Genomic DNA, 41,600 nt, shown 5'->3' with positions numbered 1-41,600 from the left:
CGTTGATAGGTTGGGTGTGTAAGCGCTGTGAGGCGTTGAGCTAACCAATACTAATTGCCCGTGAGGCTTGACCATATAACACCCAAGCAATTTGAGTCGAAAGGCCAGATTGCGGTGTGTGAAGACGCAATGAACCGAAAGTTCGACGCTCACAAAACACCACGATCTATCACATACCCAATTTGCTGAAGCGAGGCCAACTGGCCACGACTCAGTACCCGAATTTCTTGACGACCATAGAGCATTGGAACCACCTGATCCCATCCCGAACTCAGCAGTGAAACGATGCATCGCCGATGGTAGTGTGGGGTTTCCCCATGTGAGAGTAGGTCATCGTCAAGATTAAATTCCAAAACCCCAATTGCGAAAGCAGTTGGGGTTTTGTTTTGGGCGCTCGAAAATCTGGTGGGACGTCGATCATGACTGATATCCAGCCTTTCTATGCAATGACCCTGCGCATGGCTATCATGCGTGCCTCATTCTGAGGCGATATGTGCATGCTGACGTTGTTGAAACTTCTGAAAGATGGTCGCTTTCATTCTGGAGAAGCGCTTGGTGCCGCCCTAGGCGTCAGTCGCAGTGCCGTGTGGAAGCAGCTTCAGCATCTTGAGGCAGAATTGAATCTCCCCATTCATAAGATCCGAGGGCGCGGATATAGATTGGCTGCGCCATTGATGTTTTTGAATGCGCAGGAAATTTCTCAGAGGGCGGCTTCCTTGGCTTGGCCCGTTCACATTTTCGACTCCATTGACTCCACTAATGCTGAGGCTTTACGTCTTGTCGATGCGGGCAGTGCGGCTCCTTTTATTGTGCTAGCGGAGCAGCAGACGGCTGGTAGGGGGCGACGAGGCCGCAAATGGGTCAGTCCATTTGCGCAAAACGTTTACTACAGCCTTGTATTGCGTGTTGAGGGCGGCCTGCGGCAACTGGAAGGGCTGAGTCTGGTGGTGGGGCTGGCAGTCCTGCAGGCTCTGCGTGAGTCGGGCGTGGAGGGCGCAGCTTTGAAGTGGCCAAACGACGTCCTGGTTGGGCACAAGAAAATCTCAGGCATCTTGCTTGAGTTGGTGGGAGATCCCGCAGATATCTGTCACGTTGTGCTAGGGATAGGTATCAATGTGAATATGCAGAAGGCTGTAGAGGTTGATCAGCAGTGGACCTCGATGCAGCTCGAGACGGGCTCTTCTGTTGATCGCAATCACCTGGTGGCGCGACTGGGCTTGCAGCTACAAGCCTACCTAGACCGACACAAGGCTGCGGGTTTTGCTGGGCTGCAAGCAGAGTGGGAGCAGCATCACGCGTGGCAAGGGAAGTGTGTGTCGCTTATCGCGGGCGTCAATCAGATTGATGGGGTTGTGCTCGGTGTAGATTGTCAGGGCGCGTTGCGTTTGGATGTCGGTGGCGTTGAGAAAATATACAGCGGTGGTGAGCTAAGCCTGAGGTTGCGTGATGATTCTTGAGCTCGACTGTGGAAATAGCTTTATCAAGTGGCGTGTTCTTGAGTCGAGTGATGCAAGTGTCCGCGCCGAAGGCATCGCAGGTTCGGATATTGCGCTGATCGACAGTTTGGTGGCTTTGCCTGGTCTATTGCTCACGCGTTGTCGGTTGGTGAGTGTTCGCGCGCTTGAGGAGACCGATAAGTTGATAGCAGCGTTGGTAGGGGCATTTGGCGTTGCTGTTTCCTGTGCCACCTCTGCTCGAGAAATGAGCGGAGTGCGCAACGGCTACGAAGACTTCCAGCGCCTAGGAATGGATCGATGGCTGGCCATGCTAGGCGCGTTCAAGTTGGCGTCAGGTGCATGTCTGGTACTCGATTTTGGTACGGCGGCGACCGCAGATTTTATCGGTCCGGACGGTGAGCACCTGGGGGGGTTTATTTGCCCGGGTATGCCGCTTATGCGTAATCAACTGCGAACCCATACTCGCAAGATACGTTATGACGACGCGGCCGCTGAGCGGGCGCTGGAGCGTCTCTCTCCAGGTCGCACGACCGTAGAGGCCGTCGAGCGTGGTTGTACGCTCATGCTTAGAGGTTTCGTGCTGACTCAGCTCGAGTTGGCGCGAGGCTATTGGGGGGAGGATTTCACGGTCTTCCTCACTGGAGGCGATGCCGACCTGGTCAGGGATGCTGCGCCTCAGGCTCGGCTGGTCCCGGACCTGGTGTTTGTTGGTTTGGCGATGGCGTGTCCTTTGTCTTGAGGTGATTATGCGCTGGCTGTTTTTGCTTTTACTGGTTCTCAATGTTTTTTATTACGTCTGGCATCAGCAAGAGGCGCCATTGCGGGCCAAGGATGTCACGCCCTTGAGTCTCCATCGAGGAGCGCAGCAAGATATTCGCCTCTTGAGTGAGTCGGCAGATGCGGTGGCTCGGCGTGATCGAGCGAGGTCGGTGGAGGCGCAGAATACCTGCTTGTACATCGGTGGTTTCTCGGATCGACGCCAAGCCTCCTCTCTCGAGCAGAGGCTCACGAGCCTGGATATAAAGGTCACGGTCCAGTTGCTGAATGCACAGAGCGCCTCGGGTTATTGGTTGCGTGTGGCCCCTGAGAGCCGTCGCCTGGCTGACGATCTGCCCTTTGAAAGCCTTGCTAATGAATTCAATGAGTTAAAACATAAAATAATGCTGTGCGAAGGCATTGCAACTCTCGAATAGTTTGCATAGAATGGCGCCCGCTTCGCAGTGAAGACCTTTAAGGGCTACAGTGCAAAGCTACCGTCAATGCAGCTAACCTCATAATTTAAATGAGAAAATGCTTGACAGAAGGTCGGCGTGATGTAAAATGCCGGCTCGCTTAGGAGGGGTTCCCGAGCGGCCAAAGGGATCAGACTGTAAATCTGACGTCTACGACTTCGAAGGTTCGAATCCTTCCCCCTCCACCATTTTTAGCGTGAGCTGCAAGCTCCGCGGGTATAGTTTAGTGGTAGAACCTCAGCCTTCCAAGCTGATGATGCGGGTTCGATTCCCGCTACCCGCTCCAAGTTTGCAGGTTGTGCAAGGTGTTTCGCTCTTGTAGCTCAGTTGGTAGAGCACACCCTTGGTAAGGGTGAGGTCAGCGGTTCAAATCCGCTCAAGAGCTCCATATAACAAGGCAGATATGAAAATATCTGCCTTTGTTTTAACAGCTGCCTCGGCTTGAATGTTGTTCGATGTTTCAGGTCTTGTGGGGTTGGTTGTTGTAAAGTCTTTTTCAGGCCTGCATAATGGTCGGCCTGATTTTGTTTTAGGTCAGTAGCTCAATTGGCAGAGCGACGGTCTCCAAAACCGTAGGTTGGGGGTTCGATTCCCTCCTGACCTGCCAGATTCACGTGGTGTGTCTGGCTTTCTTTTCACAGGATCTTCATAGATGACTCCTAAGGCTGAAGCTCAAAGCTCTCGTTTCGATCTGGTAAAGTGGCTCGCTGTAGTCGCCTTGGTGGTCGTAGGCGTTGTTGGCAATCAGTACTATTCTGCTTCGCCGATCCTGTACCGTGTACTCGCTTTGCTTGCCCTCGCTGCTGTAGCTGCCTTTGTAGGCCTGCAGACTGCCAAAGGCAAGTCCTTCGCGGTACTGGTTAAGGAAGCTCGCACCGAAATCCGTAAAGTCGTTTGGCCGACTCGCCAAGAAACCACTCAGACCACATTGATTGTCGTGGCTGTTGTTCTGGTTATGGCGTTGCTGTTGTGGGGGCTTGACTCCCTGCTCGGCTGGCTTGTTTCCTTGATTGTTGGCTAAGGGTGTCCCGTGGCTAAGCGTTGGTACGTTGTGCATGCTTACTCGGGTTACGAGAAGCATGTTATGCGCTCTTTGCTGGAGCGCGTAAAGCTGGCAGGCATGGAAGATGGCTTCGGCGAAATTCTGGTTCCCACTGAAGAAGTGGTTGAAATGCGGAATGGGCAGAAGCGCAAAAGCGAACGCAAGTTCTTCCCTGGCTACGTGCTGGTACAGATGGACATGAACGAAGGTACTTGGCACTTGGTCAAGGATACCCCTCGCGTCATGGGCTTCATTGGCGGTACTGCCGATAAGCCTGCTCCGATCACCGACAAAGAGGCGGAAGCAATTCTGCGTCGTGTTGCTGATGGTAGCGACAAGCCGAAGCCGAAGACGTTGTTCGAGCCTGGTGAGGTTGTTCGCGTTACAGACGGTCCGTTCGCTGATTTCAACGGTACGGTCGAAGAAGTTAACTACGAAAAGAGCCGGATCCAAGTGGCGGTGCTCATTTTCGGTCGCTCTACCCCGGTAGAGTTGGAGTTCAGCCAGGTCGAAAAGGTCTAGCAGGACAAGCATCCCAACCCCGCAGCCTAGGCTGTGGGGTTTTGTCGTCACTGGGATAAACGCGCAAGTAACCGGGGAGCCTTTCGAGGCGTTTGAACCCGTAATTGGAGTGCCTCATGGCCAAGAAGATTACCGCTTACATCAAGCTGCAAGTGAAGGCCGCTCAGGCCAACCCTAGCCCACCCGTCGGTCCAGCTCTGGGTCAGCACGGCGTGAACATCATGGAATTCTGCAAGGCCTTCAACGCCCGTACTCAGGGTCTTGAGCCAGGTCTGCCGACTCCAGTGATCATCACTGTATACAGCGACCGTAGCTTCACCTTCGAAACCAAGTCGACCCCGGCTTCGGTTTTGCTGAAGAAAGCTGCCGGTTTGACCAGCGGTTCCGCTCGTCCTAACACCGTTAAGGTTGGCACTGTAACCCGTGCTCAGCTGGAAGAAATCGCGAAAACCAAAAACGCGGATCTGACTGCAGCTGATATGGATGCAGCCGTGCGTACCATCGCCGGTTCTGCTCGTAGCATGGGCCTTAACGTGGAGGGTGTGTAATGGCTAAGCTGACCAAGCGCCAAAAGGCTATCGCCGGCAAAATCGAAGCGGGCAAGTCCTACAACTTCGTAGACGCTGCTGCCCTGCTGACCGAGCTGTCGACTGTCAAGTTCAGCGAGTCTGTTGACGTTGCTGTGAACCTGGGCGTTGACCCACGTAAATCCGACCAGGTCGTTCGTAGCGCTACTGTGCTGCCACACGGTACTGGCAAGACTGTACGTGTTGCCGTCTTCACCCAAGGCCCAGCTGCTGAAGCTGCTCTGGCCGCTGGTGCTGATCGCGTTGGCATGGACGACCTGGCTGCCGAAATGAAAGGCGGCGACCTGAACTATGACGTCGTAATTGCTTCCCCGGATGCAATGCGCGTTGTAGGTCAGTTGGGTCAGATCCTCGGTCCGCGTGGCCTGATGCCTAACCCTAAAGTCGGCACCGTAACTCCAGACGTAGCTACCGCGGTTAAAAACGCCAAGGCTGGTCAGGTTCGTTATCGCACCGACAAAAACGGCATCATTCACACCTCCGTTGGCAAAGTCGGCTTCGATGCCGTCAAGCTGAAGGAAAACGTTGAAGCCCTGATCGCTGATCTGAAGCGTATCAAGCCTGCTTCCTCGAAAGGTATCTACGTCAAGCGCGTTACCCTGAGCACCACTATGGGCCCAGGTCTGGTCATCGACCAAGGCTCGCTGGACGTATAAGACATAAATTGGCGCGAGCAATTGCGCCAATTGAAAGATTGGGGTCCCTGCCTGGCGGGGGCTATCCAAGACCGTAGGCGACGCAAGTCTTAAACCAACAAGCCTACGCAGATGGTGCTCCCGGTTCCTTACCGAATCAGACACCAAAACGACATCAGGCCTAGGCCAGATGAAACGGTAACAAGCAGGAGTTAAACCCGTGGCAATTAATCTCGAAGACAAGAAGGCCATCGTCGCTGAAGTCAACGAGGCTGCCAAAGCTGCTCTGTCCGCTGTCGTGGCTGATGCCCGTGGTGTGACAGTAGGCGCTATGACCGGACTCCGTAAAGAGGCTCGTGAAGCTGGCGTATACGTGCGTGTTGTACGTAACACCCTGCTCAAGCGCGCCGTTGCTGACACTGAATACAGTGTTCTCAACGACGTGTTCACTGGCCCGACTCTGATCGCGTTCTCTAAAGATCATCCAGGCGCTGCTGCCCGTTTGTTCAAGGAATTCGCCAAGAGTCAGGATAAGTTCGAGATCAAGGCAGCTGCGTTCGAGGGCAAGTTCCTCGCAGCTAACCAAATCGACGTACTGGCAACACTGCCGACCCGCGACGAAGCCATTTCGCAGCTGATGAGCGTGATTCAAGGCGCTACCAGCAAGCTGGCTCGTACTCTGGCTGCAGTTCGCGAGCAAAAAGAAGCTGCCGCAGCCTAAGGCTGAGCAACCTCTCTCGCGTATTTTTGTTTATTTCGATGGCCGCGTAGGCCGTCCCCCAATTCAGGAAATACAGCAATGTCTATCTCCCAAGACGATATCCTCAACGCCGTAGCTGAAATGTCGGTTCTGCAGGTTGTTGAGCTGATCAAAGCTTTCGAAGAAAAATTCGGCGTTTCCGCTGCCGCTGCTTCCGCCGGTCCAGCTGCTGCTGCTGCCGTTGTTGAAGAGCAAACCGAATTCAACGTCATGCTGACCGAAGCTGGCGAGAAGAAAGTAAACGTGATCAAGGCAGTACGTGAACTGACCGGTCTGGGCCTGAAAGAAGCCAAGGCTGTAGTTGACGGCGCTCCTGCCATGGTTCTGGAAGCTGTTACTAAAGACGCAGCTGACAAAGCCAAAGCTACTCTGGAAGAAGCAGGCGCTAAAGTCGAGCTGAAGTAAGCATCGACCTTGCGTCTCCAGCCCAAGCGTTAAGCTGAAGGCTGATGGCTGGTGGCTCTTGCCACCGGCCTTTTTCCGTTCTTGGCTGTCGACTCGGTCGCCGCCATTAACGCGCTGTAGCCACCCGAAGCGGTGGTGCAAACCATGGGGTTTGCAAGATTTTCTGGCTGCTCCCGTCGGAGGGGCCAAACAAGCAGGTGACCAAGCTGGGGAACGCTGATGGCTTACTCATATACTGAGAAAAAACGTATCCGCAAGGACTTTAGCAAGTTGCCGGACGTCATGGATGTCCCGTACCTTCTGGCTATCCAGCTGGATTCGTATCGTGAATTCTTGCAGGCGGGAGCGACCAAAGATCAGTTCCGCGACGTGGGCCTGCATGCGGCCTTCAAATCCGTTTTCCCGATCATCAGCTACTCCGGCAATGCTGCGCTGGAGTACGTCGGTTATCGCCTGGGCGAACCGGCATTTGATGTCAAAGAATGCGTGTTGCGTGGCGTTACGTACGCCGTACCTTTGCGGGTAAAAGTCCGTTTGATCATTTTCGACAAAGAATCGTCGAACAAAGCGATCAAGGACATCAAAGAGCAAGAAGTCTACATGGGCGAAATCCCATTGATGACTGAGAACGGTACCTTCGTAATCAACGGTACCGAGCGTGTAATCGTTTCCCAACTGCACCGTTCCCCGGGGGTGTTCTTCGACCACGACCGCGGCAAGACGCACAGCTCCGGCAAACTCCTGTACTCCGCGCGGATCATTCCGTACCGCGGTTCGTGGTTGGACTTCGAGTTCGACCCGAAAGACTGCGTGTTCGTGCGTATCGACCGTCGTCGCAAGCTGCCGGCCTCGGTACTGCTGCGCGCGCTCGGCTATACCACTGAGCAAGTGCTGGACGCTTTCTATACCACCAACGTATTCAGCCTGAAGGATGAAACTCTCAAGCTGGAGCTGATCGCTTCGCGTCTGCGTGGTGAAATTGCTGTCCTGGACATCCAGGATGAAAAAGGCAAGGTCATCGTTGAGGCTGGCCGTCGTATCACTGCGCGCCACATCAACCAGATCGAAAAAGCCGGTATCAAAGAGCTGGAAGTGCCTCTGGACTACGTTCTGGGTCGCACTACCGCCAAGGTCATCGTTCACCCGGCTACAGGCGAAATCCTGGCTGAGTGCAACACCGAGCTGAACACCGAGATCCTGGCCAAAATCGCCAAGGCCCAGGTTGTTCGTATCGAGACCCTGTACACCAACGATATCGACTGCGGTCCGTTCATCTCCGACACACTGAAGATCGACTCCACCAGCAACCAATTGGAAGCGCTGGTCGAGATCTATCGCATGATGCGTCCTGGTGAGCCACCAACCAAAGACGCTGCTGAAACCCTGTTCAACAACCTGTTCTTCAGCCCTGAGCGTTATGACCTGTCTGCGGTCGGCCGGATGAAGTTCAACCGTCGTATCGGTCGTACCGAGATCGAAGGTTCGGGCGTGCTGTGCAAGGAAGACATCGTCGCGGTATTGAAGACCCTGGTCGACATCCGTAACGGCAAAGGCATCGTCGATGACATCGACCACCTGGGTAACCGTCGTGTTCGCTGCGTAGGCGAAATGGCCGAGAACCAGTTCCGCGTTGGCCTGGTACGTGTTGAGCGTGCGGTCAAAGAGCGTCTGTCGATGGCTGAAAGCGAAGGCCTGATGCCGCAAGACCTGATCAACGCCAAGCCAGTGGCTGCGGCGGTGAAAGAGTTCTTCGGTTCCAGCCAGCTTTCGCAGTTCATGGACCAGAACAACCCGCTCTCCGAGATCACCCACAAGCGCCGTGTTTCTGCACTGGGCCCGGGCGGTCTGACCCGTGAGCGTGCTGGCTTTGAAGTTCGTGACGTACACCCGACGCATTACGGTCGTGTATGCCCGATCGAAACGCCGGAAGGTCCGAACATCGGTCTGATCAACTCTCTGGCTGCCTATGCGCGCACCAACCAGTACGGCTTCCTCGAAAGCCCATACCGTGTGGTGAAAGACGCCCTGGTCACCGACGAGATCGTATTCCTGTCCGCCATCGAAGAAGCTGATCACGTGATCGCTCAGGCTTCGGCCACGATGAACGACAAGAAAGTCCTGGTCGACGAGCTGGTAGCTGTTCGTCACTTGAACGAGTTCACCGTCAAGGCGCCGGAAGACGTCACCTTGATGGACGTTTCTCCGAAGCAGGTAGTTTCGGTTGCAGCGTCGCTGATCCCGTTCCTGGAACACGATGACGCCAACCGTGCGTTGATGGGTTCCAACATGCAGCGTCAAGCTGTACCGACCCTGCGTGCTGACAAGCCGCTGGTAGGTACCGGCATGGAGCGCAACGTAGCACGTGACTCCGGCGTTTGCGTCGTGGCTCGTCGTGGCGGCGTGATCGACTCCGTTGATGCCAGTCGTATCGTGGTTCGTGTTGCCGATGACGAAGTAGAAACTGGCGAAGCCGGTGTCGACATCTACAACCTGACCAAATACACCCGCTCGAACCAGAACACCTGCATCAACCAGCGTCCGCTGGTGAGCAAGGGTGATCGCGTTCAGCGTAGCGACATCATGGCCGACGGCCCGTCCACCGACATGGGTGAACTGGCTCTGGGTCAGAACATGCGCATCGCGTTCATGGCATGGAACGGCTTCAACTTCGAAGACTCCATCTGCCTGTCCGAGCGTGTGGTTCAAGAAGACCGCTTCACCACGATCCACATCCAGGAACTGACGTGTGTGGCGCGTGATACCAAGCTTGGGCCTGAGGAAATCACTGCAGACATCCCTAACGTGGGTGAAGCTGCACTGAACAAGCTGGACGAAGCCGGTATCGTTTATGTAGGTGCTGAAGTTGGCGCTGGCGACATCCTGGTCGGTAAGGTCACTCCGAAAGGCGAGACCCAACTGACGCCGGAAGAGAAGCTGCTGCGTGCCATCTTCGGTGAAAAAGCCAGCGACGTTAAAGACACCTCTCTGCGCGTACCTACCGGTACCAAGGGTACGGTCATCGACGTACAGGTCTTCACCCGTGACGGCGTTGAGCGTGATGCTCGTGCACTGTCCATCGAGAAGACCCAGCTCGACGAGATCCGCAAGGACCTGAACGAAGAGTTCCGTATCGTTGAAGGCGCGACCTTCGAACGTCTGCGTTCCGCTCTGGTAGGCCACAAGGCTGAAGGCGGCGCAGGCCTGAAGAAAGGTCAGGACATCACCGACGAAATCCTCGACGGTCTTGAGCACGGCCAGTGGTTCAAACTGCGCATGGCTGAAGATGCTCTGAACGAGCAGCTCGAGAAGGCCCAGGCCTATATCGTTGATCGTCGCCGTCTGCTGGACGACAAGTTCGAAGACAAGAAGCGCAAACTGCAGCAGGGCGATGACCTGGCTCCAGGCGTGCTGAAAATCGTCAAGGTTTACCTGGCAATCCGTCGCCGCATCCAACCGGGCGACAAGATGGCCGGTCGTCACGGTAACAAAGGTGTGGTCTCTGTGATCATGCCGGTTGAAGACATGCCGCACGATGCCAATGGCACCCCGGTCGACGTCGTCCTCAACCCGTTGGGCGTACCTTCGCGTATGAACGTTGGTCAGATCCTTGAAACCCACCTGGGCCTCGCGGCCAAAGGTCTGGGCGAGAAGATCAACCGCATGATCGAAGAGCAGCGCAAAGTCGCAGACCTGCGTAAGTTCCTGCACGAGATCTACAACGAGATCGGCGGTCGCAACGAAGAGCTGGACACCTTCTCCGACCAGGAAATCCTGGATCTGGCGAAGAACCTGCGCGGCGGCGTTCCAATGGCTACCCCGGTGTTCGACGGTGCCAAGGAAAGCGAAATCAAGGCCATGCTGAAACTGGCAGACCTGCCAGAAAGCGGCCAGATGCAGCTGTTCGACGGCCGTACCGGCAACAAGTTCGAGCGCCCGGTTACTGTTGGCTACATGTACATGCTGAAGCTGAACCACTTGGTAGACGACAAGATGCACGCTCGTTCTACCGGTTCGTACAGCCTGGTTACCCAGCAGCCGCTGGGTGGTAAGGCTCAGTTCGGTGGTCAGCGTTTCGGGGAGATGGAGGTCTGGGCACTGGAAGCATACGGTGCTGCATACACTCTGCAAGAAATGCTCACAGTGAAGTCGGACGATGTGAACGGTCGTACCAAGATGTACAAAAACATCGTGGACGGCGATCACCGTATGGAGCCGGGCATGCCCGAGTCCTTCAACGTGTTGATCAAAGAAATTCGTTCCCTCGGCATCGATATCGATCTGGAAACCGAATAACACGTGACGCGAATCGAGAGCGGGGCTGTTTAGCCCGCTCTCTGCTCCGCCAGGAGGAAAGGCCTTGAAAGACCTACTGAATTTGCTGAAAAACCAGGGTCAAGTCGAAGAGTTCGACGCCATCCGTATTGGGTTGGCATCGCCTGAGATGATCCGTTCGTGGTCGTTCGGTGAAGTTAAAAAGCCGGAAACCATCAACTACCGTACGTTCAAACCTGAGCGTGACGGCCTGTTCTGCGCCAAGATCTTTGGCCCGGTAAAGGATTACGAGTGCCTGTGCGGTAAGTACAAGCGCTTGAAGCACCGTGGTGTGATCTGCGAGAAGTGTGGCGTTGAAGTCGCACTGGCCAAAGTTCGTCGTGAGCGCATGGCGCACATCGAACTGGCTTCGCCGGTTGCCCACATCTGGTTCCTGAAATCGCTGCCGTCCCGTATCGGCTTGCTGATGGACATGACCCTGCGTGATATCGAACGTGTTCTCTACTTCGAGAGCTATGTCGTTATCGACCCAGGCATGACCACCCTTGAAAAAGGTCAGCTGCTGAACGACGAGCAGTACTTCGAAGCGCTGGAAGAGTTCGGCGACGATTTCGATGCCCGCATGGGTGCCGAAGCTGTCCGCGAACTGCTGCACGCTATCGACCTGGAGCACGAGATTGGTCGTCTGCGCGAAGAGATTCCGCAAACCAACTCCGAAACCAAGATCAAGAAACTGTCCAAGCGTCTGAAGTTGATGGAAGCCTTCCAGGGTTCCGGCAACTTGCCAGAGTGGATGGTGCTGACCGTTCTGCCGGTTCTGCCGCCAGACCTGCGTCCGCTGGTGCCGTTGGACGGTGGTCGTTTCGCGACGTCCGACCTCAACGACCTGTACCGCCGCGTGATCAACCGTAACAACCGCTTGAAGCGCCTGCTTGATCTGTCCGCTCCGGACATCATCGTGCGCAACGAAAAGCGTATGTTGCAAGAAGCGGTCGATGCCCTGCTCGACAACGGTCGTCGTGGCCGCGCTATCACCGGTTCGAACAAGCGTCCTCTGAAATCCTTGGCTGACATGATCAAGGGTAAGCAGGGTCGTTTCCGTCAGAACTTGCTCGGTAAGCGTGTTGACTACTCCGGTCGTTCGGTAATTACCGTAGGCCCGACCCTGCGTCTGCACCAGTGCGGTCTGCCTAAGAAGATGGCACTCGAGCTGTTCAAGCCGTTCATCTTCGGCAAGCTGGAAATGCGCGGTCTTGCGACCACCATCAAAGCGGCCAAGAAAATGGTCGAGCGCGAACTGCCAGAGGTTTGGGACGTTCTCGCTGAAGTGATCCGCGAACACCCGGTTCTCCTCAACCGTGCACCGACCCTTCACCGTCTGGGTATCCAGGCGTTTGAACCTGTACTGATCGAAGGTAAGGCTATCCAGCTGCACCCTCTGGTCTGTGCTGCGTACAACGCCGACTTCGACGGCGACCAAATGGCTGTGCACGTACCGCTGACACTGGAAGCCCAGTTGGAAGCACGTGCGTTGATGATGTCGACCAACAACATTCTGTCGCCAGCCAACGGTGAGCCAATCATCGTTCCGTCGCAGGACGTTGTATTGGGTCTGTACTACATGACTCGTGAAGCGATCAACGCTAAAGGCGAGGGTCGTGTGTTCGCTGACCTGCAAGAAGTTGACCGTGTGTTCCGTGCTGGCGAAGCCGCACTGCACGCCAAGGTCAAAGTACGGATCAACGAAACCGTCAACGACCGTGACGGCGGCAGCGTGAGCAACACCCGTATCGTCGACACCACTGTCGGCCGTGCGCTGTTGTATCAGGTTGTGCCAAAAGGTCTGTCGTACGACGTCGTCAACCTGCCGATGAAGAAAAAGGCGATCTCCAAGCTGATCAACCAGTGCTACCGCGTGGTTGGTTTGAAAGAGACCGTTATCTTCGCTGACCAGTTGATGTACACAGGTTTCGCTTACTCGACCATCTCCGGCGTTTCCATCGGTGTTAACGACTTCGTTATCCCGGATGAAAAAGCTCGCATCATCAGTGCTGCTACTGACGAAGTGAAAGAGATCGAGAGCCAGTACGCCTCCGGCCTGGTAACTCAGGGCGAGAAGTACAACAAGGTGATCGACCTTTGGTCCAAGGCGAACGACGAAGTTTCCAAGGCGATGATGGCCAACCTCTCGAAAGAGAAAGTCATCGACCGTCACGGCGACGAAGTTGACCAAGAGTCCTTCAACTCGATGTACATGATGGCCGACTCGGGCGCACGGGGTTCTGCTGCGCAGATCCGTCAGCTCGCCGGTATGCGTGGCCTGATGGCCAAGCCGGACGGTTCCATCATCGAAACGCCGATTACTGCGAACTTCCGTGAAGGTTTGAGCGTACTTCAGTACTTCATCTCCACTCACGGTGCTCGTAAGGGTCTTGCGGATACCGCGTTGAAAACCGCTAACTCCGGTTACCTGACTCGTCGTCTGGTAGACGTTGCACAAGATCTGGTTGTAACCGAGATCGATTGCGGCACCGAGCACGGCCTGCTGATGACTCCGCACATTGAAGGCGGTGACGTTGTAGAGCCGCTGGGTGAGCGCGTATTGGGTCGTGTTATTGCCCGTGACGTATTCAAGCCAGGCACCGAGGAAGTTATCGTTCCTGCCGGTACCCTGGTGGATGAGAAGTGGGTCGAGTTCATCGAACTCAACAGCATCGACGAAGTGATCGTTCGCTCGCCGATCAGCTGCGAAACCCGCTACGGCATCTGCGCCAAGTGCTACGGCCGTGACTTGGCTCGTGGTCACCAGGTGAACATCGGTGAAGCGGTCGGCGTTATCGCTGCCCAGTCCATCGGTGAGCCGGGTACCCAGCTGACCATGCGTACGTTCCACATCGGTGGTGCGGCAAGCCGGACCTCCGCAGCCGACAGTGTTCAGGTTAAGAATGGCGGTACCGTCCGTCTGCACAACCTCAAGCACGTTGAGCGAGTGGATGGCCACCTGGTTGCTGTGTCCCGTTCCGGTGAGCTGGCAATCGCTGATGACTACGGTCGTGAGCGCGAGCGTTACAAGCTGCCGTACGGTGCTGTGATTTCGGTTAAAGAAGGTGACAAGGTCGACGCTGGCGCAATCGTGGCCAAGTGGGATCCGCACACTCACCCAATCGTTACCGAAATGAAAGGTACCGTGACCTACGTGGGCATGGAAGAAGGCATCACGATCAAGCGTCAGACTGACGAATTGACCGGTATGACCAACATTGAAGTACTCGACGCCAAAGATCGTCCAGCTGCCGGCAAAGACATCCGTCCTGCCGTGAAGATGGTCGACGACAACGGCAAGGACCTGTTGCTGCCAGGCACTGACGTAATCGCTCAGTACTTCCTGCCAGCCAACGCCCTGGTCGGTGTAGCGGATGGTGCGAAGATCGCGATCGGTGATGTTATCGCGCGTATTCCGCAAGAAACTTCGAAGACCCGTGACATTACCGGTGGTCTGCCGCGTGTTGCCGACTTGTTCGAAGCTCGTCGTCCGAAAGAGGCGTCGATTCTGGCTGAAGTCAGCGGCACCATCGCGTTCGGTAAAGAGACCAAGGGCAAGCGCCGTCTGGTCATTACTCCGAACGACGGTAGCGATCCGTATGAAGAGCTGATTCCGAAGTGGCGTCACCTGAACGTGTTCGAAGGCGAGCAGGTAAACCGCGGCGAAGTTATCTCCGACGGCCCGAGCGATCCGCACGACATCCTGCGTCTGCTGGGTGTGAGTGCGCTGGCCAAGTACATCGTTAACGAAATTCAGGACGTTTACCGTCTGCAAGGCGTGAAGATCAACGACAAGCACATCGAGACCATCCTGCGTCAGATGCTGCGTAAAGTTGAAATCGCTGAATCCGGCGATTCCAGTTTCATCAAGGGCGACCAGATGGAACTGACTCACGTACTGGTAGAAAACGAGCGCCTGGCGAACGAAGAGAAATTTGTCTCCAAGTTCACTCGCGTGTTGTTGGGTATCACCAAGGCGTCGTTGTCCACTGAGTCGTTCATCTCGGCGGCCTCCTTCCAGGAGACCACTCGCGTACTGACCGAAGCAGCGGTAACCGGCAAGCGCGATTACCTGCGCGGCCTGAAGGAAAACGTAGTCGTGGGTCGTCTGATCCCGGCGGGTACCGGCTTGGCTTACCACAGCGAACGTAAGCGTCGCCGTGATGCTGACAAGCCGCTGCGCGTAAGCGCCAGTGAAGTGGAAGCTGCACTGACCGAAGCGCTGAACTCAAGCGGTAACTGAGTTCCGCGATAGATGAGTCTGGGCCCTGGCACTCCCATTCGTCGGATCGAGGCATTTTTGCCCCGGTTCGGCGCGAGGGGAGGTCGGGGCCTTGCCTTGACTGGGGACAAGATCCTCTTTAGACTCTTGTACCCCTAAATTTGGCGGGAATTCGTTCCTGCCATTTTGCTTTTCTTGCAAGACAATAGCGTCGCAAGACAACAGTGGAGCTAGTAGATGGCAACTATCAACCAGCTGGTACGTCAGCCGCGTAAGCGTATCGTCGAGAAATCCGACGTACCTGCGCTGCAGAACTGCCCGCAACGTCGTGGCGTATGCACCCGTGTGTATACCACCACGCCGAAAAAACCTAACTCGGCACTGCGTAAAGTATGCCGTGTGCGTCTGACCAACGGTTTCGAGGTTTCCTCGTACATCGGCGGTGAAGGCCACAACCTGCAAGAGCACAGCGTGGTACTGATCCGCGGCGGTCGTGTAAAAGACTTGCCAGGTGTTCGTTATCACACCGTACGCGGTTCCTTGGATACTTCCGGCGTTAAAGGTCGTAACCAGGGTCGTTCGAAGTACGGTACCAAGAAGCCTAAGTAGTAGCGGCTTTTTGTAAACCTGAATCATCTTATTTTCTGAGTCGATAAGAGTAAGGTCGGAGGCGTCCCGAAAGGGCACCGATTCCGAGCGAACCTGAAGACCGTTTGAGGGCTTATCCATGCCAAGAAGACGCGTAGCAGCCAAGCGCGAAGTGCTTGACGATCCAAAATACGGAAGCCAAATTCTGGCCAAGTTCATGAACCACGTAATGGAAAGCGGCAAGAAAGCCGTTGCCGAGCGTATCGTTTATGGCGCGCTGGAAAAGGTTAAAGAACGCAAGAACAGCGACCCCCTGGAAATCTTCGAGAAAGCTCTCGACGCCATCGCTCCGCTGGTCGAAGTGAAGTCGCGCCGTGTAGGCGGTGCTACTTACCAGGTTCCGGTTGAAGTTCGCCCGTCCCGTCGTAACGCTCTGGCAATGCGCTGGTTGGTAGACTTCGCCCGTAAGCGCGGCGAGAAGTCTATGGCTCTGCGTTTGGCCGGCGAACTGTTGGACGCTGCTGAAGGTAAAGGTGCTGCTGTTAAGAAGCGTGAAGACGTGCACCGTATGGCTGAAGCCAACAAAGCTTTCTCGCACTACCGCTTCTAATTTTAGCTTCACTAATTTTGCGAGGGCTTTATGGCTCGTACTACTCCGATTAGCCGCTACCGTAACATCGGTATCGTCGCTCACGTGGATGCTGGTAAAACCACCACCACCGAGCGCGTACTGTTTTACACCGGCAAAAGTCACAAAATGGGCGAGGTGCATGACGGCGCCGCGACCACAGACTGGATGGTTCAGGAGCAGGAGCGTGGTATTACCATTACTTCTGCTGCTATTACCGCCTTCTGGAAAGGTTCCGAGAAGCAGTACAAAGACGAGCATCGCTTCAACGTAATCGATACCCCGGGTCACGTAGACTTCACCATTGAAGTTGAACGTTCCCTGCGCGTACTCGACGGCGCTGTCGTTGTGTTCTGCGGCACCTCGGGTGTTGAACCTCAGTCGGAAACCGTATGGCGTCAAGCCAACAAGTACGGCGTTCCACGTCTTGTTTATGTAAACAAGATGGACCGTGCTGGTGCCAACTTCCTGCGCGTGATCGGTCAGATCAAGCAGCGTCTGGGTCACACTCCGGTGCCAATCCAGTTGGCTATCGGTTCCGAAGACAACTTCCAGGGTCAGATCGATCTGATCAACATGGAAGCTGTTTACTGGAATGATTCCGACAAAGGTATGGTTCCTGTTCGCAAGCCTATCCCTGAAGAGCTTCAGGAACTGGCTGACGAGTGGCGCAACAACATGGTTGAGGCTGCGGCCGAAGCCAGCGAAGAGCTGATGAACAAGTACCTCGAAGGTGAAGAACTCACCAACGTGGAAATCAAGGCCGCCCTGCGTCAGCGTACCATCGCTGGCGAGATCGTCTTGGCTGTTTGCGGTTCTTCCTTCAAGAACAAGGGTGTTCCCCTGGTTCTCGACGCCGTTATCGACTACCTGCCTGCTCCAACCGACATTCCTGCTATCAAGGGTTCCAACCCTGATAACGAGGAAGAAGAGATGGAGCGTCATGCAGACGACAACGAGCCGTTCTCGGCTCTGGCGTTCAAGATCGCTACCGACCCATTCGTGGGTACTTTGACCTTCGTCCGCGTTTACTCGGGCGTGTTGGCCTCCGGCGACGGCGTGATCAACTCGGTTAAAGGCAAGAAAGAGCGCGTGGGTCGTATGGTGCAAATGCACGCAAACGCCCGTGAAGAGATCAAGGAAGTACGCGCTGGTGACATCGCGGCCCTGATCGGCATGAAGGACGTCACCACTGGTGAGACTTTGTGCGACGCTGCCAAGCCAATCATCCTGGTTCGCATGGACTTCCCGGAGCCGGTTATTTCGGTTGCCGTAGAGCCTAAGACCAAGGATGACCAGGAAAAAATGGGTATCGCTCTGGGCAAGCTTGCTCAGGAAGATCCATCTTTCCGCGTCAAGACTGATGAAGAGACTGGTCAAACGATCATCTCCGGCATGGGCGAGCTGCACCTGGACATCCTGGTTGACCGGATGCGCCGTGAGTTCAACGTCGAAGCCAACATCGGTAAGCCTCAGGTTTCCTATCGTGAGCGCATCACGAAGAACTGTGAAATCGAAGGCAAGTTCGTTCGTCAGTCCGGCGGTCGTGGTCAGTTCGGTCACTGCTGGATCCGTTTTGCTCCTGCTGACGAAGGTCAGGAAGGTCTGCAATTCGTGAACGAAGTAGTAGGTGGTGTTGTTCCTAAGGAATACATCCCTGCTATCCAGAAGGGTATCGAAGAGCAGATGAAGAACGGTGTTGTTGCCGGCTATCCGCTGATCGGCCTGAAAGCAACCGTTTTTGACGGTTCTTACCACGACGTCGACTCCAACGAGATGGCGTTTAAGGTGGCTGCTTCCATGGCAACCAAGCAACTGGCCCAGAAGGGCGGTGGTGAGTTGCTTGAGCCAATCATGGCGGTAGAAGTTGTTACACCTGAAGACTATATGGGTGATGTCATGGGCGACCTTAACCGTCGTCGCGGCATGATCTTGGGTATGGAAGACACGGTTTCCGGCAAAGTGATTCGCGCCGAGGTTCCGTTGGGCGAGATGTTCGGTTATGCGACCGACGTTCGTTCCATGTCCCAGGGTCGCGCAAGCTACTCTATGGAATTCAAAAAATACAACACAGCTCCGGCGCACATCGCTGAAACTGTATCCAAAAAACAAGGCTGATTCAGTCCTTTAGGCAAGGAGTTAATTGTCGTGGCTAAAGAAAAATTTGATCGTTCCCTACCGCACGTAAACGTTGGCACCATCGGCCACGTTGACCACGGTAAAACCACTCTGACCGCTGCTCTGACTCGCGTCTGCTCCGAAGTTTTCGGTTCGGCTCGTGTTGACTTCGACAAGATCGACAGCGCACCAGAAGAAAAAGCTCGTGGTATCACCATCAACACCGCGCACGTTGAGTACAACTCGACTATTCGTCACTACGCTCACGTTGACTGCCCAGGTCACGCTGACTACGTGAAGAACATGATCACTGGTGCTGCCCAGATGGACGGCGCTATCCTGGTTTGCTCGGCCGCTGATGGTCCGATGCCACAAACCCGTGAGCACATCCTGCTGTCCCGCCAGGTTGGCGTTCCGTACATCGTGGTTTTCCTGAACAAGGCTGACCTGGTAGACGACGCTGAGCTGCTGGAACTGGTTGAGATGGAAGTGCGCGATCTGCTGAGCACTTACGACTTCCCAGGCGACGACACTCCGATCATCATCGGTTCTGCTCGTATGGCTCTGGAAGGCAACGACGAAAACGAAATGGGCACCACTGCCGTTCGTAAACTGGTTGAAACTCTGGACAGCTACATCCCAGAACCAGTTCGTCTGACCGACAAGCCGTTCCTGATGCCAATCGAAGACGTATTCTCGATCTCCGGTCGCGGTACTGTTGTGACTGGTCGTATCGAGCGCGGTATCGTTCGCGTTCAGGATCCACTGGAAATCGTTGGTCTGCGTGACACTACTGTTACCACCTGCACCGGTGTTGAAATGTTCCGCAAACTGCTCGACGAAGGTCGTGCTGGCGAGAACTGCGGCGTTCTGCTGCGTGGTACCAAGCGTGACGACGTTGAGCGTGGCCAGGTTCTGGTTAAGCCAGGTTCGGTCAAGCCGCACACCAAGTTCACCGCAGAAGTTTACGTTCTGAGCAAAGAAGAAGGCGGCCGTCATACTCCGTTCTTCAAAGGCTACCGTCCACAGTTCTACTTCCGTACTACTGACGTGACCGGTAACTGCGAATTGCCAGAAGGCGTTGAAATGGTAATGCCAGGCGATAACATTCAAATGACTGTTACCCTGATCAAAACCATCGCAATGGAAGACGGTCTGCGCTTCGCTATCCGTGAAGGCGGCCGTACCGTTGGTGCTGGCGTTGTAGCTAAAATCATCGAGTAATCTCTCTTTTGAGTGAGCTCTGATGTTTTGAGAAGGCCCCCGCTTAGCGGGGGCCTTTTTTATTGGGTTGACACATATCTAGGGCGTCTATAGAATTGCGCCTCCTTTTAACGGGCGTATTGCGCCCGGTGGGAATAGCAGCCGGAGTCTGAAATCCAATGCAAAATCAGCAAATTCGTATCAGGTTGAAGGCTTTTGACCATCGCCTGATCGACCAATCCACCCAGGAAATCGTGGAAACCGCGAAACGTACTGGTGCTCAAGTGCGTGGTCCAATTCCACTGCCTACCCGTAAAGAGCGGTTCACCGTTCTGGTCTCCCCGCACGTCAACAAAGACGCGCGTGACCAGTACGAGATCCGTACTCATAAGCGCGTACTGGACATCGTCCAGCCAACGGATAAAACCGTTGATGCACTTATGAAGCTCGATCTGGCGGCCGGTGTGGAAGTACAGATCAGCCTCGGCTAAGACTTGGGTCTTAGTCGTGTAACGCTCTGAAATGGGCGGCCATAGCGGGTGAAAGCCCCGTACACTCATGAGGTTTACAACATGACTATTGGTGTAGTCGGTCGTAAATGCGGTATGACCCGTATTTTCACCGAAGAAGGTGTCTCCATTCCGGTCACGGTCATTGAGATCGAACCGAATCGCGTCACCCAGTTCAAAACTGAAGAAACCGATGGCTATCGTGCAGTGCAAGTCACTGTCGGCGAGCGTCGCGCTTCGCGCGTGACTGCTGCTCAAGCAGGTCACTTCGCTAAAGCAAACGTTGCAGCTGGTCGTACTGTTATGGAGTTCCGTCTTGAAGACGGCGACTACCAGGCTGGCGATCTGATCAACGCTGAAATCTTCGCCGCTGGTCAACTGGTTGATGTAACCGGTCAGTCCAAGGGTAAAGGCTTCCAGGGTACGATCAAGCGTTGGAATTTCCGTGGTCAAGACAACACTCACGGTAACTCCGTTTCCCACCGCGTCCCGGGCTCTATTGGCCAGTGCCAGACTCCTGGTCGTGTATTCAAGGGCAAAAAAATGTCCGGTCATATGGGCGCTGAGCGCGTGACCGTGCAGTCCCTCGAAGTAGTGCGCGTCGACGCTGAACGCAATCTGTTGTTGGTCAAGGGTGCTGTTCCTGGCGCTACTGGCGGCAACCTGGTTGTACGTCCAGCGGCCAAGGCTCGCGGTTAAGGGGAAGCTGACATGCAATTAAATGTAAATGACGCTCAAGCGATCGAAGTTTCCGAACTGACATTTGGCGGCGAATTCAACGAGACGCTCGTTCACCAAGCAGTCGTGGCCTACATGGCCGGCGGCCGTCAAGGTAGCAAGCAGCAAAAGACCCGTTCCGACGTACGTGGTGGCGGTAAGCGCCCTTGGCGTCAGAAAGGCACTGGCCGTGCTCGTGCCGGTACTATCCGTAGCCCAATCTGGCGTGGCGGCGGTACCACTTTCGCAGCTCGTCCACAGGATCACTCTCAGAAGCTCAACAAGAAGATGTACCGCGCAGCACTGCGCTCCATCCTTGCTGAACTCGTGCGTACTGATCGTCTGGTCGTGGTTCAGGACTTCGCTGTTGAAAGTCCAAAAACCAAAGATCTGCTGGGCAAACTGAACAACATGAGCCTGACCGACGTTTTGATCGTGTCCGAAGCTGTTGATCAGAACCTGTACCTGGCTGCTCGCAACCTGCCACACGTTGATGTACGTGACGTGCAAGGTTCCGATCCAGTTAGTCTGATCGCATACGACAAGGTGTTGATCACCGTGTCGGCCGTGAAGAAATTCGAGGAGCTGCTGGGATGAACCAGGAACGCGTATTTAAAGTTCTGCTTGGCCCGCACGTTTCCGAAAAGGCTACGGTTCTGGCTGACAAGAAAGGCCAGTTCGTTTTCAAGGTTGCAACTGACGCAACCAAGCTGGAAATCAAGAAGGCCGTCGAAAGCCTGTTCAGCGTGAAAGTAGAGCGTGTTACTACCCTGAATGTTCTGGGTAAGAGCAAGCGCACTGCTCGCGGTCTGGGCAAGCGTAATGACTGGAAGAAGGCGGTTATCTCCCTTCAGCCAGGCCAAGATCTCGATTTCAGCAGCAGTGCTGAGTAAGGAAGGGGTGCATCATGGCAATCGTTAAATGCAAACCGACTTCCCCTGGCCGCCGTTTTGTGGTCAAGGTGGTCAACCAGGAGCTGCATAAAGGCGCTCCTCACGCACCGCTGCTCGAGAAAAAGTCGAAGTCTGGTGGTCGTAACAACAATGGTCGTATTACCACTCGTCACATCGGTGGTGGCCATAAGCAGCATTATCGTCTGGTCGACTTCCGTCGCAACGACAAAGATGGCATCGCTGCCACTGTCGAGCGTATCGAATACGATCCAAACCGTACTGCTCACATCGCTCTGCTGCTGTACGCAGATGGCGAGCGTCGCTACATCATCGCCCCTAAAGGCGTGAGTGCTGGCGACCAGCTGATCGCAGGTGCTCTGGCACCGATCAAGCCGGGCAACGCTCTGCAACTGCGTAACATTCCAGTTGGTAGCACCGTACACGGCATCGAATTGAAGCCAGGTAAAGGCGCACAGATCGCTCGTTCCGCTGGTGCTTCGGCTCAGTTGATCGCTCGTGAAGGTGTCTACGTGACCCTGCGTCTGCGTTCTGGTGAGATGCGTAAAGTACTGGCTGAATGCCGTGCGACCCTGGGCGAAGTCTCGAACTCCGAGCACAGCCTGCGTTCGTTGGGTAAAGCTGGTGCCAAACGCTGGCGTGGCGTTCGCCCAACCGTTCGTGGTGTTGCCATGAACCCGGTTGACCACCCACACGGTGGTGGTGAAGGTCGTACCTCTGGTGGTCGTCATCCGGTATCGCCATGGGGCTTCCCGACTAAGGGCGCGAAGACTCGTGGTAATAAGCGTACCGACAAAATGATCGTCCGTCGTCGCAAGTAAATAGAGGGATACGACAGTGCCACGTTCTCTGAAAAAAGGTCCTTTTATTGATCTTCACCTACTGAAGAAGATCGAAGTGGCGGCGGAAAAGAACGATCGCAAACCAGTTAAGACCTGGTCGCGTCGTTCGATGATCCTGCCACAAATGGTCGGTCTGACCATCGCAGTACACAACGGTCGTCAACACGTCCCAGTTCTCGTTAACGAAGACATGGTCGGCCACAAACTGGGCGAGTTTGCCGGTACCCGCACTTATCGTGGGCACGTGGCAGACAAGAAAGCCAAGCGTTAAGGGGTTAGGAAATGGAAGTAGCCGCTAAGTTGTCGGGCGCTCGAATCTCCGCCCAGAAAGCCCGCTTGGTCGCCGACCAGATCCGCGGGAAGAAGGTGGGCGAAGCGCTCAACCTGTTGGCTTTCAGCAGTAAGAAAGCCGCCGAGATCATGAAGAAAGTGCTGGAGTCGGCCGTAGCCAACGCCGAGCATAACGAAGGCGCAGACGTTGATGACCTGAAGGTCAGCACCGTTTTCGTCAACGAAGGGCGTTCGCTGAAGCGCATCATGCCACGTGCCAAAGGCCGTGCTGATCGCATCGTCAAGCGGTCTTGCCATATCACTGTCAAGGTTGCTGACAAGTAACGGAGTCGAAGAGATGGGTCAGAAAGTACATCCCATTGGCATTCGCCTGGGAATCGTCAAGGAGCACACCTCCGTCTGGTACGCAGACGGTCGGACTTATGCGGACTACTTGTTCGCTGATCTGAAGGTGCGTGAGTATCTCCAAGACAAACTAAAAAGCGCGTCCGTAAGCCGTATCGATATCCATCGTCCGGCGCAAACTGCACGTATCACCATCCACACCGCTCGTCCAGGTATCGTTATCGGGAAGAAAGGTGAAGATGTTGAGAAACTGCGTCAGGACCTGACCAAGCAAATGGGTGTGCCTGTGCACATCAATATCGAAGAGATCCGCAAGCCGGAGCTCGACGGTATGCTGGTTGCGCAGAGCGTAGCTCAGCAGCTGGAGCGTCGCGTAATGTTCCGTCGCGCTATGAAGCGCGCCGTACAGAACGCCATGCGCATTGGTGCCAAAGGCATCAAAATCCAAGTGAGCGGTCGTCTCGGCGGTGCTGAAATCGCACGTACTGAATGGTATCGCGAAGGTCGTGTGCCACTGCACACCCTGCGTGCCGACATCGACTATGCCAACTACGAAGCTCACACCACTTACGGTGTGATCGGTGTAAAGGTTTGGATCTTCAAAGGCGAAGTAATTGGTGGTCGCCAAGAAGAACTGAAACCACAAGCACCAGCGCCTCGTAAAAAAGCTGCTAAGTAAGGGGTACGCCAAATGTTGCAACCTAAGCGTACGAAGTTCCGCAAGCAGATGACAGGCCACAACCGTGGTCTGGCTCAGCGCGGTAGCAAAGTCAGCTTCGGCGAGTTCGCGCTGAAGTCTGTAGCTCGTGGTCGTCTCACCGCTCGTCAGATCGAGTCAGCGCGTCGTGCTCTGACCCGTCACGTAAAACGTGGCGGCAAGATCTGGATCCGTGTATTCCCGGACAAGCCGATCTCCAAAAAGCCTCTCGAGGTTCGGATGGGTAAAGGTAAGGGTAACGTGGAATACTGGGTAGCCCAGATTCAGCCAGGCAAAGTCCTGTATGAAATCGAGGGTGTTTCTGAAGAGCTGGCGCGTGAGGCTTTCGCCCTGGCTGCTGCAAAGCTGCCGCTCGCCACCTCCTTTGTTAAACGGACGGTGATGTGATGAAAGCGAATGAACTTCGTGAAAAATCCGCACAGCAGCTGAACGAGCAACTGCTCGGCCTGCTGCGCGACCAGTTCAATCTGCGTATGCAGAAAGCAACTGGCCAGTTGGGGCAGTCTCATCTGCTCTCGCAAGTTAAGCGTGACATCGCTCGCGTGAAGACTGTGCTCAACCAGCAGGCAGGTAAGTGATCATGGCTGAAGCCGAAAAGACTGTCCGTACGCTGACTGGCCGTGTTGTCAGCGACAAGATGGACAAAACCATCACCGTTTTGATCGAGCGTCGCGTTAAGCACCCGATCTACGGTAAATATGTTAAGCGTTCGACTAAGCTGCACGCGCACGACGAAACCAATCAGTGCCACATCGGCGACAAAGTCACTATTCGTGAAACTCGTCCGATGGCCAAGACCAAGTCTTGGGCACTGGTTGATGTTCTCGAACGCGCTGTGGAAGTCTAAGGACTAGGGGTCGGAGAAATTATATGATTCAGACTCAATCCATGCTCGATGTGGCCGATAACAGCGGCGCTCGCCGTGTTATGTGCATCAAGGTGCTGGGTGGCTCCCATCGTCGTTACGCTGGTATCGGTGACATCATCAAAGTTACCGTGAAGGAAGCAATTCCTCGCGGTAAGGTGAAAAAAGGCCAAGTGATGACTGCTGTTGTAGTCCGCACTCGTCACGGCGTACGTCGTGCTGATGGCTCCATTATCCGCTTTGATGGCAACGCTGCTGTTCTTCTGAACAACAAGCAAGAGCCGATCGGCACCCGTATCTTTGGGCCAGTGACTCGTGAACTTCGTACTGAGAAGTTCATGAAGATCGTCTCGCTCGCCCCAGAAGTGCTGTAAGGAGATCCGACATGCAAAAGATTCGTCGTGACGACGAGATCATCGTGATCGCCGGCAAAGACAAAGGTAAGCGCGGTAAGGTGCTTAAGGTTCTCGCTAATAACCGTCTGGTTATCGGTGGTCTGAACCTGGTCAAGCGTCATACCAAGCCAAACCCGATGTCGGGCGTGCAGGGCGGTATCGTCGAGAAAGAAGCTCCGCTGGACGCTTCTAACGTCGCCATCTTCAACGGCGAAACCAACAAGGCTGACCGCGTTGGTTTCAAAGTAGAAGACGGTAAGAAAATTCGTGTCTTCAAGTCGACCCAAAAAGCGGTTGATGCTTGAACACTGCTAGGTAGATTAGACCATGGCACGACTACAAGAGATTTACCGGAAGGAAATCGCCCCTAAGCTTAAGGAAGAACTTAAGCTCGGGAACGTGATGGAAGTTCCGCGCGTCACCAAAATCACCCTGAACATGGGTCTGGGCGAAGCGATCGGCGACAAAAAAGTCATCGAGCACGCTGTTGCTGACCTGGAAAAGATCACCGGTCAAAAAGTCGTTGTGACTTACGCTCGGAAATCCATCGCTGGCTTTAAAGTCCGTGAAGGTTGGCCGATCGGCGTCAAAGTGACTCTGCGCCGTGAGCGTATGTACGAATTCCTGGATCGTCTGCTGTCGATCTCCCTGCCTCGGGTCCGCGACTTCCGCGGCCTGAATGCCAAGTCCTTCGATGGTCGTGGTAACTACAGCATGGGCGTGAAAGAGCAGATCATCTTCCCGGAAATCGACTACGACAAGATCGATGCTCTCCGCGGTCTGGACATCACCCTGACCACCACTGCCAAGAACGATGATGAAGGCCGCGCTCTGCTGCGTGCGTTCAAATTCCCGTTCCGCAACTGATTGGAGTAGGACCATGGCCAAGATGAGCATGAAAAACCGCGAGCTGAAGCGTCAGCTCACGGTTGCCAAGTACGCCAAGAAGCGTGCAGCACTGAAAGCAATCATCGTTGATCTGAACGCAAGTCCAGAAGCGCGTTGGGAAGCTACAGTTGCTCTGCAGAAGCAGCCACGTGACGCAAGCGCTTCGCGCATGCGTAACCGCTGCCGCCTGACCGGTCGTCCACACGGCGTTTACCGCAAGTTCGGCCTCGGCCGTAACAAACTGCGTGAAGCGGCAATGCGTGGTGACGTACCAGGTCTGGTTAAAGCCAGCTGGTAAGTACTTTCAACGTCCAGGTGGTCGGAATCGCAAGATACTGACCGCCGGTGACCTTGAATCTGGATCAAGCCCCTTTTGGGGCTTGTTTCATTTCTGGAGTATGTCTAAAATACGCGGCTCGCCTGAGCCCGTGTTTTTTGTGCTCGGAGATTCTCGGCGACATATGTAGCCGCAAGGCTAATTTTTTTGTATTAGGAGCGTCTAGCCCATGAGTATGCAGGACCCGTTAGCGGACATGCTAACTCGTATCCGTAATGCCCAGATGGCTGAAAAGTCCGTCGTAAGCATGCCATCTTCCAAGTTGAAGGTAGCTGTTGCCAAAGTCCTGAAAGACGAAGGCTACATTGCGGGTTATCAGATCAGCAGCGAAATCAAACCACTGCTGTCCATCGAGCTGAAGTACTTCGAAGGCCGTTCGGTCATCGAGGAAGTGAAGCGCGTTAGCCGTCCAGGCCTGCGTCAGTACAAGTCCGCTGAAGATCTGCCGAAAGTTCGTGGCGGTCTGGGCGTGTCTATCGTCTCCACCAACAAAGGTGTGATGACGGATCGTGCTGCGCGCGCTGCCGGTGTCGGCGGCGAAGTTCTTTGCACTGTGTTCTAAGGGGGGATAAGCATGTCTCGCGTCGCTAAGAACCCCGTTAAGCTGCCAGCCGGTGTCGAAGTCAAATTCGCAGGCCAACAGCTTTCGGTGAAGGGTGCCAAGGGTACTCTTGAACTGAACATCCATTCGTCCGTTGAGATCGTTGAAGAAGCTGGTGAGCTGCGTTTCGCTGCTCGCAATGGCGATCAACAAACTCGCGCAATGGCCGGTACCACGCGTGCGTTGGTAAACAACATGGTCCAGGGCGTAAGCCAAGGCTTCGAGCGTAAGCTCCAGCTGGTCGGTGTTGGTTACAAAGCGCAAGCAAAAGGCACGGTTTTGAACCTTGCCCTTGGCTTCTCGCACCCAGTGGATTACGAACTGCCAGCGGGCATCACTGCTGAGACTCCTAGCCAGACCGATATCCTGATCAAGGGCATCGACAAGCAGCTGGTAGGTCAAGTGGCCGCTGAGATCCGCGACTTCCGTCCACCAGAGCCGTACAAAGGCAAAGGTGTGCGCTACGCGGACGAAGTCGTCCGTCGTAAAGAAGCCAAGAAGAAGTAGGGCATAGCAAATGACCGACAAAAAAGTTACTCGACTGCGTCGCGCTCGCAAAGCACGCCTGAAAATGCACGAACTCGAAGTCGTGCGTCTCTGCGTGTTCCGCTCGTCGCAGCACATCTACGCCCAGGTCATCTCGGCCGACGGCAACAAAGTCCTGGCAAGCGCCTCGACTTTGGATAAAGAACTGCGTGATGGTGCCACTGGCAACATCGACGCGGCCACAAAGGTTGGCCAGCTGGTCGCTACGCGTGCTAAGGCCGCTGGCGTCTCGCAAGTGGCTTTCGACCGCTCTGGCTTCAAGTACCATGGCCGCGTGAAAGCGCTGGCTGATGCTGCTCGTGAAGCTGGGCTGGAGTTCTAAGTTATGTCAAATAACGACCAAAAGCGCGACGAAGGCTACATTGAGAAGCTGGTTCAAGTTAACCGCGTAGCCAAAACCGTTAAAGGCGGCCGTATCTTCACTTTCACCGCGTTGACCGTGGTGGGTGATGGTAAAGGGCGTGTTGGCTTCGGCCGTGGCAAGTCACGTGAAGTGCCTGCTGCGATCCAGAAGGCAATGGAAGCTGCTCGTCGCAACATGATCCAAGTTGATCTGAACGGCACCACTCTGCAGTACGCAATGAAGTCCGCTCACGGCGCTTCGAAGGTGTACATGCAGCCTGCTTCTGAAGGTACCGGTATCATCGCTGGCGGCGCTATGCGTGCTGTCCTCGAAGTTGCTGGCGTTCAGAACGTTCTGGCCAAGTGCTACGGCTCGACTAACCCGGTAAACGTGGTTCACGCCACTTTCAAGGGTCTGAAGGCTATGCAATCTCCTGAGTCCATCGCTGCCAAGCGTGGCCTGACTGTCAAGGAGATCTTCTGATCATGGCTACCGTTAAAGTAACGCTGATCAAAAGCATGACCGGCCGCATCCCTAACCACAAATTGTGCGTTAAAGGTTTGGGTCTGCGTCGCATCGGTCACACTGTAGAAGTCCAGGATACTCCCGAGAATCGCGGGATGATCAACAAGGCTTACTACATGCTGCGTGTAGAGGGTTAATCGATGAAACTCAATGATCTGAGTCCAGCGCCGGGTTCCCGTCGCGAAAAGCATCGTCCGGGCCGTGGTATCGGTAGTGGTTTGGGTAAGACCGGTGGCCGTGGCCACAAGGGTCAAACCTCCCGCTCCGGTGGCACCATTGCTCCAGGCTTTGAAGGCGGTCAACAGCCGCTGCATCGTCGCCTGCCTAAGTTCGGTTTCGTGTCCCTGAAAGCCATGGATCGCGCAGAAGTGCGTCTGTCCGAGCTGGCTAAAGTGGAAGGCGACATCGTTACTGTGCAGACCCTGAAAGATGCCAACGTGATCAACGTCAACGTACAGCGTGTGAAAATCATGCTGTCCGGTGAAGTGACTCGCGCTGTCACTATCGGCAAGGGAATCGGCGCCACCAAAGGTGCGCGTTCGGCTATCGAAGCAGCTGGCGGCAAGTTCGAGGAATAAATGGCTAAGCAAGGTGCTCTCTCAGCGCTCGGCAAAGGCGGTATGTCTGAACTTTGGGCTCGTCTGCGTTTTCTGTTCCTGGCGATTATCGTCTACCGAATAGGCGCACACATCCCGGTTCCAGGTATCAACCCGGACCGACTCGCAGACCTGTTTCGACAGAATGAGGGGACCATTCTTAGCTTGTTCAACATGTTTTCCGGCGGCGCGCTGGAGCGGATGAGCATCTTTGCACTGGGGATCATGCCGTATATCTCGGCATCGATCATCATGCAACTGATGACAGCCGTCAGCCCGCAGCTGGAGCAGTTGAAGAAGGAAGGTGAAGCTGGCCGTCGCAAGATTAGCCAGTACACCCGCTACGGCACTGTCGTCCTCGCCCTGGTTCAAGCTATCGGCATGTCCGTTGGCCTGGCAGGGCAGGGCGTTGCGTTCACTGGTGACTTTGGCTTCCATTTCGTCGCGGTATCCACGTTTGTGGCTGGTGCGATGTTCATGATGTGGCTGGGTGAGCAGATTACTGAGCGTGGTGTTGGCAACGGTATCTCGATGTTGATTTTCGCAGGTATCGTCGCCGGTCTTCCGAGAGCAATCGGGCAGTCTTTCGAGTCTGCGCGTCAGGGTGATATCAATATCTTCGCCTTGGTTGCCATCGGTTTGCTGGCAGTAGCGATTATCGGTTTTGTGGTGTTCATTGAGCGTGGCCAGCGTCGTATTGCTGTTCACTACGCCAAGCGTCAGCAGGGCCGTAAGGTCTTTGCTGCGCAGACCAGCCACTTGCCGCTGAAAGTGAATATGGCCGGTGTTATTCCGGCAATTTTCGCGAGCAGCATCTTGCTGTTTCCGGCTTCGTTGGGTACCTGGTTTGGTCAGTCTGAAAATATGGGCTGGCTGCAGGACCTCTCTCAGTCGATCGCTCCTGGTCAGCCGTTGAATATTCTGCTGTTTAGTGCAGGGATTATTTTCTTCTGCTTCTTCTATACGGCGTTGATGTTCAATCCGAAAGACGTAGCGGAAAACCTGAAGAAGTCCGGTGCCTTTATTCCGGGCATCCGTCCAGGTGAGCAGTCGGCACGCTACATTGATGGCGTTCTGACCCGTTTGACCCTGTTCGGTGCTCTATATATGACGGCCGTATGCTTGTTGCCCCAGTTCCTGGTGGTTGCAGCAAACGTTCCGTTCTACCTTGGCGGGACCTCGTTGCTGATCGTGGTCGTGGTTGTGATGGACTTCATGTCCCAAGTACAATCGCACCTCGTTTCGCACCAGTACGAATCCCTGATGAAGAAAGCCAACCTGAAGGGCTACGGCAGCGGCATGTTGCGCTGAGTACCCCATAAGGTTCGAGGAGTTGGTGATGAAAGTTCGTGCATCGGTGAAAAAGCTGTGCCGTAACTGCAAGATTATTCGCCGCGAAGGTGTTGTTCGAGTAATTTGCAGCGCGGAACCGCGTCACAAACAGCGCCAAGGCTGAGTGTGATCCGCTTGAAGCCCGGCAGCTAGTGCGCTGCCGGGTTGATTATTTGTTATTACAGCGATATTATCTCGCGCCCTATTTCTTGGCTTCCGGGGCGTAGGTAGCTGTCAATTGGAGTCCCACTGAATGGCCCGTATTGCAGGCGTTAACATTCCAGATAACAAGCACACTGTTATCTCGCTGACCTACATCTATGGTGTTGGTCGCACTACTGCGCAGAAAATTTGCGCGGTTGCTGGGGTAAACCCAGCCGCTAAGATCAAGGATCTGAGCGACGAGCAGATTGAACAGCTGCGTGGCGAAGTGGCGAAGTTCACCACTGAAGGTGACCTGCGTCGCGAAATCAACATGAAAATCAAGCGTTTGATGGACCTCGGTTGCTATCGCGGTCTGCGTCATCGTCGTGGTCTTCCAGTACGCGGTCAGCGTACCAAGACTAACGCGCGTACCCGTAAAGGTCCGCGTAAGCCGATCCGCAAGTAATCGCCCCAGCGAATCGACAGGAAAATTATCATGGCAAAACCTGCTGCTCGTCCTCGTAAAAAAGTTAAAAAGACAGTGGTTGATGGCATCGCCCACATCCATGCATCTTTTAACAACACCATCGTGACCATCACCGACCGTCAAGGTAACGCGCTTTCTTGGGCTACCTCCGGTGGTTCGGGTTTCCGCGGTTCCCGCAAGTCCACCCCGTTTGCTGCTCAAGTAGCTGCTGAACGTGCTGGTCAAGCTGCGCTGGAATATGGCCTGAAAAACCTCGACGTTAACGTCAAAGGTCCAGGTCCAGGTCGTGAGTCTGCTGTCCGTGCTTTGAACGGCTGTGGCTATAAGATCGCCAGCATCACCGACGTGACGCCAATCCCGCACAACGGGTGCCGTCCGCCGAAGAAGCGCCGCGTGTAATCCAGGAGATTGTAAAGAATGGCTCGTTACATTGGTCCAAAATGCAAACTCGCTCGTCGCGAAGGCACCGATCTCTTCCTGAAGAGCGGCGTGCGCGCGATCGAATCGAAGTGCAACATTGAAGCAGCACCTGGTATCCACGGCCAACGCCGCGGTCGCCAGTCCGACTACGGCACCCAACTGCGTGAAAAGCAGAAGGTCCGTCGTATCTACGGCGTTCTCGAGCGTCAGTTCAGCGGCTACTACAAAGAAGCTGCTGGCAAGAAAGGTGCAACCGGTGAAAACCTGCTGCAACTGCTCGAATGCCGTCTGGACAACGTTGTATACCGTATGGGCTTTGGTTCGACTCGTGCCGAATCCCGTCAGCTGGTATCGCACAAGTCGATCAGCGTTAACGGTCAGACCGTAAACGTTCCGTCCTACCAGGTTCGTGCTGGTGACGTGGTCGCAGTTCGCGAGAAAGCAAAAAACCAACTTCGCATTGTCCAAGCTCTCGATCTGTGTGCCCAACGTGGCCGCGTAGAATGGGTAGAAGTAGACACTGAGAAGAAGTCGGGCGTTTTCAAGAACGTTCCTGCTCGCAGTGATCTGTCCGCCGACATCAACGAAAGCCTGATTGTCGAGCTCTACTCCAAGTAAGGGCTAGAAAATAGGTGCATCCATGCAGATTTCGGTAAATGAGTTCCTGACACCCCGCCACATTGATGTGCAGGTTGTCAGTCCAACCCGCGCCAAAATTACTCTCGAGCCTCTCGAGCGTGGTTTTGGCCACACCCTGGGCAACGCGCTGCGCCGCATCCTGTTGTCCTCAATGCCCGGCTGTGCAGTAGTCGAGGCCGAGATTGACGGTGTGCTCCACGAGTACAGCGCCATCGAAGGTGTACAGGAAGACGTAATTGAAATCCTGTTGAACCTTAAAGGTCTGGCTATCAAGCTGCACGGCCGTGACGAAGTTACGCTGACCTTGTCGAAGAAGGGTTCGGGGGTGGTTACCGCTGCCGATATTCAGCTGGATCATGATGTCGAGATCGTTAACCCCGATCACGTAATCGCTAACCTGGCGTCTAACGGCGCCCTGAACATGAAGCTCACTGTAGCTCGTGGTCGTGGTTATGAACCGGCCGACTCGCGTCAGAGCGATGAAGACGAAAGCCGCAGCATTGGTCGCTTGCAGCTTGACTCTTCGTTCAGCCCGGTTCGCCGTATCGCATACGTGGTGGAAAACGCCCGTGTCGAGCAGCGTACTAACCTGGACAAGCTGGTTATTGATCTGGAAACCAACGGTACCCTGGATCCTGAAGAGGCTATCCGCCGCGCTGCAACCATTCTGCAACAGCAGTTGGCTGCGTTCGTCGACCTCAAAGGTGACAGCGAACCAGTGGTAATCGAGCAGGAAGACGAGATCGATCCGATCCTGCTTCGCCCGGTTGACGATCTGGAACTGACTGTACGTTCGGCTAACTGCCTTAAGGCGGAAAACATTTACTACATCGGTGACCTGATCCAGCGCACCGAAGTAGAACTGTTGAAGACTCCGAACCTGGGCAAGAAATCCTTGACTGAAATCAAGGACGTTCTGGCCTCCCGCGGTCTGTCCCTCGGCATGCGCCTCGACAACTGGCCGCCTGCAAGTCTTAAGAAGGACGACAAGGCGACTGCCTGATCGTCGTAATCACCGAACGTGAGTTTGGTAAGGAATGAACCATGCGTCATCGTAAAAGTGGTCGTCACCTGAGCCGTACCAGCTCGCACCGCAAGGCCATGTTCCAAAACATGGCGGTGTCGCTGTTCGAGCACGAGCTGATCAAAACTACACTGCCGAAAGCTAAAGAACTGCGTCGCGTTGCTGAGCCGCTGATCACTTTGGCCAAGACAGACAGCCTGGCTAACCGCCGTCTGGCTTTCGACCGTACTCGTTCGAAAGCTATCGTTGGTAAGCTCTTCAACGACCTGGGCAAGCGTTACGCTACCCGTGAGGGCGGCTACCTGCGCATCCTCAAGTGCGGTTTCCGCGCTGGCGACAACGCGCCTATGGCGTACGTCGAGTTGGTTGATCGTGCTACTGCTGGCGAAGCTGTAAGCGCCGAGTAATACGACAAGCTGCAACGAAGAACCGGGCCTAGTGCCCGGTTTTTTGTGCGCGTAATAAAAGCGCGTTGCGTACAAGAATCTTCAGGCGACACGCTTCACTATGAGCATCGGGCATGTTGGTAGTTATTTTCTATTGAAGCCTACAATTTAATGAATTTGTAGGTGTCATGTGAATGGTCAATACTCCCTCCAAGCCGATTAGCCGGCAGTTTCAAGCCCGACCTGAGGAAGATGCGCATGAGCCAGAATAAAGTCCTTACCACCGCCAGCGGCGCGCCCGTTGCGGACAATCAGAACTCACGTTCCGCCGGCCCTCGTGGCCCCTTGCTGCTCGACGATTTTCACCTGATCGAGAAGCTCGCTCACTTCAACCGTGAAAACATCCCTGAGCGTCGCGTGCACGCCAAAGGTTCGGGTGCCTTCGGTACCTTCACGGTGACAAAAGACATTACCCAATACACCAGCGCCAAATTGTTCGAGTCCGTTGGCAAGCAGACCCCTACGTTCCTGCGTTTCTCCACGGTAGGTGGGGAGCGCGGTTCGGCCGACACTGAGCGCGATCCACGTGGCTTCGCCTTGAAGTTCTACACCGAGGAAGGCAACTGGGACATCGTCGGTAACAACACCCCTGTGTTTTTTATCCGTGATCCGCTGAAGTTCCCGGATTTTATCCACACCCAGAAACGCCTGCCGCAGAGCAACCTGAAAAGCGCGCAGATGATGTGGGATTTTTGGTCGCACTCCCCTGAGGCATTGCACCAGGTCACCATCCTGTTTTCGGACCGCGGGATTCCAGACGGCTACCGTCACATGCACGGTTTCGGCAGCCACACTTACAGTCTGATCAATGCCCAGGGCGAGCGTCATTGGGTGAAGTGGCACTACAAGACCAAGCAAGGCATCAAGAACCTGGCTCCGGCCGAGGCTGCCCGCTTGGCGGGTACCGATCCTGACTACGCCCAACGCGATCTGTTTGGTGCAATCGAGCGCGGTGACTTCCCCAAGTGGCGCGTGTGCATCCAGATCATGACCGAGGCGCAGGCGAATGCCCATTACGAAAACCCGTTTGATGTGACCAAGACCTGGTCGCAAAAAGAGTTCCCGTTGATTGAAGTGGGTGAGCTGGAGCTCAACCGTAATCCGCAGAACTACTTCGCGGAAGTTGAGCAGGCTGCATTTGGCCCAAGCAACATGGTCCCAGGCGTTGGCCTGTCCCCAGACCGTATGCTCCAAGGTCGGGTGTTCGCCTACGCCGATGCTCACCGCTATCGTGTGGGTACCAACCACCAGCAACTGCCGGTGAACGCGCCACGTAGCCCGGTTAACAGCTACCAGCGTGACGGTTCCATGGCTTTCGGCAGCAACGGTGGGGCGGCTCCGAACTACGAGCCAAACAGCTATGCCGACGCACCGAAACAAGCCCCGCAATATGCAGAGCCAGCACTGGCCCTGAGCGGCGCTGCCGATCGTTACGATCACCGCGAAGATACGGACTACTACAGCCACGCCGGTGCGCTGTTCCGTCTGATGAATGATGAGCAGAAAGCGTTGCTCACCAATAACATCGCGGGCGCAATGGCTGGGGTTTCCAGCGATGTGGTCCAGCGTCAACTGCAGCACTTCTATAAGGCTGACCCGGCTTATGGAGAAGCAATTGCAAAGGCACTGGGTGTATCGCTTAACTGACTCTAAACGATAAGCAGAACCGCCCTCATTTGGGCGGTTTTTGCGTTATTTCAGCTACTTTTCTCCGGAAATCTTCACTTTTCTGCCGTTTGTCCCGTGACCTTCAAGTCAGCATGGTTCAAACTACAGTCTTTCAAGCAGGGAGATGTAGGGCGATGCAAGGTCACCCCGACGTAATCGATTACCTCAACACGTTGCTGACGGGCGAACTGGCAGCTCGTGACCAATATTTCATCCATTCGCGTATGTACGAAGACTGGGGCTTTACCGAGCTCTATGAGCGTATCAACCACGAAATGGAAGAAGAGGCACAGCACGCTGACGCCCTGATGCGCCGCATTCTGATGCTCGAAGGCACGCCGCGTATGCGTCCTGATGATCTGGACGTGGGTACCACAGTGCCTGATATGCTCGCTGCCGATCTTCGCCTTGAGTACAAGGTCCGTGCCGCACTCTGCAAGGGCATTGAGCTTTGCGAACAGCACAACGACTATGTCACCCGCGAAATATTGCGGGTGCAGTTGAATGACACCGAAGAAGATCACACCTACTGGCTGGAAAAGCAGTTGGGCCTGATCAAGTTGATCGGCCTGGAGAATTACCTGCAATCGCAGTTCTGATTCCCGGTTACAAAAAAGCCCCTGTCACCGCAAAGTGGCAGGGGCTTTTTATTGGGCGATGAAAAAATCAGGCCCTGTCGCGTTCCAGCAACGGTTTCAAGTAGTAACCGGTGTGCGATTGAGGCATTTCGGAAACCTGCTCCGGAGTGCCCACTGCGATGATCTGGCCACCCTTAGAACCACCTTCTGGCCCCAGGTCTACCAGCCAGTCGGCAGTCTTGATCACATCAAGGTTGTGCTCGATCACCACCACGGTATTGCCGTGGTCCCGCAAGCGGTGCAGTACGTCCAGCAACTGCTGGATATCCGCGAAGTGCAGGCCAGTGGTCGGCTCATCGAGGATGTACAAGGTTTTGCCGGTATCACGCTTGGACAGCTCGCGAGATAGCTTGACCCGCTGCGCCTCGCCACCCGACAGCGTGGTCGCTGACTGCCCCAGCTTGATGTACGACAGGCCCACATCCATCAGCGTCTGCAGCTTGCGCGCCAGCGCCGGCACTGCGTCGAAGAACTCGCGAGCTTCCTCGATCGTCATCTCCAGGGTTTCATGGATGCTCTTGCCCTTGTACTTGATCTCCAGGGTCTCGCGGTTGTAGCGCTTGCTCTTGCACACATCGCACGGCACGTAGATGTCCGGCAGGAAGTGCATTTCCACCTTGATCAGGCCATCGCCCTGGCACGCTTCACAGCGGCCACCCTTGACGTTGAACGAGAAGCGGCCCGGCCCATAACCCCGTGAGCGCGACTCTGGCACGCCAGCGAACAACTCACGGATAGGGGTAAACAGCCCGGTGTAGGTGGCTGGGTTGGAGCGAGGCGTACGCCCAATCGGGCTCTGGTCGATGTCGACCACCTTGTCCAGATGCTCCAGGCCCTTGATGCTGTCGTGAGCCGCCGCTTCCAGGGTGGTCGCGCCATTCAGGGCGGTGGCACTCAGTGGGAACAGGGTGTTGTTGATCAGCGTCGACTTGCCCGAACCGGAAACACCGGTCACGCAGGTCAGCAGGCCCAGCGGAATCTCCAGGTCGACATTGCGCAGGTTGTTCCCGCGCGCGCCCTTTAGATGCAGCGCCATCTTCTTGTTACGCGGCGTTCGCTTGGCGGGTACTTCAATCTTCACACGGCCGGACAAGTATTTGCCGGTCAGTGAGTCAGGATGTGCCATCACCTCGGCAGGCGTGCCTTCAGCAACGATATGGCCGCCATGCACGCCCGCGCCGGGGCCGATATCGACCACGTAGTCCGCCAGGCGGATAGCGTCTTCATCATGCTCGACCACAATCACGGTATTGCCGATATCGCGAAGGTGTTTCAGCGTGCCCAGCAGGCGGTCGTTATCCCGTTGGTGCAAGCCAATCGACGGCTCGTCGAGGATATACAGCACGCCCACGAGGCCGGCGCCGATCTGGCTGGCCAGGCGAATGCGCTGTGCCTCACCGCCAGACAGGGTATCGGCACTGCGGTCCAGCGACAGATAGTCCAGGCCCACGTTGACCAGGAACTGCAATCGCTCGCGAATCTCCTTGAGGATCTTGTCGGCAATCTCTCCACGACGACCGGTCAGCTTCAGCACGCCAAAGTATTCACAGGCATCGCCGATCGGCAGGTTGGTTACTGCCGGCAGGGTCTTCTCGCCCACCCATACATGCCGGGCTTCACGGCGCAGGCGCGTGCCACGGCAATCCGGGCATGGCTGTGTGCTGAGGAACTTCGCCAGCTCCTCGCGCACGCTCGCCGATTCGGTTTCGCGGTAACGGCGTTCCAGGTTCGGCACGATGCCTTCGAACGGGTGCGAGCGCTTGACGATATCGCCGCGATCGTTCAGGTATTTGAAGTCGACATTCTGTGAACCGCTGCCATTTAGAATGACCTTCTGCTGGTCTGCTGGCAGTTGGTTGAACGGTACTTCCAGGCTGAACTTGTAGTGGGAGGCCAACGACCCAAGCATCTGGAAGTAGTAGACGTTACGCCTGTCCCATCCGCGTATCGCACCCTCGGCCAAGGTCAGCTCGCCATTGACCAGGCGCTTGATGTCGAAAAACTGCTTCACACCCAGGCCGTCGCAAGTCGGGCAGGCGCCGGCCGGGTTGTTGAAGGAAAACAGTTTGGGTTCCAGCTCGCTGATGGCATGGCCACAGATCGGGCAGGCGAAGCGTGCGGAGAAGATGATCTCTTCGCCCGGCTCGTCATCCATCGGCGCTACCAGGGCAATGCCATCGGCCAGCTTCAGCGCGGTTTCGAACGATTCCGCCAAACGCTGCTGCAAGTCGGCGCGCACCTTGAATCGGTCGACCACCACATCAATGGAGTGCTTTTTCTGCTTGTCCAGCTTCGGCGCTTCGTCCAGCTCATAGAGCTTGCCGTTGATGCGCGCACGTACAAAACCCTGGGCACGCAGCTCTTCGAAGACCGACAGGTGTTCGCCCTTGCGCTCGCGAATGACAGGCGCCAGCAGCATCAGCTTGGCGCCTTCGGGCTGGGCCAGCACCAGGTCGACCATCTGGCTGACGGTCTGGGCTTCCAGGGGGATATCGTGGTCCGGGCAGCGGGGGATACCCACGCGTGCGTAGAGCAGGCGCAGGTAGTCGTAGATCTCGGTAATGGTACCCACGGTGGAGCGCGGGTTGTGGGACGTGGATTTCTGCTCGATGGAAATAGCCGGCGACAGGCCTTCAATGGTGTCGACATCGGGCTTTTCCATCATCGACAGGAACTGCCGGGCGTAGGCCGACAGCGATTCCACATAGCGACGCTGACCTTCGGCATACAGCGTGTCGAACGCCAGGGACGATTTGCCGGAGCCGGACAAGCCGGTGATGACGATCAGTTTGTCCCGGGGCAGGGTCAGGTCGATGTTCTTCAGGTTGTGGGTTCTAGCCCCACGAATCAGGATCTTGTCCAAGATGGCCTCGCACGGCGGGCGTAAATGATGCCGGAGTATACGGCTAAAGACTGGATGAATATACACTGTCAAAACGCCGCCTGCAGCCTTACATGAAAGCTGCGCGGCAAAGCGCCGCATATACCCTCTCAATCGATGGGACTGGTAGAATCGCCGCCGGTTCACACGAGGTTTTTCCATGCACGATCCCCACAGCGAACGCATGAGTAGCGGCGAGACCCGAGCGGCAAGCGGGCTGGCCCTGGTGTTCGCCTTCCGTATGCTGGGCATGTTTATGGTGTTGCCAGTGCTGGCCACCTATGGGATGGATCTCGCAGGTGCGACCCCCGCCTTGATCGGCCTGGCGATTGGTGCCTATGGCCTGACCCAGGCGATTTTCCAGATCCCGTTCGGGATTATTTCCGACCGCATTGGCCGTCGCCCGGTGATCTATCTCGGGCTGATCGTATTCGCCCTTGGCAGTGTGCTAGCGGCCCAATCCGATTCGATCTGGGGCGTGATCGCCGGCCGCATCCTGCAGGGCGCCGGTGCGATTTCCGCCGCCGTGATGGCGCTGCTGTCGGACCTGACCCGCGAACAACACCGCACCAAGGCCATGGCGATGATCGGCATGACCATCGGCCTGTCGTTTGCCGTGGCCATGGTGGTCGGGCCCTTGCTCACGCGCGCGTTCGGCTTGCATGGGCTGTTCCTGGCCACGGGCGGCATGGCGTTGTTTGGCATCCTGATCGTTGCCTTTATGGTGCCGCGCTCCACCGGTACGCTGCAGCATCGTGAATCGGGCGTCGCACGCAAGGCGTTGCTTCCGACGCTCAAGCACCCGGACCTGCTGCGCCTGGATCTAGGTATCTTCGTATTACACGCCATGCTGATGTGCAGCTTCGTCGCCTTACCCCTGGCCCTGGTGGAAAAAGCTGGCCTGCCCAAGGAGCAGCACTGGTGGGTCTACCTCACTGCGCTGTTGATTTCGTTCTTCGCCATGATCCCGTTCATCATCTATGGCGAGAAGAAACGCAAAATGAAACGAGTTTTACTCGGCGCCGTCGCGACATTGATGCTCACTGAACTATTCTTCTGGCAGTTCGGCGATAGCCTGCGAGCACTGGTGATCGGTACGGTGGTGTTTTTCACCGCCTTCAACCTGCTCGAAGCGTCGTTGCCGTCACTGATCAGTAAAGTCTCACCGGCAGGCGGCAAGGGCACGGCCATGGGGGTGTATTCCACCAGCCAGTTCCTGGGTTCCGCGTTGGGCGGCATCATGGGCGGCTGGATGTTCCAGCATGGCGGTTTGTCGGTTGTGTTCCTCGGATGCGCCGGGCTGGCTGCACTTTGGCTGGTCTTTGCTGTTACCATGCGCGAACCTCCCTACGTCACCAGTCTGCGTTTGCCGCTATCGCCCGAGGCAATCCGCGAAGCCGGCCTGGTAGAGCGCCTGAAGGCTGTCGTAGGGGTAACGGATGCAGTCGTGGTCGCTGAAGAGGCGGCCATTTACATCAAATTGGACACCGAATTATTGGATCGCGCGACGCTCGAGCAACTGGTCAACCCAGTGCCGACAGCGCGCCCAGCCTAGGAGAACGTTATGGCCCGTGGGGTTAACAAAGTCATATTGGTCGGTACTTGCGGCCAGGATCCCGAAGTTCGCTACTTGCCTAACGGTAATGCTGTGACCAACCTGAGTCTGGCGACCAGCGAGCAATGGACCGATAAGCAGACCAACGAGCGCAAAGAGAAAACCGAGTGGCACCGCGTGTCGATGTTCGGCAAGGTCGCAGAGATCGCCGGTGAATACCTGCGCAAAGGTTCGCAGGTGTACATCGAAGGCAAACTGCAAACCCGCGAGTGGGAAAAAGACGGCATCAAGCGTTACACCACCGAAATCGTGGTCGACATGCAAGGCACCATGCAACTGCTGGGCGGCCGTCCACAGGGCGACCAACAGGGCCAGGGCGGCATGTCCAACTCGGCACCGCGCCCACAGCAGTCGCGTCCGCAGCCAAGCCAACAGCCACAGCGTGAGTCGCGCCCAGCACCACAACAGGCTGCCCCGCAACCGGCTCCGGATTTCGACAGCTTTGATGACGATATCCCGTTCTAAGGTCCAAGACCGACCCTGAACAAACAAAACCCCCGATAGCGAAAGCATCGGGGGTTTTTTTATGGTCGACGTGCAGGCGTCGCGCGCGGGGCGCCTTTGTACAGGCAGCACACCAATCCCAGCATTTGTTCTCATGGCTCACAAGATTTAGGCTGGCGCCACCTCTAAGAAAGAAGGAAGGCTGTGATGACCTGGTCCGCCAAGCAGTACACAATGTTCGAACAGCAGCGCACTCGCCCCGTCCGTGACCTGGTTGCGGCAATTCCCAACACCGACGTGGGCACCGCAGTCGACCTGGGGTGCGGGCCGGGAAACTCCACTGAAGTGCTGGCCGAGCGTTTCCCCCAAGCGCACGTCACTGGCATGGACAGCTCCGATGACATGTTGGCAGACGCCCGCAAGCGCCTGCCCAGGTTGAACTTCGAGCTGGCAGATATCGGCGCCTGGCATCCTGCGCAACGCTTGGATGTGATCCTGGCCAATGCCTCGCTGCAATGGCTGCCCGACCACGCCACGCTCTACCCGCATTTGGTCCACCAACTGAACCCAGGCGGTACGCTGGCGGTGCAAACCCCGGACAACCTTGACGAGCCCGCTCATCGCCTGGCCCGAGAAGTCGCGGCCGATGGCCCATGGTCGGCAAAGATAGGGGCGGTCAAACACAATGAACGGCACACCGCCAGTTATTACTACGAACTG

The 41,600-nt window shown here is 55.7% G+C and carries 49 protein-coding genes, 4 tRNA genes and 2 rRNA genes (1 of these 55 cut by a window edge); 54 read left to right on the top strand and 1 reads right to left on the bottom strand.

Annotated features, from left to right (window positions below; genetic code table 11):
• The 51 genes from JJD66_RS03420 to bfr all read left to right on the top strand — a co-directional run.
• A 23S ribosomal RNA gene (locus JJD66_RS03420) occupies nt 1-75 on the top strand; the annotation flags it as partial.
• Between the two features lie 151 nt (nt 76-226).
• A 5S ribosomal RNA gene (gene rrf, locus JJD66_RS03415) occupies nt 227-342 on the top strand.
• Between the two features lie 155 nt (nt 343-497).
• On the top strand, nt 498-1,457 hold the full coding sequence (gene birA, locus JJD66_RS03410) for a bifunctional biotin--[acetyl-CoA-carboxylase] ligase/biotin operon repressor BirA (protein ID WP_200647585.1): 960 nt from the start codon (nt 498-500) through the stop codon (nt 1,455-1,457).
• On the top strand, nt 1,447-2,196 hold the full coding sequence (locus tag JJD66_RS03405) for a pantothenate kinase (RefSeq protein ID WP_054896954.1): 750 nt from the start codon (nt 1,447-1,449) through the stop codon (nt 2,194-2,196). Before birA ends, JJD66_RS03405 begins: the two co-directional genes overlap by 11 nt.
• A gap of 7 nt (nt 2,197-2,203) precedes the next feature.
• Nucleotides 2,204-2,650, top strand: coding sequence for a hypothetical protein (locus JJD66_RS03400; protein WP_105228727.1), 447 nt, complete (start codon nt 2,204-2,206; stop codon nt 2,648-2,650).
• A gap of 142 nt (nt 2,651-2,792) precedes the next feature.
• Nucleotides 2,793-2,877, top strand: a tRNA-Tyr gene (locus JJD66_RS03395).
• Between the two features lie 24 nt (nt 2,878-2,901).
• A tRNA-Gly gene (locus JJD66_RS03390) sits at nt 2,902-2,975 on the top strand.
• 26 nt (nt 2,976-3,001) lie between these two features.
• Nucleotides 3,002-3,077 (top strand) — tRNA-Thr (locus JJD66_RS03385).
• 143 nt (nt 3,078-3,220) lie between these two features.
• A tRNA-Trp gene (locus JJD66_RS03380) sits at nt 3,221-3,296 on the top strand.
• Between the two features lie 45 nt (nt 3,297-3,341).
• Nucleotides 3,342-3,710, top strand: coding sequence for a preprotein translocase subunit SecE (gene secE / locus JJD66_RS03375; RefSeq protein ID WP_003194658.1), 369 nt, complete (start codon nt 3,342-3,344; stop codon nt 3,708-3,710).
• 9 nt (nt 3,711-3,719) lie between these two features.
• Nucleotides 3,720-4,253: a transcription termination/antitermination protein NusG gene (gene nusG / locus JJD66_RS03370; protein ID WP_003176436.1), complete on the top strand. Its 534-nt coding sequence runs from the start codon at nt 3,720-3,722 to the stop codon at nt 4,251-4,253.
• Between the two features lie 116 nt (nt 4,254-4,369).
• Entirely contained in the window at nt 4,370-4,801 is a 432-nt protein-coding gene (rplK, locus tag JJD66_RS03365) for a 50S ribosomal protein L11 (RefSeq protein ID WP_003176435.1), read from the top strand.
• Nucleotides 4,801-5,496 (top strand): 50S ribosomal protein L1, encoded by a 696-nt coding sequence (gene rplA / locus JJD66_RS03360; protein ID WP_003176434.1) that lies wholly within the window; start codon nt 4,801-4,803, stop codon nt 5,494-5,496. Before rplK ends, rplA begins: the two co-directional genes overlap by 1 nt.
• A gap of 199 nt (nt 5,497-5,695) precedes the next feature.
• Complete coding sequence (gene rplJ, locus JJD66_RS03355; protein ID WP_003232405.1) at nt 5,696-6,196, top strand: 50S ribosomal protein L10; 501 nt, start codon at nt 5,696-5,698, stop codon at nt 6,194-6,196.
• 78 nt (nt 6,197-6,274) lie between these two features.
• The gene (rplL, locus tag JJD66_RS03350) at nt 6,275-6,640 is read left to right on the top strand and encodes a 50S ribosomal protein L7/L12 (protein WP_020302454.1); all 366 of its coding nucleotides are present in this window, start codon (nt 6,275-6,277) and stop codon (nt 6,638-6,640) included.
• Between the two features lie 219 nt (nt 6,641-6,859).
• Complete coding sequence (gene rpoB / locus JJD66_RS03345; RefSeq protein WP_010206926.1) at nt 6,860-10,933, top strand: DNA-directed RNA polymerase subunit beta; 4,074 nt, start codon at nt 6,860-6,862, stop codon at nt 10,931-10,933.
• A gap of 64 nt (nt 10,934-10,997) precedes the next feature.
• The gene (rpoC, locus tag JJD66_RS03340; protein ID WP_005791982.1) at nt 10,998-15,197 is read left to right on the top strand and encodes a DNA-directed RNA polymerase subunit beta'; all 4,200 of its coding nucleotides are present in this window, start codon (nt 10,998-11,000) and stop codon (nt 15,195-15,197) included.
• Between the two features lie 216 nt (nt 15,198-15,413).
• A complete protein-coding gene (rpsL, locus tag JJD66_RS03335) occupies nt 15,414-15,785 on the top strand; it encodes a 30S ribosomal protein S12 (protein WP_002555494.1) in 372 nt (123 codons plus the stop codon).
• 118 nt (nt 15,786-15,903) lie between these two features.
• Nucleotides 15,904-16,374: a 30S ribosomal protein S7 gene (gene rpsG / locus JJD66_RS03330; protein WP_002555493.1), complete on the top strand. Its 471-nt coding sequence runs from the start codon at nt 15,904-15,906 to the stop codon at nt 16,372-16,374.
• 30 nt (nt 16,375-16,404) lie between these two features.
• On the top strand, nt 16,405-18,510 hold the full coding sequence (gene fusA, locus JJD66_RS03325; RefSeq protein ID WP_003194651.1) for an elongation factor G: 2,106 nt from the start codon (nt 16,405-16,407) through the stop codon (nt 18,508-18,510).
• A gap of 30 nt (nt 18,511-18,540) precedes the next feature.
• Nucleotides 18,541-19,734 (top strand): elongation factor Tu, encoded by a 1,194-nt coding sequence (tuf, locus tag JJD66_RS03320; protein WP_005791980.1) that lies wholly within the window; start codon nt 18,541-18,543, stop codon nt 19,732-19,734.
• Nucleotides 19,735-19,892: 158 nt separating this feature from the next.
• Entirely contained in the window at nt 19,893-20,204 is a 312-nt protein-coding gene (rpsJ, locus tag JJD66_RS03315; RefSeq protein ID WP_003186070.1) for a 30S ribosomal protein S10, read from the top strand.
• 81 nt (nt 20,205-20,285) lie between these two features.
• On the top strand, nt 20,286-20,921 hold the full coding sequence (rplC, locus tag JJD66_RS03310) for a 50S ribosomal protein L3 (protein ID WP_003194649.1): 636 nt from the start codon (nt 20,286-20,288) through the stop codon (nt 20,919-20,921).
• 12 nt (nt 20,922-20,933) lie between these two features.
• Nucleotides 20,934-21,536, top strand: a complete 603-nt coding sequence (gene rplD / locus JJD66_RS03305) for a 50S ribosomal protein L4 (RefSeq protein ID WP_003176424.1) — start codon at nt 20,934-20,936, stop codon at nt 21,534-21,536.
• The gene (rplW, locus tag JJD66_RS03300; RefSeq protein WP_002555488.1) at nt 21,533-21,832 is read left to right on the top strand and encodes a 50S ribosomal protein L23; all 300 of its coding nucleotides are present in this window, start codon (nt 21,533-21,535) and stop codon (nt 21,830-21,832) included. The genes rplD and rplW overlap by 4 nt, the downstream gene beginning before the upstream one ends.
• Nucleotides 21,833-21,846: 14 nt before the next feature.
• Nucleotides 21,847-22,671, top strand: coding sequence for a 50S ribosomal protein L2 (gene rplB / locus JJD66_RS03295; RefSeq protein WP_003186055.1), 825 nt, complete (start codon nt 21,847-21,849; stop codon nt 22,669-22,671).
• A gap of 16 nt (nt 22,672-22,687) precedes the next feature.
• Nucleotides 22,688-22,963 (top strand): 30S ribosomal protein S19, encoded by a 276-nt coding sequence (rpsS, locus tag JJD66_RS03290; protein WP_002555486.1) that lies wholly within the window; start codon nt 22,688-22,690, stop codon nt 22,961-22,963.
• 11 nt (nt 22,964-22,974) lie between these two features.
• Nucleotides 22,975-23,307 (top strand): 50S ribosomal protein L22, encoded by a 333-nt coding sequence (rplV, locus tag JJD66_RS03285; protein ID WP_003103908.1) that lies wholly within the window; start codon nt 22,975-22,977, stop codon nt 23,305-23,307.
• A 13-nt stretch (nt 23,308-23,320) separates the two neighbouring features.
• A complete protein-coding gene (gene rpsC / locus JJD66_RS03280) occupies nt 23,321-24,007 on the top strand; it encodes a 30S ribosomal protein S3 (protein ID WP_003176422.1) in 687 nt (228 codons plus the stop codon).
• Nucleotides 24,008-24,019: 12 nt separating this feature from the next.
• Nucleotides 24,020-24,433, top strand: coding sequence for a 50S ribosomal protein L16 (rplP, locus tag JJD66_RS03275; RefSeq protein ID WP_003176421.1), 414 nt, complete (start codon nt 24,020-24,022; stop codon nt 24,431-24,433).
• Nucleotides 24,433-24,624, top strand: coding sequence for a 50S ribosomal protein L29 (gene rpmC / locus JJD66_RS03270; RefSeq protein WP_002555481.1), 192 nt, complete (start codon nt 24,433-24,435; stop codon nt 24,622-24,624). Before rplP ends, rpmC begins: the two co-directional genes overlap by 1 nt.
• Before the next feature lie 2 nt (nt 24,625-24,626).
• On the top strand, nt 24,627-24,893 hold the full coding sequence (gene rpsQ / locus JJD66_RS03265) for a 30S ribosomal protein S17 (RefSeq protein WP_003194644.1): 267 nt from the start codon (nt 24,627-24,629) through the stop codon (nt 24,891-24,893).
• Between the two features lie 23 nt (nt 24,894-24,916).
• On the top strand, nt 24,917-25,285 hold the full coding sequence (gene rplN, locus JJD66_RS03260; protein ID WP_002555479.1) for a 50S ribosomal protein L14: 369 nt from the start codon (nt 24,917-24,919) through the stop codon (nt 25,283-25,285).
• An 11-nt stretch (nt 25,286-25,296) separates the two neighbouring features.
• Nucleotides 25,297-25,611 carry a 50S ribosomal protein L24 gene (gene rplX, locus JJD66_RS03255; RefSeq protein ID WP_003176416.1) on the top strand — a complete coding sequence of 105 codons (315 nt, stop codon included), beginning with the start codon at nt 25,297-25,299 and terminating at the stop codon, nt 25,609-25,611.
• Between the two features lie 22 nt (nt 25,612-25,633).
• Nucleotides 25,634-26,173: a 50S ribosomal protein L5 gene (rplE, locus tag JJD66_RS03250; RefSeq protein WP_003194642.1), complete on the top strand. Its 540-nt coding sequence runs from the start codon at nt 25,634-25,636 to the stop codon at nt 26,171-26,173.
• 13 nt (nt 26,174-26,186) lie between these two features.
• Nucleotides 26,187-26,492 carry a 30S ribosomal protein S14 gene (rpsN, locus tag JJD66_RS03245; RefSeq protein ID WP_003176414.1) on the top strand — a complete coding sequence of 102 codons (306 nt, stop codon included), beginning with the start codon at nt 26,187-26,189 and terminating at the stop codon, nt 26,490-26,492.
• Between the two features lie 208 nt (nt 26,493-26,700).
• Complete coding sequence (gene rpsH / locus JJD66_RS03240) at nt 26,701-27,093, top strand: 30S ribosomal protein S8 (protein ID WP_003176413.1); 393 nt, start codon at nt 26,701-26,703, stop codon at nt 27,091-27,093.
• 12 nt (nt 27,094-27,105) lie between these two features.
• Nucleotides 27,106-27,639: a 50S ribosomal protein L6 gene (gene rplF / locus JJD66_RS03235; protein ID WP_003194640.1), complete on the top strand. Its 534-nt coding sequence runs from the start codon at nt 27,106-27,108 to the stop codon at nt 27,637-27,639.
• Nucleotides 27,640-27,649: 10 nt separating this feature from the next.
• Nucleotides 27,650-28,000, top strand: a complete 351-nt coding sequence (gene rplR / locus JJD66_RS03230) for a 50S ribosomal protein L18 (RefSeq protein ID WP_003186037.1) — start codon at nt 27,650-27,652, stop codon at nt 27,998-28,000.
• Between the two features lie 3 nt (nt 28,001-28,003).
• Entirely contained in the window at nt 28,004-28,504 is a 501-nt protein-coding gene (rpsE, locus tag JJD66_RS03225) for a 30S ribosomal protein S5 (protein WP_003176409.1), read from the top strand.
• 2 nt (nt 28,505-28,506) lie between these two features.
• Nucleotides 28,507-28,683: a 50S ribosomal protein L30 gene (rpmD, locus tag JJD66_RS03220; protein ID WP_003176408.1), complete on the top strand. Its 177-nt coding sequence runs from the start codon at nt 28,507-28,509 to the stop codon at nt 28,681-28,683.
• A gap of 3 nt (nt 28,684-28,686) precedes the next feature.
• Entirely contained in the window at nt 28,687-29,124 is a 438-nt protein-coding gene (gene rplO / locus JJD66_RS03215) for a 50S ribosomal protein L15 (RefSeq protein WP_003176407.1), read from the top strand.
• On the top strand, nt 29,125-30,453 hold the full coding sequence (secY, locus tag JJD66_RS03210; RefSeq protein WP_003194637.1) for a preprotein translocase subunit SecY: 1,329 nt from the start codon (nt 29,125-29,127) through the stop codon (nt 30,451-30,453). It begins immediately after the preceding gene.
• Between the two features lie 28 nt (nt 30,454-30,481).
• The gene (gene rpmJ / locus JJD66_RS03205; RefSeq protein WP_002555468.1) at nt 30,482-30,598 is read left to right on the top strand and encodes a 50S ribosomal protein L36; all 117 of its coding nucleotides are present in this window, start codon (nt 30,482-30,484) and stop codon (nt 30,596-30,598) included.
• A gap of 129 nt (nt 30,599-30,727) precedes the next feature.
• Nucleotides 30,728-31,084, top strand: coding sequence for a 30S ribosomal protein S13 (gene rpsM / locus JJD66_RS03200; RefSeq protein WP_003194635.1), 357 nt, complete (start codon nt 30,728-30,730; stop codon nt 31,082-31,084).
• Nucleotides 31,085-31,114: 30 nt separating this feature from the next.
• On the top strand, nt 31,115-31,504 hold the full coding sequence (gene rpsK, locus JJD66_RS03195) for a 30S ribosomal protein S11 (protein WP_002555466.1): 390 nt from the start codon (nt 31,115-31,117) through the stop codon (nt 31,502-31,504).
• 18 nt (nt 31,505-31,522) lie between these two features.
• Nucleotides 31,523-32,143 (top strand): 30S ribosomal protein S4, encoded by a 621-nt coding sequence (gene rpsD, locus JJD66_RS03190; RefSeq protein ID WP_003176404.1) that lies wholly within the window; start codon nt 31,523-31,525, stop codon nt 32,141-32,143.
• Nucleotides 32,144-32,165: 22 nt separating this feature from the next.
• Nucleotides 32,166-33,167: a DNA-directed RNA polymerase subunit alpha gene (locus JJD66_RS03185; protein ID WP_003176403.1), complete on the top strand. Its 1,002-nt coding sequence runs from the start codon at nt 32,166-32,168 to the stop codon at nt 33,165-33,167.
• 41 nt (nt 33,168-33,208) lie between these two features.
• Entirely contained in the window at nt 33,209-33,595 is a 387-nt protein-coding gene (gene rplQ / locus JJD66_RS03180) for a 50S ribosomal protein L17 (protein ID WP_003176402.1), read from the top strand.
• 237 nt (nt 33,596-33,832) lie between these two features.
• Nucleotides 33,833-35,281 (top strand): catalase, encoded by a 1,449-nt coding sequence (locus tag JJD66_RS03175; protein WP_044269390.1) that lies wholly within the window; start codon nt 33,833-33,835, stop codon nt 35,279-35,281.
• Between the two features lie 155 nt (nt 35,282-35,436).
• Nucleotides 35,437-35,901 (top strand): bacterioferritin, encoded by a 465-nt coding sequence (gene bfr / locus JJD66_RS03170; protein WP_003176400.1) that lies wholly within the window; start codon nt 35,437-35,439, stop codon nt 35,899-35,901.
• A gap of 67 nt (nt 35,902-35,968) precedes the next feature.
• On the opposite strand, the gene uvrA is transcribed toward bfr, so the two are convergent.
• Nucleotides 35,969-38,803, bottom strand: a complete 2,835-nt coding sequence (gene uvrA, locus JJD66_RS03165) for an excinuclease ABC subunit UvrA (RefSeq protein ID WP_003194630.1) — start codon at nt 38,801-38,803, stop codon at nt 35,969-35,971.
• 178 nt (nt 38,804-38,981) lie between these two features.
• Between uvrA and JJD66_RS03160 the strand changes: the two genes are divergently transcribed.
• The 3 genes from JJD66_RS03160 to tam all read left to right on the top strand — a co-directional run.
• A complete protein-coding gene (locus JJD66_RS03160) occupies nt 38,982-40,376 on the top strand; it encodes an MFS transporter (RefSeq protein WP_014720149.1) in 1,395 nt (464 codons plus the stop codon).
• A gap of 9 nt (nt 40,377-40,385) precedes the next feature.
• A complete protein-coding gene (locus tag JJD66_RS03155; RefSeq protein WP_105228726.1) occupies nt 40,386-40,901 on the top strand; it encodes a single-stranded DNA-binding protein in 516 nt (171 codons plus the stop codon).
• Between the two features lie 186 nt (nt 40,902-41,087).
• Nucleotides 41,088-41,600, top strand: partial view of a trans-aconitate 2-methyltransferase gene (tam, locus tag JJD66_RS03150; RefSeq protein WP_054896951.1) — the 5' portion only. 249 nt of this gene lie beyond the right edge of the window; 513 of the gene's 762 nt are visible here — the first part of the coding sequence; it begins with the start codon at nt 41,088-41,090; its stop codon lies off the right edge, out of view.

Source organism: Pseudomonas sp. MF6751, from assembly GCF_016613265.1.
In the GTDB taxonomy this organism is placed as follows: Bacteria; Pseudomonadota; Gammaproteobacteria; order Pseudomonadales; family Pseudomonadaceae; genus Aquipseudomonas; species Aquipseudomonas fluorescens_BV.
This window is presented reverse-complemented; position numbering and strand designations above follow the sequence as displayed.

Excerpts from the sequence above, each read along its gene's own strand:
- birA (WP_200647585.1), top strand. The coding sequence starts at position 498 with ATGCTGACGTTGTTGAAACTTCTGAAAGATGGTCGCTTTCATTCTGGA.
- JJD66_RS03405 (WP_054896954.1), top strand. The coding sequence starts at position 1,447 with ATGATTCTTGAGCTCGACTGTGGAAATAGCTTTATCAAGTGGCGTGTT.
- JJD66_RS03400 (WP_105228727.1), top strand. The coding sequence starts at position 2,204 with ATGCGCTGGCTGTTTTTGCTTTTACTGGTTCTCAATGTTTTTTATTAC.
- secE (WP_003194658.1), top strand. The coding sequence starts at position 3,342 with ATGACTCCTAAGGCTGAAGCTCAAAGCTCTCGTTTCGATCTGGTAAAG.
- rplK (WP_003176435.1), top strand. The coding sequence starts at position 4,370 with ATGGCCAAGAAGATTACCGCTTACATCAAGCTGCAAGTGAAGGCCGCT.
- rplA (WP_003176434.1), top strand. The coding sequence starts at position 4,801 with ATGGCTAAGCTGACCAAGCGCCAAAAGGCTATCGCCGGCAAAATCGAA.
- rplL (WP_020302454.1), top strand. The coding sequence starts at position 6,275 with ATGTCTATCTCCCAAGACGATATCCTCAACGCCGTAGCTGAAATGTCG.
- rpoB (WP_010206926.1), top strand. The coding sequence starts at position 6,860 with ATGGCTTACTCATATACTGAGAAAAAACGTATCCGCAAGGACTTTAGC.
- rpsL (WP_002555494.1), top strand. The coding sequence starts at position 15,414 with ATGGCAACTATCAACCAGCTGGTACGTCAGCCGCGTAAGCGTATCGTC.
- rpsG (WP_002555493.1), top strand. The coding sequence starts at position 15,904 with ATGCCAAGAAGACGCGTAGCAGCCAAGCGCGAAGTGCTTGACGATCCA.
- fusA (WP_003194651.1), top strand. The coding sequence starts at position 16,405 with ATGGCTCGTACTACTCCGATTAGCCGCTACCGTAACATCGGTATCGTC.
- rpsJ (WP_003186070.1), top strand. The coding sequence starts at position 19,893 with ATGCAAAATCAGCAAATTCGTATCAGGTTGAAGGCTTTTGACCATCGC.
- rplC (WP_003194649.1), top strand. The coding sequence starts at position 20,286 with ATGACTATTGGTGTAGTCGGTCGTAAATGCGGTATGACCCGTATTTTC.
- rplD (WP_003176424.1), top strand. The coding sequence starts at position 20,934 with ATGCAATTAAATGTAAATGACGCTCAAGCGATCGAAGTTTCCGAACTG.
- rplW (WP_002555488.1), top strand. The coding sequence starts at position 21,533 with ATGAACCAGGAACGCGTATTTAAAGTTCTGCTTGGCCCGCACGTTTCC.
- rplB (WP_003186055.1), top strand. The coding sequence starts at position 21,847 with ATGGCAATCGTTAAATGCAAACCGACTTCCCCTGGCCGCCGTTTTGTG.
- rplV (WP_003103908.1), top strand. The coding sequence starts at position 22,975 with ATGGAAGTAGCCGCTAAGTTGTCGGGCGCTCGAATCTCCGCCCAGAAA.
- rpsC (WP_003176422.1), top strand. The coding sequence starts at position 23,321 with ATGGGTCAGAAAGTACATCCCATTGGCATTCGCCTGGGAATCGTCAAG.
- rplP (WP_003176421.1), top strand. The coding sequence starts at position 24,020 with ATGTTGCAACCTAAGCGTACGAAGTTCCGCAAGCAGATGACAGGCCAC.
- rpmC (WP_002555481.1), top strand. The coding sequence starts at position 24,433 with ATGAAAGCGAATGAACTTCGTGAAAAATCCGCACAGCAGCTGAACGAG.
- rpsQ (WP_003194644.1), top strand. The coding sequence starts at position 24,627 with ATGGCTGAAGCCGAAAAGACTGTCCGTACGCTGACTGGCCGTGTTGTC.
- rplN (WP_002555479.1), top strand. The coding sequence starts at position 24,917 with ATGATTCAGACTCAATCCATGCTCGATGTGGCCGATAACAGCGGCGCT.
- rplX (WP_003176416.1), top strand. The coding sequence starts at position 25,297 with ATGCAAAAGATTCGTCGTGACGACGAGATCATCGTGATCGCCGGCAAA.
- rplE (WP_003194642.1), top strand. The coding sequence starts at position 25,634 with ATGGCACGACTACAAGAGATTTACCGGAAGGAAATCGCCCCTAAGCTT.
- rpsN (WP_003176414.1), top strand. The coding sequence starts at position 26,187 with ATGGCCAAGATGAGCATGAAAAACCGCGAGCTGAAGCGTCAGCTCACG.
- rpsH (WP_003176413.1), top strand. The coding sequence starts at position 26,701 with ATGAGTATGCAGGACCCGTTAGCGGACATGCTAACTCGTATCCGTAAT.
- rplF (WP_003194640.1), top strand. The coding sequence starts at position 27,106 with ATGTCTCGCGTCGCTAAGAACCCCGTTAAGCTGCCAGCCGGTGTCGAA.
- rplR (WP_003186037.1), top strand. The coding sequence starts at position 27,650 with ATGACCGACAAAAAAGTTACTCGACTGCGTCGCGCTCGCAAAGCACGC.
- rpsE (WP_003176409.1), top strand. The coding sequence starts at position 28,004 with ATGTCAAATAACGACCAAAAGCGCGACGAAGGCTACATTGAGAAGCTG.
- rpmD (WP_003176408.1), top strand. The coding sequence starts at position 28,507 with ATGGCTACCGTTAAAGTAACGCTGATCAAAAGCATGACCGGCCGCATC.
- rplO (WP_003176407.1), top strand. The coding sequence starts at position 28,687 with ATGAAACTCAATGATCTGAGTCCAGCGCCGGGTTCCCGTCGCGAAAAG.
- secY (WP_003194637.1), top strand. The coding sequence starts at position 29,125 with ATGGCTAAGCAAGGTGCTCTCTCAGCGCTCGGCAAAGGCGGTATGTCT.
- rpmJ (WP_002555468.1), top strand. The coding sequence starts at position 30,482 with ATGAAAGTTCGTGCATCGGTGAAAAAGCTGTGCCGTAACTGCAAGATT.
- rpsM (WP_003194635.1), top strand. The coding sequence starts at position 30,728 with ATGGCCCGTATTGCAGGCGTTAACATTCCAGATAACAAGCACACTGTT.
- rpsK (WP_002555466.1), top strand. The coding sequence starts at position 31,115 with ATGGCAAAACCTGCTGCTCGTCCTCGTAAAAAAGTTAAAAAGACAGTG.
- rpsD (WP_003176404.1), top strand. The coding sequence starts at position 31,523 with ATGGCTCGTTACATTGGTCCAAAATGCAAACTCGCTCGTCGCGAAGGC.
- JJD66_RS03185 (WP_003176403.1), top strand. The coding sequence starts at position 32,166 with ATGCAGATTTCGGTAAATGAGTTCCTGACACCCCGCCACATTGATGTG.
- rplQ (WP_003176402.1), top strand. The coding sequence starts at position 33,209 with ATGCGTCATCGTAAAAGTGGTCGTCACCTGAGCCGTACCAGCTCGCAC.
- JJD66_RS03175 (WP_044269390.1), top strand. The coding sequence starts at position 33,833 with ATGAGCCAGAATAAAGTCCTTACCACCGCCAGCGGCGCGCCCGTTGCG.
- bfr (WP_003176400.1), top strand. The coding sequence starts at position 35,437 with ATGCAAGGTCACCCCGACGTAATCGATTACCTCAACACGTTGCTGACG.
- JJD66_RS03160 (WP_014720149.1), top strand. The coding sequence starts at position 38,982 with ATGCACGATCCCCACAGCGAACGCATGAGTAGCGGCGAGACCCGAGCG.
- JJD66_RS03155 (WP_105228726.1), top strand. The coding sequence starts at position 40,386 with ATGGCCCGTGGGGTTAACAAAGTCATATTGGTCGGTACTTGCGGCCAG.